The following is a 57671-nucleotide window of genomic DNA, read 5'->3' on the forward strand; positions in this document are numbered from 1 at the left end:
GGGAGAGGGTTTGGGAGAGGGGGGAGGGGCTGTCCGCCCCTCGCCTCCTCTCCCAAGACTACTGCGGCATTCGCCTGATCCGCGCTCCCAGGGCTGAGAGTTTTTCCACCAGGCGAGCGTAGCCCCGGTCCAGGTGGTAGACCCGGAGGATTTCGGTAGTGCCCGCCGCGGCCAGGCCGGCGATGACCAGAGAGGCGCTGGCGCGCAAGTCTGTGGCCATGACCGGCGCGCCCTGGAGATGTTTACAGCCCCGGACCACCGCCAGGTTGCCGTTCACGGTGATGTCGGCGCCCAGGCGCTTGAGTTCGCTGACGTGCATGAAGCGATTTTCGAAGATGGTCTCGGTGATGACGCTGGCTCCCTTGGCCAGGGACATGAGGGCCATGAACTGGGCCTGCATATCCGTGGCAAAGCCGGGATAGGGATGGGTGCGGATATCGACGGAGGTGAGGGTGCCGCCGGGGTGGACGGTGATGCGTCCGGCCTCCGCGGTGAGGCGCACGCCGGCTTCGGTGAATTTTCCCATGATGGCGGTGAGATGCGGGATGGGGGCGTTCACCAGGGTGACCTCGCCACGGGTCAAGGCCGCGGCCGCCATGTAGGTGCCGGCCTCGATGCGGTCGGTCATGATGCTATATGACGCGGGCTTTAGTTCCTTGACCCCGTGGATGGTGAGGACGTCGGTGTCGATGCCCTCGATTTCGGCTCCCATGGCGAGAAGAAACCGGGCCAGATCCCCGACCTCGGGCTCCAACGCGGCGTTTTTCAGTACGGTGGTGCCCTTGGCCAGAGTGGCGGCCATCATCAGGTTTTCCGTGCCGGTGACCGTGGGGGTCTCGAAATAGATTTCCGCGCCCTGCAAGCGCTTGGCATTGGCCTCGACGTAACCTTGGGCCAGGTTGATCTTCACCCCCATGGCCTCCAGGCCCTTGAGGTGGAGATTGATGGGCCGGGCGCCGATGGCGCAGCCGCCGGGGAGTGACACCCGGGCCTGGCGGGCCCGGGCCAAAAGCGGCCCCAGGACCAGAACCGCGGCCCGCATGGTCTTGACCAACTCATAGGGGGCCTCGAAGCTGGTCAGGTCGCCGCTGTTTACCAAGAGCGGCGGACCTGGGCGGCCGCACTCGCACGCTTCCGGTTCCCCATCCTTAAAACTGACTCCCATGTTGGCCAGGAGCCGCTTGATGGTGCGGATGTCCGCCAGGGGCGGCACGTTATAGAGCCGGTGCTCCCCCGGGGCCAGCAGCGTCGCGGCAATAATGGGCAGTGCGGCGTTTTTGGCGCCGCTGATCTCAACTTCCCCGGAAAGGGGGATTCCGCCTTCGATGACGATTTTATCTATTTCGAATTTCTCCTGAGATGTTATTTAAAGGATTACGTTTTATTTTTTGGAGGATTTTTCAGAAAGACTTTCTTCTGCCTTAACTTTTATATCTACTGGGTCATCGCCAATTGCCAAATCCAATGCAGCCGGTATGAGGCGCGAATTAAGTATGCCATTTTCTGGACTGTTTGGCTCAAACATATTAGAAGGTAAATTTTCATTGTTTAAAGCTCGTTTTATAAACGGAGAAAGGTTATCCACTATCTGCTTATTAATATTAGAATCATTAGTCTCTTTGGTTAATTTTATTATTTTTCGGGCTTTTTCGATCTCAAGAATATCATTTTTCAGTTCAATGGTTCTAGTGACTTCCTTAAACCGGTTTATCATAGGCCTCCAAAGCTGAATTGTTTTTAATAACCCAAGAATTAAAAAGGCTAAGGCGATATCTATATTTATTACAACTTGTCCAGGTGAGCTGAATTTAATTGACGACAGCACTGGTTTTGTAATCTTGAGATCTAAATCGCTTACTTTTGCAAGAGTATCTAAGAGGTCAGAAGATGCACCGATCATTTCATCTATTTTAGCCATTATTCTTAATAATTCTTGCCAAGAAATGATAGCCCCTGACGTTTTTCTTACAAATAATTGACCTTTGAGTCTATCGATGAGCATAATCTCTTCAGAAGTCTGATACTTAACAATAAATTCTAGCGCTCGGAACCCAAACCGCGTTCCGTTTTCTTCGCGACGTTTCCAAACCAAGAACCCAGGAATATCATTATAATTGTCAATACGAACCCAAATTAAGCTTTTAAGTTTAAAAGGGAACGAATTTTCGGTATCTAAACCGAAACCGACTACTGACTTATTAATAACTTTAGCCTTAATCCATTCGGTTCCGTCTGAAGAAACCCAAGCGTCAAAATGAACGATTTCTCTGGGGTAACGTCTTCTATCTGTTGCCATCTGGAGTCTACCCAGAGTAATATCTACATCAAATTGATTGATAGGAACATAAGACATAATTCCACGTTTAATAAGCTTTTTATAATGGCTATATGTTCTTTGGCTTATTGGGCTTCGGTCTTTGCTCTTTAAAAAATGATTTACACTATCGAGCGATGTTTTACCGCGATTTTCTAAAAAATACTCATAACCCTTTAGTGCGTCAACGAATTTTGCTGCCATTGGCGGCCCCTCTTAGTTATTCTTTAATCATCCTTTTTTGTGCTATACGGATATATTTCTCATGAACTTCGTAACCTACATATTGTCTATTACTTTGGATTGAAGCAATTGCAGTCTGGCCACTTCCCATAAAGGGGTCCAACACAACTTCGCCTTTATAGGTATAAAGTTGAATTAGTCGATATGGAAGGTCTATCGGGAATGGGGCTGGATGGCCGATGCTTTTAGCCGAGGCCGCCGAGAAGGTCCAGATGCTTTTGGTAAATTCCAGAAATTCGTCTCGGGAGATGGTGACTCGTCTTTTTGTGGGATTTTTACGGGCGAAGGTGCCTTTAGAAAAAACTAAAATATATTCATGTACATCCCTTAGCGTCGGATTAGATGGAGAGCGCCAACTGCCCCATGCAGTTGAATTGTTGGCGCTGGCGGCTTTGTTCCAGATGATTTCCCCCCGCATGAGAAAGCCGATATCCACCATGCCCTGAATAATATAAGCGTGTAAGGGGATATAAGGCTTACGGCCCAAATTGGCGATGTTGATGCATGCTCTTCCGCCTGGGACCAAGACCCGGTAAACTTCACGCCAAACCCTATTCAGAAATTCGAGATACTCTTCTAATGTAAGGTTCTCGTCATAATCTTTCCCCACGTTATATGGCGGTGAGGTGACCATAAGGTGAACGCTGTGGTCCTTCAGTTCGCTCATGTCCTCGGAAGACTTGGGGAGGATTTTGTTCTGGAACTCCTTCGGCACCGAATTTTCGAAATAATCCACGGTTGCGGCCTGTGGCACCTGGGAGTAGAGTTTGCCGGCATAGAAGGCTGAGGAATCGTGGGATATTCTCCCCGAGGTGCCAAAGGCGCTGGTGCGGGTCTTCTTTTTCGGGGGATTATTCTTCATCTATGAGATAATTTCAGGCAAGAATTATTGAGCTACAGCCAATGGGCTTGGCCAAGCGTCTCCTCAAACCCGAGGCGGCGCGTCGCTTAAGCCCCCATGTCCCTGATTTTACCATGGTTTATCCCGGGCCTGTATGGTAGGATATAACATTGCGGTGCTTTAGGCAAGGAATGGAACTTATGGATTGGTGGTTGTTAGCTGGGGTGCCGGTCACGTCGTTCATCGTGGCGCTGTCCGGGGCTTTGATGCCCGGGCCGCTGTTGACCCTGACCGTGGGGGAGGCGGCCCGGCGCGGATTTTGGGCCGGTCCCCTGATCATTTTAGGCCATGCCTTGTTAGAATTGGCCCTGGTCCTGTTGCTCCTGGCCGGGGTGGGTGTCTGGCTGCATCGCCCGCTGATCCTGGGTCTGGTGGGTCTGGTGGGCGCGGTTATGCTGGCCTGGATGGGCCTGGGGCTCTTCAAGGCCTCTCGCCACAGCCGCCTGGAGTTCGACCCGCATGAGGCCTCCGGGCTCAATCCGGTCGTGGCCGGGGTGCTCATGAGCGCCGCCAATCCTTACTGGCTCATCTGGTGGCTCACCATCGGGCTGGGCTATGTCATGTTTTCCATGAAATACGGTCTGCTGGGGGTGGCGCTGTTCTTCATCGGCCACATCCTGGCCGACTTCGCCTGGTACACCCTGGTATCCGGCGCGGTGGCCCAAGGCCGCCGCTTTATCTCGGACCGGGTCTACCGCGGTTTTCTGGCCGGGTGCGCGGTTTTTCTCATCGGGTTCGGAGGCTACTTCGGTATTCAGGGAGTGAATTTTCTGCTAAATTCTTGAAATCAAGGGACGGACCTATACTCGTTGCCAAGAGGTATTCTTTCTCCCCCCTCACCCTAACCCTCTCCCCCCGCTGGGGGGAGAGGGGATAAGAGGAAGGACCTTTTGGCAAATGTTATTGGTGTCCGCCTGGTTTGAGGGCGCACACGCAGGTGTGCCCCTACAGGGAGCTATCATACATGATTCAAAAGGGACTGACCGTAGGGTTATTGGAAGTGAACTGTTATATCCTGGGCGATGAGGTGACCAAGGAAGCCGTGGTCATCGATCCGGGGGGCGACGAGGACGAGATTCTCGAGGTTTTGAACCATAATAAATTCCAACTGAAACTGATCATTGACACCCATGGTCATTTTGACCATGTGGACGCCAACCAGCCTTTGAAAGCCGCCACAGGGGCCAAGATCGCCATCCACGAAGCCGATGCCCAGATGCTGGATAAACCCTCAGCGGAGGCCATGTTCTTTACCGGCAACCGTCTGCGTACGTCCCAGGCGGATATCCTACTGAAAGAAAACGACATTCTCACCTTCGGCCAATACCGGCTGAAGGTCCTGCATACGCCGGGACATACCCCGGGGGGCATCAGCCTGGTGCTGGAAGACCACACGTACGTTTATGTGGGCGACCTGCTCTTTGCCGGCTCCATCGGCCGCACGGACTTCCCCGGCGGCAGCTACGACGCCCTGATTAATGCGGTCAAAACCAAGATCTTCCCTTTGGGAGATAACTATAGCGTCTACCCCGGCCATGGTCCCGTAACCACCGTGGCCCAGGAACGGAAGTATAATCCGTTTTTTTAAAGGATGGGGGAAAAGGGAAAAAGGCAAAGAGGTAAGTCGCTCATGAGCCGCTGGCTCATCCGTAAATGATGAAAAGTTAGTTTGGTAGCCGCAGCTTCAGCCTGCGCTGCACAGGTTGAAAACCTGTGCCACCAAACTTTTCATATCAGAAATCGGAGCAAGCAATTCTTTTAACCCTTTCGCCTTTTCTTCCATTCTTGAGAAAGCTCCTATGGTTTTCACAGGCAAACGCATCTTATTAGGGGTGACCGGCGGTATCGCCGCGTACAAGGCCGCGGAGGTGGCCCGGCGGCTCATCGGTTGCGGGTCTGAGGTCAAGGTGGTGATGACCAAGGCCGCGCAGGAGTTTGTGGGTCCGTTGACCTTTCAGGCCTTGACCGGTCAGAAGGTGGCCACGGCCATGTTCGGGCCGGGGAGCGACCCCTTGGAGCACGTGGCCCTGGGGCAGGAGGTGGATGCCATTGTGGTGGCGCCGGCCACCGCCAATCTCATCGGCAAGCTGGCCGCGGGGATCGGAGACGATCTGCTCACCACCATCATGCTGGCGGCCACCAAGCCGGTGCTGCTTTGCCCGGCCATGAACGTTGAGATGTGGGCCAACCGGGTGGTGCAGGAAAACCTGGCCAGGTTGAAAGGGCGGGGCTTGATGGTGATGGACCCCTGTGCCGGCCCCCTGGCCTGCGGCGCGGTGGGGTTGGGCCGCTTGCCGGAGCCGGACCTTATCGTAGAGGCCTGCGCCCGCCTGCTTAGTGCGCCGGATTTGGTGGGGCGGAGGGTCTTGGTCACCGCGGGGCCCACTCATGAAGACTTCGACCCGGTGCGGTTTTTGACCAACCGCTCCAGTGGCAAGCAGGGGTACGCGTTGGCGAAGGTGGCCTGGCGCCGGGGTGCGGACGTCATCCTGGTGAGCGGTCCTACCAGCCTTCCCACGCCCTATGGGGTGGTTCGGGTGCCGGTGCGCTCGGCCCTGGATATGCTCAGCGCGGTGAACGAGCATTTTCCAGAGACAGACGTCTTGTTAATGGCCGCGGCAGTGGGAGATTATCGTCCTACTCAGGCCGAAATCCGGAAGATCAAGCGGGGCGTCCAGGAGGAGATGCAGTTTCATCTTACCCAGAACCCTGATATTCTGAAGCACGTAGCTTTGTCCAAAACCCGGCAGATCGTGGTGGGGTTCGCGGCGGAGACCCATGATCTGGAGGCCGAGGCCCGCCGCAAGATGCGGGAAAAACACCTGGACCTCATAGTGGCCAACGATGTGAACCGCCCGGATTCCGGGTTCCAGGTAGATACCAACGAAGTCACGATAATAGCCGCAACGGGTGAGCCATTGGTACTGCCGCTCATGAGCAAAGAAGAAGTGGCGGTAAGAATCCTGGACCGGGTGATCGAGCTTTTGAAGACTCGGGGCCGGGGATTATAAAAAATGTCTGAAGACCCGGTCCTGGAACTTAAGGAACTGATAGACAGCCTGTCCGGCTGGCTGCGCTATCAACGGCGGCAGGGCTGGCGCGGGTTGCCGGCAGCGGTTGAACCTCGACCTGAAGTTTTGGCTCAACCGGAGGAGCAGATCCAGACCCTGGCGGAAATCCGAGCGGAAATGGGCGACTGCCGGCGGTGCAAGCTTTACGGCGGGCGCACCAACCTGGTTTTCGGCGACGGCGCCGCCCAGGCCCGCTTGATGTTCGTGGGCGAGGCCCCGGGGGCCGATGAAGATCAGCAAGGGTTGCCCTTTGTGGGCGCGGCGGGCAAGCTGCTCAACAATCTTCTCAGTAAGCTGGGGTTGAGCCGGGAAGAAGTTTATATCGCCAATGTTCTGAAGAGCCGGCCGCCGGGCAACCGGGACCCGGAAGCCGATGAAATTACTGCGTGCCTGCCATTTCTCAAAAAGCAGATCAAGGCCATTCGGCCCCAGGTGATTGTCACGCTGGGGCGGATCGCGGCCCAGGCCTTGTTGGGCACCAAGGAGCCCCTGACCAAAATGCGGGGGCGCTGGCAGCGGTTCGATGACATCCGGGTGATGCCTACGTTTCATCCCTCTTATCTGCTGCGTTTTCCCCAGGAGCGGCACAAAACCTGGGAAGATATGCAACAGGTCATGGAGTATTTGGCGGCCCATGCAGAAGATTAATACCGTTTTTGGATTTCTGCTTTTGGCTCTGTTGTTGCTGGCGGTGACCGCCGCGGCCGCGACTACGCCCCGGGGGGTATATGTGCTGAAGGCGGTGGGGTCCGTCAATCCGGGTTTAGCGGAATTCATCGTGGAAGGCATCCGCACCGCAGAACACGAAAACGCCGAAGCCTTGGTGATCGAGTTGGACACCCCTGGCGGGTTGGATTCTTCCATGCGGCAGATCGTTCAGGCCATCAGCAATGCCAAAGTTCCGGTCATTGTCTATGTTTATCCGCGAGGAGCCCGGGCCGCCTCCGCCGGGGTCTTTGTGACGATGGCGGCGGATGTGGCCGCCATGGCGCCGGGCACCAATATCGGCGCGGCTCATCCGGTTTCCGTCGGCATGGGCAAGCTGGACAAGACCATGGAGCAGAAAGTGCTCAACGACATGGTGGCGTTGGGACGCTCTCTGGCAGCACAACGGGGCCGTAACGCCGATTGGCTAGAAAAGGCCGTGCGCCAGAGCGTTTCCATCCCTGCCAACGAAGCCGTGAAGCTCAAGGTCGTGGACCTCATGGCCAACAACCTGGAGGACCTGTTGACCAAGATCAATGGCCAGCAGGTGGAAGTGGGAGGGAAGCAACTGGTCCTGCACACCGTTGGGGCGCCGGTCCGGGAAATTACCGAGGGCCTGCGCTTCCGTCTCTTGAAGCACATCGCCGACCCCAATATCGCCTTTATCCTGATGATGATCGGGCTGGCGGGGCTCTACTTCGAGATGACCAACCCAGGGATGGTGCTCCCCGGGGTGGTTGGCTCCATCTGCCTGCTCCTGGCCTTTTACGCCTTCCAGACCCTGCCCATCAACTATATCGGCGTCCTCTTGATCTTGCTGGCCTTTGTGTTCTTCATTCTGGAAATTAAAATCACCAGCTACGGTTTGTTATCTGTCGCCGGGGTCCTGTCGCTCTTTCTCGGCGGCATCATGCTGTTTCGGGGAGGGGAGGGGGAAGACATGGCCATATCCTGGGGAGTTTTGATCCCCACGGTAGTCACCATATCGTTGTTTTTTATTGCGGTGGCGGGGATTGTCTTCCGCAGCCACCTGCAGCGCTCTATGTCCGGGACCGCCGGTATGGTAGGGGAGCGGGGCGTGGCCTACACGGCGCTGAATCCCGAGGGCCGGGTCTACGTCCACGGTGAATACTGGAACGCTCAGAGCACCGAGCCGGTTGCTAAGGGTGAACCGGTTGAAGTCTTGCAAGTAGTGGATCTCAAGCTCCTGGTCCGCCGGGCTCCACAAATTTCATAATTTCGTAATTTCTTAATTTCATAAAGGAGACGAATATGCCACCAACTTATATCATTGTGGTAGCGGTGCTGGTCCTTTTTTTCCTGATGAGCGCCATCAAGGTCCTCAACGAATACGAGCGCGGCGTGGTTTTCCGGCTGGGCCGGGCTTTGCACCGGGCAAAGGGACCGGGCCTCATCATCCTTATTCCCATGGTGGACCAACTGGTTAAGGTCAACCTGCAGCTGGTGACCTTTGATGTTCCCTCCCAGGACGTCATTACCCGGGATAATGTTTCGGTTAAAGTGGACGCTGTGGTTTACTTCCGGGTGATCGATCCGATGAAGGCCATAATCGAAGTGCAGAATTACCTCACCGCCACCCAGCGGCTGTCGCAAACCACCTTACGGAGCGTCTGCGGCCAGATGGAACTGGACGATCTGCTGGCGGAACGGGAGAAGGTCAACGCCCAGTTGGCAGAAATCCTGGATAATCAAACGGAACCTTGGGGCATCAAGGTGACGCTGGTGGAGGTACGTTCCATCGACCTGCCCATTGAGATGCAGCGGGCCATCGCCAAGCAGGCGGAGGCCGAACGGGAACGGCGGGCCAAGGTCATCAACGCCGAAGGTGAGTTCCAGGCCGCCGCGAAGATGGCTGATGCCGCCAAGGTGCTGGCTACCGAGCCCATGTCTCTGCAACTCCGCTACCTCCAAACCCTGCGGGAGATTGCCGCGGAGAAGAACTCCACGACGCTCTTCCCCATTCCCATCGACCTCATCACCCCTTTCATCAAGATGGCGCAGCGGATGGATAAGTTGGATGAGGCCGAAAAAGGGTAAAAAGGGCAGAACAATGGCCTTTGGGGTTGAGAAATCGGTGAAATACCGATAAATTAAACGGTGCGCCTCATCACCCGGTTAACGGGTAAGGATGCCTCAAGGGGTGCTGATAGGCCAAGCTCGAAAAAAAGAGAAGAGGGTAGGGGTGGGGTAACCCCGCTTCCGCCAGGCAATACCACAGGAGAGAAACTATGGCTAAGAAGGAACGTAAAGAGAAAAAGGAAAAACCCTTAGATAAGATGACCGCCACCGAGCTGCGCAAGTACGCTCTGGATATGGGTGAGATCAGCGGCGTGCACGGCATGAACAAAGAAGAACTGCTGGTCGCCATCAAAGAGGTGAAGGGCATCAAAGATGAGGGTAAGGTTACCGAGAAGGTCAGTATGCGGGATCTGAAGGTGAAAGCCGGGGAGATGCGCACCAAGAAGCTGGAAGCCAAGGCTAGTGGCGAACCTCGCAAGAAGGTCGATGTCCTGCGAAAGCGCGCCAATCGCATGAAGAAGCGGACGAGAAAAGCGGCCTAAGGCAGATTGAGGAGATAGTCTCCTAACAGGGAAACGATGCGGTTTAAGGCAAGCATAAGCCTGGCTTAAACCGCATTGTTTTGATTAAATCTGCACTGCTTAACATGAATTATACCAAGTTGCGTCCATAGAAGTAAAAATAGCTTCGGTTTTGTAGGATCGTACCTGCATGTGCGGCCACCATGAGGGCGGACACATAGGTCCGCCCCTACAAAAACAAAATTACCTGTATGAGCGCAACTTGGTATGAGGCCTGGGAGATGAATTGTAATGGCCTTTCGCTGGGGGAAACGTCCCGGAGAAACCTCTATCAGTTACTGCCGGCGCTGGGCTAGATAGGCCTCCAGCCTGCTCAAGCCCTCCTGCAGGTTATCCAGGGAATTGGCATAGGAGAAGCGCAGAAAGCCTTCGCCTCCGGGACCGAAATCAATGCCCGGGGCGACCCCGACTTTGACTTTTTCCAGGATATCAAAGGCCAGGGCATAGGAGTCGGTGGAGAGGTGGCGGGCATTGACGAACACATAAAAAGCCCCGGTGGGCGGAACGGGAATCTTAAACCCCAACTTGGCCAGCCCCGCCAGCAGGAACCGCCGCCGGGTGTCATAGGCGGCCCGCATGGCCGCGATCTCGTCTCCGGCCTGGGTCAGGGCCGCAATCCCGGCCCGTTGGACAAAGGGGTTGGCCGAAATAAAGAAATTCTGCATCAATTTTTGCAGGGGCCGGATGAAATCCGGCGGCGCCACCAGGTATCCCAGGCGCCAGCCGGTCATAGCGTAGACCTTGGAAAAGCCGTTGATCACAAAGGCCCGGTCGGTGAACTCCAGGATGGAGTGCTCTTTGCCTTCGTACACCAGGCCGTGGTAAATCTCGTCGGAGACGACCATGGGTCCCAACTCCGCCAGGCGGGCCAAGTTTGTCGCGCTTGCCAGGGTGCCGGTGGGGTTGCCGGGGGAGTTGACCAGCACCGCCTTGGTGCGGGGCGTGAGATAGGGGCCCAACTCCGCCGGGTTCAACTGGAAGCCGTCTTCTTCCTTGACCGGCACATAGCGGGGCACTGCGTCCACCAGTTTTAAGATGTTGGGGTAGCAGGCGTAATGCAGGTTAGGGAGCAGCATTTCATCCCCCGGGTCTAATAAGGCCCCGAAGATGAGGATCATGGCCGGGGAAGTCCCCGACGTGACGATGAATTGCTCGGGGGTGACCCGAACCCGGTACTTCTCCCAGTAGTGCAGGCACAGGGCCTCCCGTAATTCGATGAGCCCCTGGGAGTGCGTGTACTGGGTTTCGCCCGCGGCCATGGCCCGATAAGCCGCGTCCTTGACCACCGCGGGGGTATCGTAATCCGGTTCGCCGATCTCCAGGTGGATGACCTTTTCCCCCTGGCGCTCCAACTCCTTAGCCCGCTCCAGGATATCCATCACCAAAAACGGAGTGATCTCCCGGGCCCGGCGGGATACGGCGCTGCCTGTCTTTTCATTCATTAATTTTCAGCATACCAGGAGGGTGCCGGGAAGACAAGGAGAAGTACATCTGGGGCAGGCCCGGCTCATGTCGGGCTCCGCCCCAGGAAGGAACATGATAAGGAGGCTCACTTTGCTTTCGGCGTGCCCTTGGGGAGATATATCAGCTTAACGTCGAGGTCATAGGTCCAGGGTAGGCCGGAAATTCTCCAGCCTTCTTTCATGCGTTTGCCCTTGTTGGGGCTGTTCGGATCTTTGATCTTATCGCCTTCAAACCCGTCGTGGATGTTATAAACTTTGGTAAATCCGGCCTTGGCCAACAAATCCACCGATGGGGCGCTGCGCTGTCCGGAGCGGCACATTACCAAGATGGTGTCATCTTTGGCAAATCTCTTTTGAACTTCTTTTACGAAGTTGGGATTGGGTTTCATGGCGTACTCTTTTTTCTTTTCATCCCAGGTATAGGCCATAAATTTACTGGGAATATTCACGGCCATGGGCGCATGCCCTATAAAGGCATACTCTTCCGGGGTCCGACAATCGATGATCTTCACACCCTGCTGGTCCTTTTGCCACATGTCGTAGGCTTCCTTGGAGGTGAGATACATTCCCAGGGCGGTTTGCTTATCCTTGGGAATCTCCGGCGGGGCTTTCTGGGCTTCGGCGGCCGGTGCGACGGGCTTTTCGGCAAGAGGAGCCGCCGCAGGCTTATCGCCCTGAGCCCCTGCGAGGAGTGACCAGGATAAAAGCAGCAGAAATGCCAACATGCTCAAGCGACCTTTTTTCAACATAAGTTGTCCTCTCCTTTGGCTTAATAAATTGTGACATTTTATGCCCTAAAGTTCATTATTGTCAATCGTCTTCTCCCTAGATCTCCCCTTTGATTTTTTCGCCCCCTGTTTCTTCGCACTATACAGGCATAAACTATTCTCTTGACAAGTATTCTTTTGTATAGTACATTGCGACCATGAAGCCGCTAACCGACCGACAACAGTCCGTTTTGACCTTTGTGGAAGAGTTCTGCTCCCGCCAGGGGTATCCCCCCACGGTGCGGGAGGTGGCGGCCGCCTTCGGCATCCAGCCCCGGGCCGCCGTGGACCACCTGGCGGCCCTGAAGCGCAAGGGCCACCTCCACCGGGAGCCGGGGGTGTCCCGGGGGCTGACTCTGGCGATGCGTAGCGTGGGGCCGGTGGTGGAAGTGCCGGTTCTGGGCCGCATTGCTGCGGGTCAGCCACTTTTGGCCAGCGAGAACGTTGAGGAGACCCTGCCCCTGCCCAGTTCCTGGGTGCGAGGCGAGGAAGTCTTTCTCCTGAAGGTCACCGGAGAGAGCATGGCGCCGGTAATCCTGCCCGACGATTTGGTGATGGTTCGAGTCCAGGCCCGGGTGGCCCGGGGCGAGATCGCGGTAGTGCTGGTGGACGACGAGGCCACCTTAAAAAGGGTGTACGAGGAGGCCGGAGGTTTGGTCCTCAAGGGCGACAACCCGGATTTCACGCCGCTGCGCTATTCTGCGGATGAGGCCGTGGACGTTCAGGTCCTGGGCAAGGTGGTGGGCGTGTACCGCAACCTGGAGAGCAAAAGACACGGATGAACGCCTTGAGCCGCTACCTGGCACCCCTGAAGCCGGGCCGGGGGATCCTGCTTTGGGGAGAGCACCTGAGACACCTGGCTGCAGCCGCGGCCGTCTGGGGTGTGGCCCGGAATCCGGTATGGGTAGTGGACGCGGCTAACCGCTTCGATCCCTACCGGTTGGTCCGGGAGGCGGCCCGCCACCATCTTCCGTCCCAAAAAGTGCTTGCGCAGGTGCGGGTGGCCCGGGCCTTCACTTCCCACCAACTGGTGCGCCTGCTCGAAGAGACTTTCCCGGCGAGGCTTGCAGTCGGCAGCCTGGTGCTGGTCATAGGACCGGTGAGCCTGTTCTACGATGAACAGGTGCCTTTGAGCGAACGCCGCCGCCTCTTCCAAGATTTGGTGCAGCATTTAAACCGGATCAAGACCCAGTCAGCGCTTTTACTGCTGCAGCCGCGGCTGCCCCGGGCGGCCAATAACCAACACTTCGGCCGGCTGCTGGCCCCGGTGGTTGACTACTTTGTGGAGGTAGGAAACCAGGCAGACGTAAGCGGAGCAACCCGCCGGACTATGCCGGCTGTGGCGGTGCTGCCGCCGGACACGCCGGGAAACGCGCGCCACGCTCCCTACCAGCCTCCAAGAGGAGACCATTAAAATGGACGTATTTCTACCCGCGTACCAGGAGCTGCATCCCGGTCCGAAATTTACGGCCCGTCTTAAGCAATGGAGCCAGACCCTCGCCATCCCGGAGGACGCCACGACCTATCTCCTGGAAATCGTGAAATTCTTGGGAATCGTGGCTTTGATCATGGTAAGCGCCTTGATCATGCTGATGGCGGGGTAGTAAGGAGTAAGCAGTTAGCAGTCAACAGTGAGCAGTGGGAACAGGCAAAAGCCCGATGTTTCGCTAACAGCTGATCTATAGCGTTTGCCATAAATTTATGCCACTGGCTAATTTTTAAATCCCCCTCAATCCCCCTTTTTCAAAGGGGTACTTTATAAGTAATTCCTTATAGTTCCCCAATTTACCAAAGGGGGTGAGGGGGGATTTGGGGTGTTAAAGTATCTCCTATTACGGAAAAAACTTTTGGCAAACGCTATAACTGCTTCAAAGGAAGTAGATTGCCGCACAGGCTGGAAAGCCTGTGCCACCACTGACTACTGACCACTGACCGCTGGCAACTGGTAACTGTATTTATGGGACGCACGGTTTTACCTTATAGCCACGTGTGGGAAGAGGAGCGCAGCCGCTGGCTCAAATTCCGCCGGGCGCTGCGCAAAGAGGACCAGGTCCACCTGGACCGGCTCTTTGAGCTGGCCCGCCTGCACCTCCAGGCCGGCGTGTACGCCTCCAACCCCTGGCCCCTGGAATCCATCCTTCTGTCTATGCTCCTGGAACACCAGAAGGCCTTGAGCTCCTTAGAGAGACGTCTCCACAGTCTGGAAGAGCCAGAAAGCGGCGTCAGGACGTAGGGGCGACCCGGCGGGTCGCCCCTACAGCTTCCCTTTCCCCAAACCTAACCTTTTCCCCATACCATGAAAACCCTTGGCTGGCTTTTTGATCTCTATCCGTTGCGCGACCGCATGGTATTGTGGTTCATCACCTGCTCTGGGGAGCGGCTGCGGCTGGAGGATGACTTCCCCTATTGCCTCTATCTTGGGGGACCCCAGGCGCGGCTTCGGTCCCTGGCCCGGGGTTTGGGGCAGCGAGGATGGCTGCGCCGGGCCTATCCGTCCCAAGGCCAGGATTTGTGGACCGGCCGTGAGATCCCGGTAGTGGCGCTGGAGGTCAAGGCTTATGACTTTCTGCCCCGATTGAGAAAGTATCTGGGGGCATTAACTGGCGAGGTGGCCTGCTATAACTGCGACATAGACATTGCCGCCTACTATCTCTATGTCCGCCGCTATTGGCCCTGCGCCTGGTATGAGGTGGAGGCCAAAGATGGGCGCGTGCTCCACCTTGAGGCCCAAGAGGACCCTTTTGCAGTGGAGTTTGACGTGCCACCCCTGGCCACCCTTACCCTGGGCCTCACCCGGGACCCGCTCATTCCATTGGGCGCGGGAAACGGCCTGGCGGTGGGGTGGGAAGGCCGCAGCCTGGAACTGGAAGCGCCGGATAGACCCGGCCTGGTGCGGGAGTTGGCCCAGTGGCTGAAGCGGGCGAACCCGGACCTGGTGTTAAGCGACTGGGGCGACGAAGAGATCATCCCCACCCTCACCCGTTGGAGCCGGGAGTATGACGAACCACTGCCCCTGGACCGGGAAGTGCGCCCGGCCCCCCGGCGCTTTAGCGGCGGCCGCAGCTATTTTTCCTATGGCCGCATCGTCTACCAGGGTTCCTCGGCCCCTTTCTACGGCCGCTGGCACCTGGACCGGCGCAACTCCTTCTACTACCGGGAGTCGGGCCTGAAGGGACTGATCCAGATCGCCCGCATCGGCCAGATGCCCTTGCAACAGGCGGCGCGCTCCAGCCCCGGGACGCTCATCACCTCCATGCAACTGGCTCGGGCCGTGGCGGACGGCATCCTCATCCCGTGGCGCAAGGCCGAACCCGAACACTTCAAAACCGCAGGGGAACTGCTCACTATCGACAAGGGCGGCCTGACCTTCATGCCGCCGCCGGGCCTGCACACCCACGTGGCGGAAGTGGACTTCGCCTCCATGTACCCTACTATTATGACCATTCATAATATCTCTCCGGAGACGGTCAACTGCAGCTGTTGCTTGGGAGCAACAAGGGTCAGGAGTCAGGGGTTAGGGGTCAGTAAAAATGTAACACCGCCGCCCCCTTCGGTTCCGATGCCGGCGAGGGCGCCGGCGCTACATTTAAATGTCAGGGCTGACTCGGTAGGGGCACAGCGTGCGGTGCTCCTGGAGCGGGAGTCCCCCGGCAAAGACCTCGGCGCCACCACCCCTCCGACCCACCCTTCACCCCGTAGGGGCGGGTTTGAAACCCGCCCCTACAACCCCTGGGCCTCCCCCTGCCCTCCCGTTCCTGAGGCTGATTATCGTCTCTGTCACCGGCGGGAAGGGCTGGTGCCCAAAACCTTAAGACCGATTTTGGCCTTGCGGGAGCAACTCAAGGCCCGAGCCAAAGAGGTGCAGGTCGAAGATGCGGCGCAGTATAAGGAGCGGCAAACCGCCCTGAAATGGATGCTGGTCACCTGCTTCGGCTATTTAGGGTACAAGAACGCCAGGTTCGGGCGGATCGAGGCCCACGAGGCGGTGACCGCGTATGGACGGGACAAGCTGCTCGCGGCCAAGGAGATTTTTGAGGACGCCGGCTTCACGGTGCTTCACGGTCTTACAGATTGTCTCTGGGTGCAGAAACCGGGACCGACTGATACAGGTGGCACAGGCGTCTCGCCTGTGCTGCGCCGGCCAGACGTTCAGGAATCACCCAGGTCTCATTTTCGCGAAAAGAAAATCCCCCCTGCCCCCCTTTTTCTAAGGGGGGTTCAAAGTCCCCCTTTGAAAAAGGGGGATTTAGGGGGATTTGAAGTTTTCCCGACAAAACATACGAACACCCCCAATGACCCGTTAAAGGCGAACCGGTATGAGCTTGAACTGGAAGACTTGTGCGCCAAGGTATCCGGGGCCACCGGGGTCAAGCTCGCCCTGGAGGGGGTGTACCGCTGGATCTATTTCATGTTTTCCAAGCAAGACCCGAACCGGCCGGTCGCCACACGGTACTTCGGGGTCTTTGAGGATGGGTCGCTCAAGGTGCGGGGTCTGGCTTGCCGGCGGCGGGATACCCCGCCCTTCGTACGCCGGGCCCAGGAGGCCATGTTACAAAAACTGACCGAGGCGGTGACCCCCGAGGAGTTGGCGCGCCTTAAGCCGGAGTTGGAGGAGATGGCCGAGGGTTTTCGGCAGAGCCTCCGGGAAGGTGGGCTTAACCCTCAGGACCTGGTCATTACCCGGGTGCTGTCCCAAAAGGTGGAAGAATACAAGGTGGATACCCCCACTGCCCTGGCAGCCCGGCAACTGGAAGCCGCCGGCATCCCCATCCAGCCGGGGGAAAAGGTGCGCTATGTGCACCGGGAAGGGAAAAAAGGCCCCAAGGAGTGCCGTGTCCAGGCCGCGCCATTCATAGAGACCCTGGATGGGTATGATACCCAGCTTTACCTGGAGTTGCTGGACCGCGCTGTGGAAGAAATTCTTCTGCCATTCCAGCATTAATGACAGACCGTGATGGAAGGCATTAGAGGAACACTCGATAATCAAGGTGCAAAGCCTTCCCCAATTTCTTGGCCATTTCCTTGCCGATGGGACGCTTGCCGCGTTCAATTTCGGAAATGTGCCTCTGGGGAAGGCCCACCCGCCCGGCCAGTTCCCTCTGGGTAATTCCTTCTTTGCCCCTGGCTCCCGCCAAGACCACTCCAGGCAAAGTTTTGTTGTCATACTCAGGAAACGCCTGACGCCACGGCAGCGAATCACCCAGTTTGACAAAACCCAAAGATTGCAACGCCCGGATCGCCTCATCCTGCCGACGGCCCCACAAACTTCAGCTCCACGGCATCCGAATCAATATGGGGCTCTTTCGTGAGTGCCCGCATAAGTAACCTCCACTACTTTTGAAGACTTATCCAACACTTCCCAAATGACCACATATGTTGGATGCCCCTTCTTGAGGTGGCAGTGATGGCGGTTTTTTCCCAAGGAACCGTAATTGGACCAGTTGCCCCGCACCGGCCCGGCCACTTCAATTTCCCGCATCAAGGTGATTATACCAAGTTGCGTCCATAGAAGTAAAAATAGCTTCGGTTTTGTAGGATCGTACCTGCATGTGCGGCCACCATGAGGGCGGACACATAGGTCCGCCCCTACAAAAACAAAATTACCTGTATGAGCGCAACTTGGTATTAGGCCCCTCCGAACCGGCAACGGCAAGAGTTCTATTTGTTTCACCACTTGTCTGGAAACCGTTATGGTCCACTGCATGACCTTATGATACCAATTATACCAAGTTGCGCTCATAGAAGTAAAAATAGCTTCGGTTTTGTAGAGGCACACTTGCCTGTGCGACCACTCTGAGGGCGGACACATAGGTCCGCCCCTACAAAAACTATAATTACCTGTATGACCGCAACTTGGTATTAGTAGTATCAAATGTAATATGCGTTGAAAAATTTTCAGGTATACGAAAAAAGAGGCGGGTTTTAAACCCGCCCCTACACGTTTGTTGCGAAAAAATAAGATGGTGCGCAAGGCGCACCCTACATTGACTAGATTTCCAGCCAGGAGTCGGAGAACAAGACTTGACCCATGATGACCCGGGCGGTCTTGGCGTAGTTCTGCAAGGTTTTGGACATGGATGGGATGTCCACGGATTTGCCTTCCATGATATCGGTAACAATTTTCACGGCTTCGGGCATTTTGCCGTTGACCACGTCGGCCAGCTCCTGGTCGAAGGAGTCTACGATGGCGGAGACCATGCCTTTTTGCTGGAGCATGATGACATAAGTGCGATTAATGATGGGGCGGAGCTCATCGGGCACACCGTTTGACGAGTTGGACAGACCGCAGGTAGACTTAGATCCCGGCGCCATATCCTGAAGCATCGACATATACTCCAGGGTGGCGATGAGCTGGTTTTGCTGGATGTTCAGCGGCGCGATGATGGGATCGAACCAGATGCGTTCGTTCTCGATGTCGTATTCCGCCGCCTTGGCCAGGATTTCAGCGGTAAGCATGCCGCGTTCGTGTTCGTCCCGGGGCATGCCTTCGGGGCCCCACATCAGGCCGATCATGTCGGCATCGTACTTCTTCACCAGGGGCATCATGCCGTCCATGCGCTCGGGCCGGGCCATGATGGAATTGATCAGGGCGCGGCCTTTATGGACCTTGAGACCAGCTTCCATGGCGGCGATGTTGGAGGTATCCAGGGCCAGGGGCACATTGGGCACCACTTCCTGGATGGCCTTGACTATCCATGTCATCAGCTCTTCGCCGCCTTTGCGGGCCGGGCCGATATTAACATCGATAAAATCCACCCCGGCCTCGGCCTCTTTCAGGGCCACCTCCTGGAGGGGCTTGGGGTTACGCTCCTTCATGGCTTGACCATAAACTTTGGTCACCACGTTCAGGTTTTCGCCGATTCGGTAAAATTTACTCATCAGGTGACCCCCTTCTTGACGGTGTTGTCAGTGGGGGAAGAAAGCCCCATGGCTCTCTTCCCATATTTATGAGGAACTCCCTCTACATGGTTTTCAGCAAGGCCGGGATATGAGAGGCTTCCCGAGGCCCGATGAGAACCTTCCAATCGGGCAGTTCCTCTTCCAGGTCACCGCTGATGCCCGCGGCATATCCGGGAATGAGCAGGGTCCGGGTCTTGACTTTGTCGGCAATCCCGCACTTTTTCACGAACATCGCCACCGAGTCGCCGGAGAATTTCCCGGCGGCCCAGGCGGTCATCACCGACAGTCCCTCGGTGTCTTGAATGAGCAGCCAGGTAGAAACCTTGCTGCTCTCGATTTCGCCGGACACGATGAAGTAGGTGAGGGCGAAGTTGGTGGTGATGGCTACGGGAGAATCCGGCCCCGGAGTGCCGATCTCGTAGATGCCCGGGGTGATGATCATGGGCTTCTGCGGGTCGGTGTAGATGTTGAGGCGCTCCAGCAGCAGCGGGAAGATCCCGTCGGCGGACAGGTCGTTGACCACCACGATGCCGCCGTATTTGGCGATGAAGACTGAAGCGTAGAGCTTTTCCATCATGGGGTCGTCAGTCATCTGGGCCGGGACCGTGATGGTGGGGAAGCCGAAGGGCCGGAACTTAGGCACCAGGGCGGCCCGCCGCAGAACTATCTGATCCTGGAAGGCCTGCTTCAGGTCGCGGCTGCCAGTGTCGATGATCAGGTCTTTAAGGCCCATACCGGTGAGCTTGGTGACGAGCTCGGCCAGAGAATCATAGCCCTCGCCCTTAGCCACCAGGGGCAGCCCCATCTCTTTGGCCAGGGCACCCATGGCGTCGACGTTGGCGGCGGTGGCTACACCCAGGGTGGGTTTGCGGTCTTTCACCGCTTCGGCGCCAGCCTTGGTCACGTCCGCCTTTTCGCTGCACAGCAGGATAGCGGCGTCGGTCTTATCCGCCACTTTTTTGGCCAGAGCGGCAAATTTGCCGGCATCGCCACCGGCATCATGAACAACTATCATTTCCGGGCGCAGCAGCAAACCTACCCGGTCATACTGCAATTTCATGAACTGGGCCAGCTTGGCATCCACTTCCGCATCGGAGGCGGCGGTGGTAACCAATCCGGCGATCACGGTGGGGTTGAAGAAGGTCTTTTCGTGACGGAACATCACGGTCTCACCGCCGATGGCCTTCACCCCTTCCTTCATCGGAAATTTAATGGGGCGGATGGGCGGGGCCGAAGCTTCGGCAAGTTTATCTTTTACCTCATCGGACACATAAGGACAGGCAGCCAACTCCGCCTTACCACTGGCCAGGGCCATGGCAAAGGCCAGACACGTGGGGTAGCCGCATTCCTTACAGTTGGTTTTGGCGAGCATTTTAAAGATTTCAATTCCAGTTAATGCCATCGTCTCTCTCCTTATCCATGACTGGTACCCGGCGGAGGCTAACCCGGATTGGCGTGGCCAACCCGCCGAGATTTTATACCAAGAAAGGGTCTGGAGGGGCGCACCTCCAGACCCCCGTTAGGGTTAGCCGATAATGGGATCCATCTCCAGGGCCGGGTGTTTCTTTTCCGTCAGGTAGGCCAGGATTTCGTCTTCAGTGACACCTACGGTCTCATCGGCAATACGATCGATAAGATCGGGAATCCCTTCTTCCTCACCCCGTGCCAGGAGCCGTTCCCGGAGTTCATCTTTCAGGATTTTGGGCATCCACACTACCCGTTTCAGGCCACCGTCGCCTATGATGAACTTCCGTTGGGTGACGTTGAACTTGCTGTGGCCCACGAAACCCGGGGTAACCTGCCCGCCGCCGATGACGCCGGCCAGGGTGGTGAACTTCATCCCGCAGGGGGTTTCACCGGTGTAGTCCCGGTTAACGGTCATAATGCCATTGCACATGGGCAGCACCGCGGAAATAGCCTCGCAGCAGCCGCAGGTGGTCATGGGATCATAGACCAGGCTGTACATGTTGTAGGAAGCAACCGACTGCCGGGAAGCCTTGAAGACGAAATCGTTGACACCCTGCCAGTTCCCCAGCTTCTCATCCAGGGTTTCGCCCTTCAGGATGGGCTGGTTGGGGCCGGTGGGGTTGATTTCGAAGGAGGCTTTGCAGTCCATCCAGTTATAAGCGCCGCAGAGGCCGGTCCGCTCAGGGCTGACCACGCAGACGTGGTTCGGCGCGAAGGACTGGCACAGGGTGCAGGAGTAGTAAGTCTCGGTGGTTTCATCACGCATGTTCTCGACCCGGCGGTCACGTTCGTGATAGATTTTCCGGGCCTGCTTGGTGATTTCGTCCACTTTGTCTTTATCGGTGTAAATCTTGATCTGACATTTGTCGAAGATGGCGCCGAAGTCCTGATGGAACTTGGCGTGGAGGATAGTGCCGATGTGTTTCAGGCTGAAGCCCTTTTCCACCGCGGATTTGCCGATGCGGTACCAGGCGATGTCCCGCTGCCCGATATGCATGACGCCCTGGGCGTAGTTCACCAGATGGTGAATCTGCCGTTCCAGGATGGGCTCGAAGTCGGGCTGGAAGGCCCGGCCGGCAACTTCAACCACGATCGCCATGGGCAGGCGCATGGGGATCTTGTCTTGCGGCAGGTCCGGAAGATCAAGACCGAAGACTTCCACTTTGCCGTCTTCCACTTCTTCCATGCGTTTGCTGGTGACCAACTCCACCGCCTGGGTCTTGCCGCCACCACACTCGGCGTAGAGGTCGTCTTTGCGGACGCGCTCACCTTCGAAGGCGGCGCCGAAGTTCACCGGGATGTCGATCGCGGTGATCGCGACCTTGAGGCCCCGGACTTCGATGGACTTCTGGCCCAACTCCGCCATGGGTACGTTGCTGACCACATGCTCATAAGTACAGATACCGGTGGGCAGCACCTGGGGGATGTCCTGGTTGGTGATGGTGGGGAAGCCCCAGTTGATACAACCGGCGGCGTTGGCGTACCATTCATCGGAGATTTCGGATACGGCGTTAACGAACGCGAAGATGCGGTCCTTGTTGTACAGGAGCATTTTCAGGGCCGCACCAGGCTTCATGCCACCGAAGGCCATGGCGGCCCGGTTGGCGAAGCCCAGAGCGAAGACCGCACCGGAGATGTCCGGGCTGAAGGGCACGATCCGGGTGGGCCAGCCGATCTGTACCCCGCCTTCCAGGAGCTGTTCAGGTACCGAGGTTTTGCCGTCAATGGACTTGGCGGCGCAGAAGATGTAGAGGTTCTTTTTCTGATATTCCGTGACCAGGTCCACGGCTTCCTGCACCGAGGGGGCGGCGCCGACGATGGCGGCGAACCCGGGGGCGGAGCCGTCTACGAACTCGACGCCACGTTTCCGGAAGATGGTGTCTTCCGCGGCGCCCAGCCAGATATTCTTGTCGCCTTTGCTATAGACTTCTTCCCCGCCCACATAGAAATTCGGATCATCCACGTAGCGGATGGCCTCGAAAATTTCTTCGGCGAACAGGGTGGCCAGACCAGCGTCCAGGCCGGGTCCCAAGTAGGGCAGGTAGTTGTGCTCGGCCGGGACCGGCGGCAGCAGGGATTTGCAGCGTTTCATGACGGGAACCGCGTCCTTCAGCTTCTCGATCTTGGTGCCCATCAGGGAGTAGATAATGGGAAGATAATAGGCGGTATTGGGGAAACCGATTTCCTGGTTTTCACCATATTTCTGGATGGCTTCGTCCAATTTGGCCGCGCACTTGTTTACGATCTTGTGAGCCCCGCGGATGGCTGCGGATATGATGATTTTCGACACTGTGACTTCCTCCTTCCTTTTTCGTAAAGGAAATTAGCTGCAAGGAACCGCCCTCCCTAGCGGCAGGGCGGCGCCGTTGATTCTTAATGCTCTTCCCCTGCTGCGGCGGCTTCAGCCATTTCCCGGCGCATATCCATGTCGAAGAGCACCCGCTCCCGAGCCTTGTCGATGCCCAGGGCTTTGCGCTTGCTGTCGATGTGGGCGATCATCTTCTTGGCCGCCAACTCCGGGTCGGGCTCGAAGTCCCACTTGCCGCCTAGCTCTTCTTCGATACCCTTGAACAGGTATTCGCTGAGGAGCTCGGACCCGGTGCTGGGGAAGGTGACCCCAAACAGGGTGTAGACGCCCGAGGCCACGAAGTACTGGCCGATGGCGATGGCTTTTTCACTCATCCACTCCGGCGCCGCGCCCGCCGCGGGCATATCGCAGATGTCGGTGCCCAGGCCGCCGGCCTTGATGCAGGCGGTGGCCGCCATCAGGATCCGGGAGTTATCCACGCAGGAGCCCATGTGCAGCACCGGCGGGATGCCCACGGTTTCGCAGACCTCGGCCAGGCCGGGACCGCAGTGCTCTTTGGCCGATTCCGGGCTCAACAACCCGAATTTCCCCGCGGTCATGGCGGAGCAGCCGGTGGTCAGGACGATGACGTCGTTCTTCAGCAGTTCCTTGATCATGGTGAGATGGGAGTTGTCGTGCATGGTGCGGCAGTTGTTGCAGCCCACCACGCCGGCCACGCCCCGCACCCGGCCGCCGATGATGTTGTCGTTCAGGGTGTAATACGAGCCGCGGATGGAGCCGCCCAGCAGGTACTGGATGGTCTCATAGCTGAAGCCCACTACGGTGGGATGGCTCTGGGACGGGATCAGCACCGGGGCACGGCGATTGGCGAAGTTGTCGATGGCTTCCCGCACTATATTCCGGGCCACGTCCAGGGCATGATGTTCGTCAAAGGGGATGTGCATGGTCTCCCCTTCGATCCGGGCCCGGGGATCGGTGGTAATCAGCTTGGTGTGGTAGCACTTGGCCACGTTGGCCAGGGACTGCATCTCGCACTGCACGTCCACCACCATGGCGTCCACCGCGCCGGTGATGATGGCCAACTCCTGCTGCAGGTAGTTGCCCGCCACCGGGATGCCGTGGCGCATGAGGATCTCGTTGGCGGAGCAGCACATGCCGGCCAACTGAACGCCCTTGGCGCCCTTGTTCTGGGCGTAGGTGATCGCTTCCGGCTCCTGGGCCGCCACGTAGATCATCTCGGGCAACAGCGGCTCATGGCCGTGGATGATGATGTTGACGTGGTCTTCTTTGAGGACGCCCAGATTGATCTCGCCGGCTACCGGTACCGGGCAGCCGAACAGGATGTCCTGGAGGTCGGTGGAGATCATGGAGCCGCCCCAGCCATCGGAAAGGGCAGTGCGGCTGCACTGCTTGATGATGTTGTGGTATTCCTGGTCCACGCCCATGTGGGTGCGGTGCATCAGTTCCACGACCTCGATGTCGTAGCCCCGGGGCACTATCCCCAGCTTGCGCCAGATCTCCTGGCGTTTCTTGGGAGCCCGGTTCACATAGGTGATTTCGCCGGTCTGCTGGCCAAACTCCGACAAGACCTTGTCCGCCAGTTCCTGGGCGATGACATCTTTTCCGCGGGGTTTGGCGTCGTCGCCTTCACCGTCGCTGATGGCCACGTTCCAATCCCGGGCCACCTTGCGCAGCTTGGCCACGTCTTTGATCTCATAACCCTGGGCCCTGCCGTGGGCCACTTCCTTGAACAACAGGGCGGTGCCACGGGAATGGTCATTGTGGGACGCAGTCCCGGCGCAAACCATGCGGGCGAAGTTCCGGGCCACGATGGTCTCGGCGGTGGCGCCGCACAGGCCCACAGCCTGCTTCTTCTGCTCCTCGCCTTCTTTCGCCTTCTTGGGCGGGGGCACGCGACAGGGACCCTGGGCGCAGATGCGGCAGCAGGCGCCCTCGGCCCCGATGGGGCAGGGCTTCATGGTCTGGGCCCGGTCAAAGATGGTTTCGATACCTTCCGCCTGGGCCTTCTTGAGCATCTCCTGGGTCGCAGGGTCTATAGAACATTTCATCACATCTAACTCAGCCATTGCTTTCCTCCAGTTTCTTACTTTTAGGGATGACCTTCATGGCCCCCCTTTGAAACAGAGCCCGATACCCAGAAGTGGAACAAGAATACCGTTTGGCTTAACGGGGCTGAACTCTGAGAAACAAGGTACATCTACTCCAGGTCCGGCGTCGTTTTAGCCGGCCAGTTCCTGGATGACTTTTTTTACCATCTTCACCGATTCCGGATGGCGCATGATAAGCAGATCGCTACCGGCCAGAAGCAGGTCCACGGCGGTGATGGCTTCCATCAGGATGCCCCGTTTGGTCTGGTCGCCCAGTTGCGGCGCCTCTGCGTTGGTCTGCTTGCACTCCTTCACCTTCCAGACTTCCTGACCGACGTAGTTGAGGATGGGGAGCTGCAGCTTTTCGTCTTCCTGGGTCAGGGCGGCCATGCGGTCCCGCTCCATGACGGAATAGGAATACTCCAGACCGTAGCCCAGGCCGCCAGTGGTGGGATCAACCAAAATATGACTGTCTTTGACGCCCAACTGGCCCAGAAGGATATTTAACTGTTTGGCCAGGTTGACATCGATGGGCGAGTTGGCCGAAACAGAGTGGCCATAGCCCAGGGCCGCGGCGCCGATCTTCTTGTAGTTCTTGTCCTGCACGGGACCCAAGGTGATGCTCTTGTCAGCACAGGCTTCAGCCACGGCAGGCAGGACTTCCGCGTCTTTTTCCACGTTGCTGGTGCCGTAGACGATCAGCGGCACATTAATGGCGGCCAACACCTTCTTGGCCGTTTCCGCAGCCGCCTCGGGGGAAGCGTTGTTCCCGTTGGGATCGGTGCTGTTGAGGATCAAAGCGATAGCTTCGGCGCCAAATTCATTAACGCACTTCTTCGCCCAAGCCACGGGGTCCCCGGCGACATCCTTAATGGTTTCATACACCGGGCCAGCCCAGTCTTCGCCCGGGTCCCGGTCCCAAATCTCCATGGCAATCCGGGGTTTGTTCGGCATGACCCCTTCAAACGTATAGAAGGGGTAGGAGGTTTCTCCTCCCAGGGTGATGGCGGTATCGCCTTTACCAATGGTTACCGTTTTGATCGAGCCAGAATACTTCTGTTTGGGAATTTCAAACGCCAAGGTAGTTCCCTCCTTAAATTTTCCGGAATTGCCGGCATCTTATCTTGTTATTAAAATGCGGAGGTATAAACATTGTGAAAATAATAATTAATTAGGCAACCTGTCAAGCAAAAAATCACGCGACAGGCATTACCTGTTATTGCACTTAAGACAACAACCGGTCAAAGATGGCGTAACCACCTTTTAATGCTGGGGAATCCGCTGGCAGGGTAAAAGTGGGAAGGCCCTGGCTGTCGAACTCGGCGAGTTGGGAATCCTCGGGGATTAAACCGGCCAATTCCAGACCCTGAGTGGCAATTTCCTCCGTGGTTCTGGAAGACAGGCCATTGCTCACCCGGTTAACAATGAGAACGGCCCGACCCGTCACCACGTTCAGGGACTGGGCCAGGTCCTTGAGGCGCCGAGCCGCCTGGATGCCCCGCCACGAAGGGTCGCTCACCAGCACCAGGAGATCCACCTTATGCGTGGTGAGGCGGCTCATATGCTCCATGCCCGCTTCATTGTCCATCAGGATGTAGGGGTAATTTTTCGCCAGGACATCCATGAAGTGAGCCACCAGATTATTGGCGGCGCAGTAACAGCCCGCGCCTTCCGGCTGGCCCATGGCGATGAGGTCGAAGCCCTCAGCCTCCACCAGGCATTGATTGATGCGCATCTCAATGAGCTGGTCTTTGGTCATGTCCCGCATGCCGCCGCCCTTTTTCATCTCTTCCCGCGCCGCGCCCACGGTGGTCTCCACCTCAAGTCCCAGGACTTCATTAAGATTGCTGTTAGCGTCGGCGTCCACCGCCAACACCGGTTGCTTGCCGTGTTCGATCAGGTAGCGCAGCAGCATGCCGGCCACGGTAGTCTTGCCGGTGCCGCCTTTGCCGGCCATGGCGATGAGAAAACTCACGATGGGCTCTCCTTACTGTGAAAGTATTCACATGTGATTATAGAAGAAAATAGCGAAAAAGTGAAGTTCTCTCTATACAGGCGCGCGTTTATAGCCTAGCCTGGTTTCGGCAAAGGCATAAAATGCTTGCAGGGTTTTGGGGATAAAAATTATAATCTTTAAGGTAGTGTGGGCAAAGTGACGGACGCGGCCACATTGCCGGCTCCCAACTGGGGGATCGTCCAATGGCAGGACAGCGGCCTTTGGAGTCGCCGATGGAGGTTCGAATCCTCCTCCCCCAGCCAACCCATGAGGATAGAAATCCGTAAACCCCAGGCAGACTCCCTGGGGTTTTTTTTCGGGGTGCCGGAGATGATAATGAGGATATATAGCGTTTGCCATAAATTTATGCCGCTGGCTGATTTTTAAATCCCCCTAAATCCCCCTTTTTCAAAGGGTGACTTTATAAGTAATTCCTTATAGTTACCCTTTTTACCAAAGGGAGGTTAGGGGGGATTTGGGGTGTTAAAGTATCTCCTAATTACGGAAAAACTTTTGAGCCTCTTGCAATAATAATCTTCTTACAGTGGAAACCTTATAGGGGTATTTAAAAATCGCCGGTAGCACAGGCTTTTCAGCCTGTGCTCATATAGGCTAAAACCTGCGACTGCATAATGTCTGGCAATTTTGCAAGAGACTCTTTTGGCAAACGCTATAAGTAAAACCAGCCTTAAAAAGTCATAATAGCCGTGAAAATCGGGGTATAGCTATAGAAGGAATTTTTCCCGACCAGGTCGATGGCCACCCCCAGTTCGCAGGACCAACGGGAGTTGAAGATATATTCGATCCCGGGCAGAACTCCCACATCATGGGTGATAACCTCCCGGGAATAGCGGAACAACGGACCCACATTCCAGCTCGTATAGCACTCGAGCAGGGCCACCCAGTGCGCTGTTAAGGGCCACTCTGCCGCCAGATTGACGGTAATCAGATCCCGGCCAGGCACCGACGGAAGGAGAGGGGAGGCCTGCTGATTAGCGGGCGCTCCAGCATCTGTGGTGGGGAAACTGTACCACAGGTTGGCATAAAGATAGATGGGCCCCACCCATTTGGCCAGGTTGACGCCGGGAGTGAAGACAAACATGCCGCCCCCCAGGGCATCGGTGCCCAGCCTGGCGGGATTGAGATTAAAATGGTGTCCGGTGGGAAAATTTACGCTCAATAACGGGGTAACCGTGGGGCGCCAATCGGTCTCTTCCCAGAGCTGATATTTGACCGTGCCGTAAAGATCTCCAAAGCCTGCGAAGCTGGCTGACTGGCTTCCCCCCGACCCGGGCGCCGAAACCTGCCCGGCCCAATTCTGGAACATGACGGACGTGAGGTAGACTTCGATGTTGGGGGCCAGACCGTAGGTAAACTTCACCGGCATTTCCAGAGAGTAAAAATTGCCGCCGGCGCTTACCCGGCGCCAGTTAGTCGAGAAATTTCCCGCCACCACACCCAGGCTCAAGTATGGCTGGATATTTAATTGACCGGGAGGAGCCGGGACCGCAGAGTCAGCGATGATCGGGCCGGCAGTAGAGGGATGCTCAGGGGCTGTCTCGGCCGCCGCGGCTATCCAGACCCCGGGCATGGCAGCCGTCCATATTCCCAGCACGATGGTCAGGAAGATCCAAGTCAAAATAATGGCTTCAGGTGGTCGAGATGCGCTATTATAGCAAAAAATCGGCCTCCGAACGAAAAAAGTCAGTTAACCTCCCAGGCTTTTTTTCGCCAGTCTGAGGCGTTAAGGTTTAACTAACTTGGGCACCATGCCGATAAGACATTTACAGCTTCTAAACAGAAAAAAAATAATTTCTCTCAAAGTCCCAAAAAATCCGGAGACGCCGCACCTGCCCCTTTTCAAGGATAGAAGATTCTTATGAGCCCTTTTTTCCAGGCACAGATGGATTATATTTGCTTTTTCTACGGCCTGGCCTTTGTCGGTCTGGGGGTGGTGTGCTACATCCTCTCCAAGGAGGTCAGTCAACGACTTCCCTGGAAATGGCTGGCCCTCTTCGGCCTAATTCACGGATTATACGAGTGGTTGGGCCTTGTGGCCCTGGCCTGGCAGGCTGGGGTATGGTTTGCGGCATGCCGCTGGGCCATCCTGGCCGCATCTTTTCTCTTCCTGGTGGAATTCGGCCGTCTCAGCCTCAGTCGCCAGCGAGACCGGATGCCGGGGCGCTGGGTCTTGGGTATCCTGGTCTTGAGTGCGGCCATGGGTGCGGTCCACGGCTTAAGCGGCTTAAATGTCACCACCCGGTATGCCCTGGGTCTGGTGGGCAGCCTGTGGGCCGGATGGGCTTTATATACGGAAAGTAGGCAGGGCGGTCGTCGGCAGCGATTCTGGCTCCTGGCTGGTGGTGTGGGTCTGATGCTTTATGGCCTGGCTACCGGAGTGATTGTTCCCCAGGCCCCGTTTTTCCCAGCCATCCTGGTAAACTATGAAACCTTCGCCAACTTCGCGGGTCTGCCCATCCAATTGGTGCGGGGCTTGTTGGCGCTGTGGATCTCCGCCATGATCGCGGGCTACTTTCAGATATCGTGGCCGGTGGAATACGAACAAAGCCACCGGGTCCGGGCTCGATATCTGTATGGCGCGGCTGCGGCTCTGGTGGTCATCCTGGCCGCTGGTTGGGTTTTGACTCAATACCTGGGCGATGTGGCCCGCAAGCAGGTCCTCAAGGACGCCGCCAGTGATACTAATCTCATCATCCAGCGCTTGTTGTTCGAACTGGAAGGAGCGGATGCTGCGGTAAAAGCCATGTCAGGCTCTCCCTGGATCGGCCCGGCCTTGTGGTCGAGGTCACCCCAGACCCTAGCCCAGGCTAACTCGGTGCTGGACCGATACCAATCACGATTCGGGGCCTCCCCGGCATATATCCAGGACCAGACTGGCACCACCATCGCCTCTTCCAACCGAGACGCCCCGGACAGTTTTGTCGGCCATAATTATGCCTTTCGGCCCTATTTTCAACAGGCCATGGCGGGCAAACCGGGCCGCTATTTCGCCCTGGGGGTTACCACGAAAAAGCGGGGATTTTATGCCGCGTACCCGGTGCTTGATCCAACCGGAAAGATTGTGGGAACCGCGGCCATAAAAACGACCTTGGATACTTTTCAGCACGACCTGCGATCCAGCGGTCCCGCCTTCCTCATTTCTCCCGACGGGGTGATCTTCCTGAGCAACCGTCCCAGTCTGGACTATCGTAGTTTGTGGCCGGCTGATCGGCCTGATAAAGATGCACTAAAGGCCCAGTATGGGACGGTCGATTTTGAGCCCATTTTCCCCCGGCCCCCTGAGGATGGAACCACCGTCAAAATTAACGGGGAGAGTTATTTATTTTATCGGCAAGGCATTGCCTCCGTTGCGACGCCAGGCTGGGCTTTGGTATTGTTGGCTTCGGTCAAAATGATCGTGTTTTACCGCCTGCTGGGTATCGCTACGGCATTTACCTTTGTGGTCTTGGTCTTGATCTATGCCGGCACTAACCTGTCCATTCGGGAAGGCGCCAACCGTATCCTGGCATCCGAGTCCCGCTTTCGGGCCATGTTTGACGCAGCCCCTGAGGCGGTTTTTGTCCTTAATGCGGAAACCGGCACAATTATCGACGCCAATCCCTTCATGGCCCGCTGGCTGGGCTACGACCTAAAAGAACTCGTCGGCCTGGAGATCAACCAAATCCGGGCTCCGGGGTCTCTAGAGCCTCGGGAGGAATGTGTGTGGGGGGGGACAGAAGGGCCGAATCCGGCGCCAGGTTCCCGCTATCGCAAAAAAGATGGGACTTTGGTGGATGTGGAGTGCACCGCGGCCAAGATCCTCCATGGGGATCATATCCGGGAGATCGTCTTTGTCCGGGATATCACCGAACGCAAAAAGGTGGCGGCCGACCTGGTTTGGGAAGCCATGGTCAACTCTGCCATAGCCGATTTGTCTAAGTCCCTGATGACCTCATTATCTTTAGAAGACATCGCTTCATTAGTTAACGGGCATGCCAAAAACCTCACCGGGAGTAAGTTGGCTTTTTGTGGTCATATTAATCCCGTGACGGGGGCCTTGGTGGTGCCGGTCATGACCGGAGAGGGCTGGGAGTCTCGCCGGACAGAGGCTAAGCCTTTGGAGTTTCACGAATTTGACGGTATCTTAGGTTGGGCCCTCAAACATGACCAGCCTCTCCTGGACAACCATCCTGATCCGGCACCCAGCGCCACAGGCACCCCGGGGGGGCCCCCCATCCACCGGTTTCTCTCAGTCCCGGCTCTGATTGAAGATCAGCTGGTTGGTCTCATCGCCCTGGCCAATGCCGACCGCGACTACACTCCCCGGGACCAGGAACTCTGTGAACGGATGGCCATGCTCTACGCCCAGGCCATCCATCGGCAGCACATGGATGAAACCTTGCGGGAAAGCGAAGTCGGCCTCCAGACCATCCTGGATCACGTCCAGACCGGGGTTTTGCTCATTGATCCGGCAATCCATGTCATCGTGGACGCCAACCCGGTGGCCGTGGAGATGATCGGCGTTCCCAAGGACCAGATAGTCGGTTCAGTCTGCCATAAGTTTATCTGCCCCAAGGAAGTGGGACAGTGCCCTATCACCGATTTGCATGAAACCATAGATAATTCCGAGAGAATTTTGCTGCGCGCCGATGGGACCAGTCGCTGGATCATCAAGACCGTGGCGCCGGTGTCACTGAAAGGCAAAGAGTATCTCCTGGAAAGCTTTGTAGATATCACCGAGCGGCGGCAGTGGGAGGAGGCCGTCCAAACCAGCAACGACAAGCTACAAGTCCTGGTAGCCCAGGTCGAGGAGCAGAACCGCACCATGACCCTCGCCAATGAAATGGGGGATATGATGCAGGCTTGCCAGGCCTCGGAGGAAGCATACGGGGCTATCGGATATTTCATGCCCAGGTTTTTCCCCGATGACTCAGGGGCCCTCTACCTGCTCAATAACTCCCGAAACCTCTTTGAATCGGTGGCCACTTGGGGCCAGACGACACCGCTGATATCGGTCTTTGCCCCGGATGACTGTTGGTCGGTGCGCCGCGGCCGGCTTCATAAGGTGGATAATCCCCGGGAAGCCTTCTTGTGCCGCCATGTGTCCTCGTCCTGCTTAGGCGGCTACCTGTGTGTGCCTCTCGTGGCTCAAGGGGAGACCCTGGGGGTCTTACATCTGGAATCGGGCCCCCGACCCGAAGAGCAGGCGGCCGACGTGGCGGTGCCGAAAGAACAGTTGGCCTTGACGGTGGCCGAAGACATGGCCCTGGCCTTGGCCAACTTGAGACTCCGGGAGACGTTGCGGAGCCAGGCCATCCGTGACCCCCTCACCGGCCTATTCAACCGCCGCTATATGGAAGAAACCCTGGACCGGGAATTGAAGCGCTCCACGCGCACCGGGAGCCCCATAACGGTGATCATGATGGATCTGGACCATTTTAAGGACTACAACGACACCTTCGGTCATAATGCCGGGGATGAGCTCCTGAGCGCTCTGGGAAATTTGGTCAAAAGCGAAATTCGAGGGGAGGACATCGCCTGTCGCTATGGGGGCGAAGAATTCTTGCTTATCATTCCGGGGACCTCCATGGAGGTTGGGCTGGAACGGGCCGAACTTCTACGCATGGCGGTCAAAGAGATGCATGAGCATCATGGGGGTTTGAAACCTATCACTCTTTCCCTGGGCGTGGCCGTCTATCCGGTCCACGGCTCAACCGGATTGGACCTTATCCTGGCTGCCGATGCCGCCCTCTACCAGGCCAAACGAGCCGGCCGGGATCGGGTAATCGCGGCCGCAGACCCTTTGGAAACCCCAAAGGCTATTCCCATCGCCCTGCCGACCCACACTGAAGGTTACCCGAACGACTGAGTTGGAAGCAACTGCCACCTTCATCAAAAATCTCCCACCTGGTTTGACGGTTGACATTTATTGCTTGATTTTCAGCCGATGACTTTGATAGATTGAGATTATTTTCTCAAGCACCCTAAACTCTTGGGATGAGATTAGAGGCCGGTGGCGGACTAACCACCACGTGCCTCTGTTGATATTATCTAAAGCCGAACCTCATAATGGAGGGCGAAAAAACTATGCCTCCGTCGACTCTGACGATTAATGGCACAACCCTTACGTTCGATCCCGGGCAAACTGTTCTCGCCGTTGCCCGTGAGGCCGGCATCTCGGTGCCTACCTTATGTGATTACAAAGACACGCTTCCCACCGGAGCCTGCCGCGTCTGTGTGGTCGAGGTGGAAGGTGCCCGGACCCTGCTTCCGGCGTGCGCTACCCAGGCGGCCCCGGGGATGGTGGTCCAGACCGAGTCGCCCCGGGTGGTGGCGGCCCGCAAGACGGTTATCGAGCTGCTCTTGGCCTCGGGCAATCACCAGTGCCTGGTGTGCGAGGCCAACGGCGAGTGCGAGCTTCAGGCCCTGGCCTATCGCTATCAGGTCACTACTCCTGATTTTGCCAACCCTCCGGACACCCCGTATTATTATGAAGATAATAATTATATGATCGTGCGGGATTTTTCGAAGTGCGTCATGTGTGGCCGATGCGTCCGGGCTTGCAATGAGCGCCAGGTCAACCAGGCCATCGCCACCGGCTACCGGGGCGCGCATAACAAGATTGTGGCCTGCGGCGATTATCCATATATTAATTCCGATTGTGTCTTCTGTGGCGAGTGCGTCCAGGCCTGCCCGGTGGGGGCGCTTTTGGATAAGCAGGCCCGGTTCCAAGGGCGTCCCTGGGAACGCACCCAGGTGCGCACCACCTGCCCCTATTGCGGGGTCGGCTGCCAGTTGGACGTCCACGTCAAAGATAATCGCATCGTCAAAGTCACCGGCGCCGATGCCGTCCCCAATAATGGCAAGCTCTGCGTCAAGGGGCGCTTCGGTTGGAGTTTTGTGGATCATCCCGACCGCCTGCAGACGCCTCTCATCAAAGAAAATGGCGCCTTCCGGGAGGCCTCCTGGGATGAGGCCCTGGATTTGGTCGCCTCCCGCCTGGGAGAGATCAGGGATACCGCGGGCCCGGAGACCATCGGCGGCTGGACCTCCGCCCGGGTGACCAACGAAGAAAACTACCTGATGCAAAAACTTATGCGCGCGGTGATCGGCTCTAATCACGTGGATCACTGCGCCCGTCTCTGACACAGCTCCACGGTGGCCGGGCTGGCCGCCTCTTTTGGCTCCGGTGCGATGACCAATTCCATCGCCGAACTGGAGAATTCCGATTGTATCCTGGTTACGGGCTCCAACACCACGGAGACCCATCCGGTTATCTCGACCTTTATTAAGCGGGCGGCGCGCCTGAATAATAAAAATATTATTGTTATCGAACCGCGACGTATCGACTTGGTGAAGCATGCGGCCATGTGGCTGCGGCAGCGTCCCGGCACCGACATCGCGGTCATTAACGGCCTGATGCATGTCATCATCAACGAAAACCTGCACGATCAGGCCTATGTCGCCGAACGTACGGAAGGCTTCGACGCCCTCAAAGAAACGGTGGCCAAGTATACCCCCGAATATGTGGAACAGATCAGCGGCGTGCCTGCCGCGGACCTGCGGCGCGCTGCCCGGCTGTACGGTTCAGCCAACGCGGCCGCCATTGTCTATGCCATGGGCATCACCCAGCACACCGTCGGCACCGATAACGTCAAGTCTCTGGCCAACCTTTCCATGCTCTGCGGCAACGTCGGGATTGAAGGCGGCGGCGTCAACCCCCTGCGGGGCCAGAACAACGTCCAGGGAGCCTGCGATATGGGCGGTCTGCCCAACGTCTTTTCTGGGTATCAGCCGGTCACCGATGCCAAGGCCCGGGCCAAGATGGAAACTGCCTGGGGGGTCAAGAACTTGCCGGATTGGGTCGGCCTGACCATGACCGCGATGGTGCCGGCCATCCCCGAAGGCAAAATCAAGGCCCTGTATATCGTCGGGGAGAATCCGGTCGTTTCCGATCCGGATTCCGACCATCTGGTCAAGGCGTTCCAAAAGTTGGATTTTCTGGTGGTGCAGGACATCTTCCTCACCGAAACCGGCCGGCTTGCCGACGTCGTGTTGCCCGCCACCACCTTCGCGGAAAAAGATGGCACCTTTTCCAATACTGAACGGCGGGTGGCCCGGGTGCGCCAGGTGATTCCGCCGATAGGCGACTCCCGGCCCGACTGGCAGATTATCGCCGAGATTTCCCGGCGGCTGGGTTACCCCATGGACTATGTTAATCCTGAAGCAATCTTCGAGGAGATTCGCCAGGTTACGCCCTCCTATGCCGGTATCACCTATGCTCGCCTGGAAACCGCGGGCGGCTTGCAGTGGCCCTGCCCCACCCCGGAGCACCCCGGCACCGTTTATCTACACCGGGGCCAGTTTTCCCGGGGCAAGGGAGCCTTCTTCGCCATTGAACACCGCGACCCTGCGGAAATGCCCGATGCCGAATACCCTCTGATCTTGACCACCGGACGGCTCCTTTACCAGTACCACACCGGTACCATGAGCCGCCGGGCTCCGGGTTTGGAAGAAAAGGCTCCGGAATGCCGCATAGAGGTTGCGGCTCCGGACGCCATCAAATATGGCATCGGCGACGGCGAAGCGGTGCGGATCAAGACCCGTCGGGGCGAAATCGTCGCCCGGGCCCAGGTGTCGTCCAAAGCCGTAGTTGGAACCGTCTTTATTCCCTTCCACTTCATCGAGGCGTCGGCGAATAAGTTGACCATCGCCGCCCTGGACCCGGTGGCCAAGATCCCGGAATACAAAGTCTGCGCCGTGCATATCGAAAAAGCGTGATCTAAGGGGGAAGCAACCCAAAATGTTAACAAGTCTTCACACCTTTTTTGACCGCGATTGTTGGCCTGCGGTTAGGTCGAGAAGACTTGAAGCAGGGTACCAGTCTTAGGCTTCAGCGACGTGAGTTACCCCGATAACCCCTGACCAATATGGAGGTCAAAGCACCATGGTCCAATGCCATTGCGCGTCTCAAAATAACCCGGAAATCAGTCAGGAAATGTGGATTAAAATCGATAGCATCATCGATCAATACAAAGATAAACCCGGTAATTTGATGCCGGTTCTGCAAGAAGTTCAGGAAGCCGTGGGTTACCTGTCGCCATCGGTGCAAAATCGCATCGCCACCGGCCTCAACGTCCCTGGCAGCGACATCTTCGGGACTATGAGTTTCTACTCCATGTTCACCTGGGAGCCCAAGGGGAAATACGTCGTCAGGATGTGCGTGTCCCCACCGTGCCACATCAACGGCTCCGAGAATATGCTCCAGGCTTTGCAGGAAGAACTGGGCGTCCAGGCGGGCCAAACCACCGCGGACGGCCTCTTTACCCTGGAGTTGTCGGCTTGCCTGGGGGTCTGCGAAGTGGCCCCGGCCATGCAGATCAATGAGATCGTCCATGGCCCACTGACCCGGGACAAGATCAAACAGGTTTTGGCCGACTACCGGGCCGGCAAGGCCGCGGACTGGCGCCAACTGCCTTATTCCACCAATGATTATCGCAGCTACAAGCCCGGTCCCTTTGAGCCGGTGCTCATGGATAACGTCGGCCTCATCGACCCCATGGAAATCCAGCCTTATCTGGATCGGGGCGGCTATGCGGCCCTGAAGCAAGCCGTGACCACCATGACCCCGGAGGCGGTCGTCGAAGAGGTCAAGACCTCTGGCATCCGGGGCCGGGGCGGCGCCGGCTTCCCTGCCGGTCTGAAATGGTCGTTCACCCGTCCCCTCGCCGTTACTCCCAAGTATGTTGTCTGCAACGCCGACGAAGGGGAGCCGGGCACCATCAAAGACCGCTATCTGATGGAGGGCGACCCCCACAAGGTCCTGGAAGGCATGGCCATTGCCGGTTACGCCATCGGAGCCAGCCAGGGCTATATCTACTGCCGGGGCGAATACTACCTGTCCAAGTATCGCCTGAATCAGGCCATCAAGCAGGCCACGGCGAAAGGGTTCCTGGGAGAAAAGCTCTTCGGCACCGATTTTTCTTTTAATGTGGAGGTGCGTTCCGGCTTCGGCTGCTACATCTGCGGCGAAGAAACCGCGCTCATCGAATCCGTGGAAGGCAAACGGGGTTACCCCCGGTTAAAGCCCCCCTTCCCCGGCGTGGCGGGTCTGTGGGGCAAACCCACCGTGGTGAACAACGTCGAGACCCTGGCCAGCGTGCCGGCCATCCTCAAACGGGGCGGGGCCTGGTATAAAGGCCTGGGCACCGCGGACACCGCGGGCACCAAGATTTACCAGATCATCGGCCGGGTGCAAACCCCCCAGATCGTGGAAGCCCCGGTGGGGATGACTTTGCGGGAGTTGATCGACACTTACGGCGGGGGGCTCTTACCCGGCCGCAGCTTCAAGATGTGCCAGACCGGCGGGGCGTCCGCGGGCCTGGTGACGCCTGAGTGTTTGGATGTGGTCATGGACTACGGCTCCCTGTCCAAGGCCGGTGGCGCCTTAGGCTCCGGCACCATGCTGGTGATGGATGATTCCACCTGCGTCGTAGATTTCCTGCGGTCGGTGGCCGTGTTTTTCGCGCATGAATCCTGCGGCCAGTGCACCCCATGCCGAGAAGGCACTCCTCGCCTGCTTCAGACCCTCACCCGCATCAGCCAGGGCCAGGGGCGGATGGAAGATCTGGCCTTCCTGGAGCGGCTGAGCTGTACCCTGCTGGATGCTTCATTCTGTCCCCTGGGCCAATCCGCCGGGGTGCCGTTGATGAGCGCGCTCAAAAACTTCCGCCCGGAAATTGAGGCCCACATCCAGGAGAAGAAATGCCAGGCCGGGGTCTGCCGCTGTAGTTAAAAAGGAACTGAACTGATCGTCGGCCCCCGAACCGATAACTTAAGAAAAATCCTGTCTGCCTCCAACCCTTCTGGGTTGGAGGCTTTTTTTTCGCCTTGACAGATCATCGAGGCGTACCTACCTTATCGATAATTATTCTTTATAAATAATGATTAGCTATACTCATTGCCAAAAGTTTTTTCTTATTAACCCCTCACCCTACCCTCTCCCACCAGGGGAGAGGAGAATTAGAGGAAAAAACTTTTGGCAAGTGCTATATATTATTGAAAAATTTGCCGATAGCGGATTACCGAGATATGGCCGATCCACAAACCCGTTTAGATGAGATGCTGGTCCGGCTCAAGGCCAGGAAATTCCGGATTACTCCCCAAAGATTGGCCATACTCAAAATCCTGGCCGCAAGCGATGATCACCCAAGCGTAGAGCGCATTTATGAGCAGGTGAAGGAGAATTTTGCCACCACCAGCCTGGCCACGATTTACAAAACCGTTATGCTGCTCAAGCAGTTGCACGAGGTCTTGGAGCTTGGTTTTCCGGATGGCAGCAATCGTTATGACGGCAACAGACCCTATCCCCATCCGCACGTCGTCTGTCTCAAATGCAAACGGATTATGGATCCGGATCTAGGGAGCACCGCAAAACTCGCGGCCGAGGCAGCTTTGCAGACGGGTTACAAGATTGTGGACCATCGCCTGGATTTTTTCGGCATCTGTCCGGAATGTCAGGAAAAAGAGCAGAATAAAAAGTAAATTATGCCCTGTCGGGTGACCCCGGCAAGAACGGCGAACCAACGACAACGAGCTACATCAGGCAAGGAGGAAGCCCATGACTAAGGAAAAAGATAAGTTAACCACTGCCTTCGGCATCCCTGTGGCCGATGACCAAAACAGCATGACCGCGGGCGAGCGGGGACCGGTGTTGATGCAGGACGCACATCTGTTAGAGAAGCTGGCACATTTCGACCGGGAGCGCATTCCCGAGCGAGTGGTGCATGCCAAGGGCGCGGGCGCGGGTGGCTACTTTGAGGTGACCGCGGACGTGACCCGCTACACCAAGGCCAAATTTCTCTCCCAAGTTGGGAAGCGCACCGAGGTCTTCGCCAGGTTTTCTACCGTTGGCGGCGAAAAAGGTTCAGCCGACGCCGCCCGTGACCCCCGGGGCTTTGCGGTCAAATTTTACACCGAGGAGGGCAATTACGATTTTGTCGGCAATAATACCCCGGTATTTTTCATCCGGGACCCTCTCAAGTTTGCCGACTTCATCCACACCCAGAAGCGGCATCCGGCCACCAACTACAAGGACGCCGACATGTTTTGGGACTTTCTGTCCCTGACTCCGGAGTCCATTCACCAGGTCACCATTCTTTTCTCCGACCGGGGCACGCCGGCCACCTTCCGCAACATGAACGGCTACAGCAGCCACACCTATAAATGGTATAACGCCGACGGCGGCTACGTCTGGGTGCAGTATCATTTCAAGACCGACCAGGGCATCAAGAACCTCACATGGCAGGAGGCCTTGCACTTGAGCGGCGCCGATCCCGATCACGCCACCCGGGACCTGTTTGAGTCCATCGCTCGGGGCGATCATCCGTCCTGGACCCTGGAGATGCAAATCCTGACGCCGGAGCAAGCCAAGGATTTTCGCTGGGATATCTTTGATATCACCAAGGTCTGGCCCCATAGCGAAGTGCCGCCCATCAAGATCGGCAAGCTGGTTCTGAACCGTAACCCGGTAAATTACTTTGCTGAAGTTGAGCAGGCGGCCTTTTGTCCTGGCAACGTGGTCCCGGGCATCGCCATTTCCCCGGATAAGATGCTCCAGGCCCGGGTATTTTCCTATCACGACACCCACATTCACCGGTTGGGACCCAACTACCACCTGATCCCGGTGAATGCGCCGAAATGCGCCCCGGAAACCAGCTACCAGCGGGACGGCTTTATGCGGGTGGACGCGGGCGGCGGCAGCGGGCCCAATTACTGGCCCAACAGTTTCGATGGGCCGGCTCCGGACCCCACGACGGGCGAGCCTCCCTTTGAGGTGTCGGGTATGGCGGGACGACATCCTTTCACCTTTCCCAACGACGATTTCGTCCAGGCCGGGAATCTATACCGCAAGGTCATGACCGACATGGACCGGGACCACCTGGTGGGTAACATCGTGGAGCACCTGGGCAATGCGGCCAAACGCATCCAGCTGCGGCAGACCGCCGTGTTTTTCAAGGCTGATGCCGATTATGGGAAGCGGGTAGCCGCGGGGTTGGGCCTGGATGTGGCCATGGTTGAGCGCCTGGCGGGCATGTCCCACAAGGACCGGGCCGCGGCCACCGCAACGGGCACCTTGCCTTGAGGCGCAGCAATACTTATAAGGATATATACGGGTGATAACGGGACCCGGTGACCGGGAATGACCCACACTACTTTTGAGAGAAACGGAGGGTATATGGCGAAAAAGAAGTTTATCGTGCATGCGGAGTGTCCGGCGTGCGCCTGCGGGGATATCTCCTTTTTGGGGCCGGAGAAGCTGAGGGAGAAGTTCATCGGGGACGAAAAAGAGATCGATATCCTCTGCCCCATGTGCGGCACCAAGACCAAGGGCAAAGGGAAGATGGAAGAGGAGAAGTAGCCGAGCCTGGGGTTACGGACCAGCAGCCGGATGCAAGGCCCGGGGGTCGGTGAGACGACCCTTGGGCCTTTGTTTTGGCCGGGCGAACTTTCCGTCCAAAACGGGTAAATTACCGGGACGCGGGTTCCCAGCGGCCGGCCGCGGGGGCGGATTTGACCCCGGGGGGTGAGGCGGCCTCGTGGGCCGAAAGTCTCCGGAGCGGGGGCGGGGTTTCCGCCTCATGGGCAGGGATGTAGTATTTCCGGGCTTCGGGCAGGAAAGCCTCGAGTTCGCGGAGGCGGCTGGCGTCGGTGGGGTGGGTGGACATGAACTGAGGCATATTGACTTTCTTGTCCTTGGTCATCATGCGTTTCCAGAATTCCAAAGCCTGGGCCGGGTCGTACCCCGCCTTGGCCATGAGGATGAGTCCGATATGATCGGCCTCGTATTCATGTTTCCGGCTGTAGGGCAGGAGGATGCCGTACTGGGTCCCCAGGCCGTAGCCTGTCATGATGGCCTGGCCGGCGACGGGGCTCATGCCGCCCAGGGCCGCTCCCAGCCCGATGCCCCCGACCTGGGCCAACATCCCCTGGCTCATGCGCTCCCCGGCATGGCGGGCCAGGGCGTGGCCCACTTCGTGGGAGATCACCGTGGCCAGACCGGTTTCGTCCTTGGTATACTTCAGGATGCCGGTAAATATGCCTACTTTGCCGCCGGGCAAACAGAAGGCATTGGCCTCCTTATTGTCAAAGACCACAAACTCCCAGCGATAATCGGGTCGCTTGGCCGCGGCTGCGACGCGCTGACCTACCCTCTGCACTTCGGCGTTAATGGCCGGGTCCTGGGAAATTTTATACTCGCGCTTGATCTGCCCGAAGGCCTGGTACCCCATGCTGGTCTCGCTGCCTTCGGAGGTCAGCATAAGCTGGCGCCGGTCGGTGTAGGGCGCGCGCGCGCACGCTGCCACCAGGACGGTGAGCCCAATAATGAAAAAGAGGAGCACATTTCGGGATATCGGGAGCATGGCTGCTCCTTAACCAGGGAAAACTACCGGCCCGAAGGGAACCGGCAGCGGATAACCTCAGGGTTATGTTATACAAATTTTAATATATTGGCGCATAATTGCCAATATTTATGACAGTGCTGTCGGGAAATAGGTGGATACGCAGGTCCCCCCGATAATTGCATCAACTCGGCATGAATTAAAAATGGCATGAAGGAGAAAAAGTGGCGCGACCGGTTTATATCGCAGTGATCGGCGGGAGCGAAATCAGTGCCGAACTGGCCGAACTGGCCCGGCAGGTTGGCCGCGAGGTAGCCCGCCAAGGGGCGGTGCTGCTGTGCGGCGGGCTGGGTGGGGTCATGGCCGCCGCGGCCCAAGGGGCCAAGGCAGCCGGAGGGGTCAGCCTGGGGATTCTCCCCGATGGGGACCATAGGGGCGCCAACCCATACCTTACTTACAGCATCGCCACTAACCTGGGGCACGCCCGGAACATGCTGATCGCCCACAGCGCCGACGCGGTCATTGCCGTGGACGGCAGCTACGGCACCGTGTCTGAAGCGGCCATCGCCTTGAAACTGGGCAAGCCGGTGATCGCCCTAGAGGTGACCTGGGATTTACCTGGCCTGCAACGGGCCAACAGCGCCGAGGCAGCCGTGGCCCTGGCCTGGGAGAGGCTTCAAAAGCGGTAGGCGAAATAATTTTTCGATAGACTTGATAAGGTAGCTAACCCAGGAAATGAGCCGGCCAGCACGTCCGAAATTGCCTCAGAAACTTTTTTCCGCCTCCTGGTGGCTAATCCGCCAAAAATAATTATGTTGAATTTAACCTGATCGTCGTAAAGATTAACGCCAGGTGGCAATGTGGCCGAATTGACCGGCAAAACCTTGATCATCACCGGGGCCTCTCTGGGGATCGGGCGAGCCCTGGCCCTGGAACTGGCCGGCCTTCGGGTCAACCTGGTCTTAAACGCCCGGCACACGCCGGCTCTGCAGGAGGCGGCGGCCGCGTGCGCGGCCCATGGCATCAAGGTGAGCCCTTGCGCGGGCAATGCCGCAAAGTCCGGAACTGCCACTGAGTTAGTGAATCAGGCGACTGCCCTGGGCAGCTTTTACGGCTTCATCCATGCCGCCGGGGTCCTTAACCCCGGTCCCTTGCTGTGGGAGTTGTCTGAGCGTGAATTCCAGGAGATTTTGGACTCCCACGTCACCGCGGCCTACCAGCTTATCCGGGCTGCGATCCCCACATTGCTGCAGCACGGGGAAGGGCTGGCGGTCTTTTTCGGCTCCGGCGCGGCTGAGGCTAATATCCCCGGCATCGGCGCCTACTGTGTGGCCAAGGCTGCTGAAGAGCATCTGGCCCAAGAATTGGCTGCGGAAGCGCCTGCCATTTTAAGCTTCGTCTTCCGACCGGATGCCACGGAAACTCGGATGCAGCGACAGGCCCGAAAATCAACCGGCGGGGGTGCAGAGAACCTGCATCGCATTTTTGGCGGTTATAAAGACCGGGGACAACTGGCCACCCCGAAGGAGGCGGCACGGGCTCTGGTGCGGATTCTGACCAATCGTCTCCGGCGATTCCAGAAAAATATTATGGACTGAGGCGCCAGCGGAACAGAGAAAGTGCCGGTCCAGGGGCTTGAAAAAGTCCAGGTGGATTGACCCCGCCTCACCAAATCGTATATAACTTTAGCCTATGCCTAAATCACTACTTATCGTCGAATCACCCACCAAGGCCAAGACCTTGCAAAAATACCTGGGCCCCGATATCCAGGTGGTCTCCAGCAAAGGGCACATCAAGGACCTGCCCAAAAATGAGCTGGGCGTGGACCTGGAGCACGACTTTCAACCCAAATACGTCACCATCCTGGGAAAGGCCAAGGTCATTCAGGACTTGAAGAAGGTGGCCGAAAATATCCAGGAGATTTTCCTGGGGCCTGACCCGGACCGGGAAGGGGAGGCCATCGCCTGGCACATCGCCGAGGTTTTGGGGGAGAAAAACCACCGATTCCACCGGGTGCTGCTCCTGGAGTTAACTCCCAAGGCCATCAAGGCGGCCCTAGCGAAACCGGTGAAGCTGAACCGGCCCCGTTATGACTCTCAGCAGGCCCGCCGTATCCTCGACCGCCTCGTGGGCTATCAGATCAGCCCGATATTGTGGCAAAAGGTGAAAACGGGCTTAAGCGCCGGGCGGGTGCAATCCGTGGCTTTGCGGCTGGTATGCGACCGCGAGCGGGCTGTTATGGCCTTTGTGCCCGAGGAGTACTGGAGCCTGGACGTCTGCCTGGAGGCCGGTTCGCCCCCGCCGTTTGTGGCCCATCTCTTGAAACACAAGAGCAAGAACATTAAGCCCGGCAGCGTGGTGGCGGTAGAGAAAATCCTGGACGCCCTGGATACCGCCGAGTTTCGGGTTGCCAAGATCGAGACCAAGCCGCAGCGGCGCAACCCCGCCCCGCCCTTCATTACCAGCAGCCTGCAGATGGAGGCCAACCGCAAACTGAGGTTTGCCCCCAAAAAGACCATGAGTCTCGCCCAGAAGCTCTATGAAGGCAAAGATTTGGGCGACGAAGGGCCTGTGGGCCTGATCACCTATATGCGGTCCGACTCCACCCGGGTGTCGGCCGAGGCCTTGGATGCGGTGCGGACCTTCGTCGGCGGCACCTATGGCGATGCGTATCTGCCCCAGGTCCCGAACAAGTTCAAAAGTCCCAAAGGAGCCCAGGAGGCCCATGAGGCCATCCGGCCCAGTGATGTGGCCCGGCGCCCCCAGGACGTGAAGGCGTTTCTGAGTAAGGATGAGCTGGCCCTCTATGACCTGATCTGGCGGCGGTTCGTGGCCTCCCAGATGACGCCCGCGGTTGTTGACCTGACTACCGTGGATATCAGCGCCGGAGATTACCTGTTCCGGGCCACCGCGTCGGTGCCGAAGTTCCCGGGGTTCACCAAGGTTTACCAGGAATCTGCGGAGATGGACGAGGAAGGCAAACCGGCCAAGCTACCGCCGCTGGCCCAGGGCGATCTGCTTAAGTTGCGCGATTTCGACCCCCAGCAGCACTTCACCAAGCCACCGGCCCGCTACACCGAGGCCTCCCTCATCAAAGAACTGGAGGTTCAGGGGATCGGCCGGCCCAGCACCTACGCCACCATCCTCACCAACCTCCAGGACCGTCTCTATGTGGTGAAGGAGAAGACCGCGCTCAAGCCCACGGAAATGGGGCTGGTGGTGAGCGATCTGCTGGTGGAGAATTTCCCCGACGTCATGGATCCCAAGTTTACTGCCGGCATGGAGGATAAGCTGGACCGGGTGGCGGATGGGAAGGTCCCCTGGCAGCAGGTCATGCAGGAATTTTACGGTACCTTTGCCCAGGCACTCGATGCGGCCAAGAAAGGCATGCGCCGGGTCAAGAGCGTGCCCACCGAGCTTAAATGTCCCGATTGCGGGGCCGAACTCGTGGTGCGCTGGGGTAAAAACGGCGAGTTCATCGGGTGTTCCGCCTATCCCGAGTGTGGCTTTACCGGGGATTTCACCCGGGATGCCCGGGGCCAGATAGCCCTTCAAGGCATGGAACCGGCCACTCCCGGTGCCACTGCGGAACAGCCGGGCCAGGCCACGGCGGCTCGGGGTAAGCCTGTGCCTACCGGGCAAATCTGCCCCAAATGCGGCAAGGAGTTGCTGCTGCGCCGGGGCAGGCTGGGCGAATTTTTGGGTTGCGCCGGCTATCCCAAGTGCAAGTTCACTCAGAATTTTACCCGAGGCCCCGAAGGCGAGATCATCCCCCAATCCCCGGAAGACGAGGCCGCGATCCCTTGCCCCAGGGAAGGCTGCGGCGGCCACCTGCTGAAGCGCCGCTCCCGCCGGGGCATCTTTTATGGCTGCAGCAACTACCCCAAATGCTCCTTCACCATGAACCAGCCGCCCCTGGAACAGCCCTGCCCTCAATGCCAGTTCCCCTGGCTCATGAAAAAAGGCAAAAAAATCCTCTGCCCCCGGGACGAATGCAGCCACGAGGAGGCTGCCGCGGCTGTTAATGAGTGAGGAGAGGATTGTAAAGGTTTTCGAGGGAGAGGGGAGGACGGGGGAACCCTTACAAAAAACTCCCCCCGGCCCTCCCCTCAACTCCTCCTGTCCTAATTCCACCATCACCATCATCGGCGGGGGGTTGGCAGGGAGCGAGGCGGCCTGGCAGGCGGCCCGGCGAGGGGTGCGGGTGCGTCTTCATGAGATGAAGCCCGTGAAATTCTCGCCGGCGCACCAATCGCCGTTTTTAGGGGAGCTGGTGTGCAGCAACTCGCTCAGGGCTGAAGGGCAGGGGTCCGCCGTGGGGCTCCTCAAAGAGGAGATGCGGCGGCTTAACTCCCTGATCATGAATGCGGCCCTGGCTACCCGGGTGCCCGCGGGCAAGGCCCTGGCAGTGGATCGGGGCGCGTTTGCGGCTTACATCACCCAGGCCCTGGAAGCTGAGCCTCTGATAGAAATCGTCCGGGAAGAGGTTGAGGATTTGCCCCTGGACCGGACCATTATAATCGCCACGGGGCCGCTCACTTCCGATCCTCTGGCCGCAGCCTTAGGAACGCTTACCGGACAGAAGCATCTGCATTTCTACGATGCCATCGCGCCCATTGTGGCCGCGGATTCCCTCGACATGGACATGATCTTCCGAGCCTCCCGCTACGGGGCCGGAGATGATTACCTCAACTGTCCCTTCAGCGAACCCGAGTACGCCGCGTTTTACCAGGCCTTGACGAGCGGTGAACAGGTACCCCTCAAACCCTTTGAAGAGCCCCGGTACTTCGAGGGCTGCCTGCCCGTGGAAATCATGGCGGCCCGGGGCTATCAAACCTTGTTGTTTGGCCCCTTAAAACCCGTGGGGCTGGTTGATCCCCGCACCGGCCGCCAGCCCTTTGCGGTGGTGCAGCTCAGGGCCGAAAACCGGGAAGGCACGCTCTACAACCTGGTAGGGTTTCAGACCAAGTTGAAGTATGGGGAGCAAGAACGAGTCTTCCGCCTCATCCCGGGGCTAGCGCACGCCGAGTTCGTGCGCCTGGGGTCCATCCACCGCAACACCTTCATCCACTCGCCGGGCCTGCTCTCGGCATACCTCAATTTCCTGGCGCACCCGCACCTGTTCCTGGCCGGTCAAATCTCCGGGGTGGAGGGCTACGTGGAATCCGCGTCCATGGGGCTCTTGGCCGGGATCAATGCCACCCGCCAGGCTTTGGGGCAACCGCTCCTCACACCGCCCCGGGAAACCGCGCTGGGCGCCCTCATCTACCACCTCACCAACACCGCCACCAAAGATTTCCAACCCATGAACGTCAACTTCGGCCTATTCCCGCCACTTGAGGGGCGTATTTCTAAGAAACTCCGGGGAGCGGCGTATGCGGAGCGGGCGTTGGAGGCGCTGGAGGAGTGGATAAGGAGTGAAGGAGAGGAAACGTAAAGGGTCAGAGGTGCTGAAATTCCGAGGTCGATTAAACCTAGTCGATTGTGGTGCTGAACTCTCGCTTTATCAGCGAGCTTCTTGCGCCGAATCGGCTGAAGGCGTTGTTTGGCGTCTTTCAGATCATTACCGGAGCCATTGCAATTGACCAGCCTTGTAGGCAAGAGTCGCAACTCCTGCGAGGATACTAGATACTGCAACAATCAGTGCCCAAAGCTGCTTGGTTTTAAGATGGGATAAAAGCACACCCACCTTCAGCTCTGCAGGGTCAAGATCAACCTTTTGCAAAGAAGTACTATTTTTCTGGATATACGACAACCACTCCCTGAAGACCTGCTGAAACTGGTCCGTCTTCAGAAAGGATGGTGAAAGATCTGTTTCGAGTGCCATCCACTCAAAACGGTCACTGAGCATACCCTGTCGTTTAACCCCACGTTGAACGAAGGTCAAGATAGGTACACGCTGTGCATACGCCATCGCCGCCTCCATTTGGTTCCAGATGGTGGGGTGTGACTCGTTCTTGATTTCCTTCTGCTCGGGCGAATCTGGTTTGTCGAGTGCCTCTATGATTCGTATGCGCTCGAACGCGATGACGATTGCTCCATCGCACTTTCCAATCAGGTCTCTTGAAGCTTCAACCGGCTGCCTGCCAGAGAAGCTGCTACGCCCAACTGTTTGAGGGGTACAATTATGGGACTTCAATTGGGCCTCTATGGCAGAGATGAAGTCTTCTTGTCCCTGAGTGTGCGGAGTACCACAACTCAAAAAAACCTCGTAAGGCTTTTCATCGCTCATCGCTTTTCACCCGATCACTCTTTAGTCTTATAGGGCGGCCCGTGGCCGCCGTCAAGGGAGGCGGCGCACACGGTGCGCCCTATAGCTACTTTTGCTTGGGAACCAGAAATAAATATCTTTCAACCGAAAACCGAAAACGGCCTAATACAGCCGGCTCACCAGTTTGCCCTGGCGGTAAAGGGAGATGTAGCTGTCCTGGGAGACGCAGATGCCCAGGACGCCCGGGGCGTAGGCGGAGAATTCCCGGGTCACCTGGTGGCGCATGCCACTGCCCAGGTCGTCCTGGTCCGGGATCAGACAGATGTTGGCGGGTTTCAGCCGGGCCCGGAACTGGCAGGCTTCCAGCCGGTCGTTGAAGATGACCGCGCCATCGGATTTGGCCAGGCCCACCAGGTGTTGAAGCCACGGTTCGGCCAGGGGTGCCGGGGTTGCCAGGCGCACCTGGTTTTCGATGGGGGTGTGGGGGTCGGCGAATTGCGTCTGGGTCAGGCCCAGGAGGAAGATGGCGCCGTGGCCGCTCCTGCGCGCCAACTCCAACAGCGTCTTGAGGCGGGGCATGACCCCGGCCAGGAGGCAGCCGGGACAGACCTCCCGCACCTGGCGCTCCAGTTCCTGCCAGAAAATGTCCTGGAACAGCGGGATATGGAGATGCCCCTGGCGGTATTCCAGGAAAGAGAGGCGGATGCGGGAATTCTTCCGGCCTTTCAAGGTCACCCAGAAGCTGATCCGGCCCCGGTGGGAAATGCTGGCCAAGGGCATAATGGCGCGCCAGGCCGCCACGGTAGCAAGCTGGCGTTGGGTGCCCTGGATGTGCTTGAGCAGGCCCACGATCCTGCCGTCGTGCACGGCCAGGAAGGTGGAGCGGCCATCGGCATTGAGGAGAAACTGCCGGAGCCCCTGCAAACCATGGTCCAGGGAGGTAAAGTTGGCTTCATGGAACCAGAGGAGGGAGGGCCAGCGTTGCCGGTAATAATCCAGGGGGCGGTAGTTGTTGAGAATGGCGAACCCCGTGAACAGGCGCTCACCTTCCACCGAATAATAGAGGAGGCGCTTGAAGAGGCGCCAGGCCCGGATAATGGCTTCCTCCCGGCCTTTGTCTAGCATGCCGCAACGGCGCAGGTCGGCGGCGGTGTAGAGCATGGAGCCGATGTAGGGGTTGTCCTGGGCGTCCAGCTTGATGGTGGCGCAGGGGGCCTGGGTCAGGCTCTGGAGGTAATCGGCCACCACCTGTTCTTCCAGGGAATAGGGGGTAAAAGAGTGCATGCCTGCCTCTTCCCCCCCCGACAGCGACAGGTGCATGATCACCAGCCGGCCGAAAAGCATGCTGAGGAAGCGGCAATGGAACGGGGAAAGCAGGAACGCGGTTTGGGTGGTGCGCAGCCGGAAAAAGAATTGAAAATCGGCCAATTCTACCCGGATGATATGGTAGATGATCTGATCGTTTTCGGTCAGGTTGGGGTAAATGACGCCCCGGACTTCCATGAGGTGGCGCTGGAGGTAAGTGGTGAAGCAGGGAAAGAGTTCCCGGCCCCCGGAGGCCTCCAAGGCTTCCAGGTCAGGGTTGTCCATCCAGTCTATGGTGCAGGTGGTGATGTCGTACACCAGGCGCAAGACCTCGGGAGTGGAGATGAGGAAGTGGAGTCGGGAAGCGAGGAACTCCTTGGTCTGGACTTGAGCTTTGGCCATGGGGCGCTGATTTTCCTTTATAGATATAGGGGCTAAAGGACCCGTGATTTCCTAACTATCCTAATATTATCATTTTTTTGCTGAAGTCCAGAGGCGTCTATGATTGGGAGCGAAGCTGGTGGCAGAAGGCGGGCAGATCGTGGCTGATCAACCGGGCTTGCGAAGCGATTTCGGGCCAATCCAGGGTAGTAAATTGGCGGTCATAGAGGAGCCAGCGGCCGCCCACCATGACGTGGGATACGTCCGCGGCCCGGGCGGCATAGACCAGATGGGAATAGGGGTCGTAGAGAGGGGTGAGGTGGGGCGGGTCCACGGGCACCACGATGAGGTCCGCGGCTTTGCCGATGGTCAGGGTGCCAGTTATGGCGCCCATTCCCACCACTTTGGCGCCCTCTCGGGTAGCCAGGGCCACCATTTGGGCCGCGGGCAAAAGGGTGGGATCATGACCCCAGACCTTGTGGAGCCGGGCCGCCAGGCTCATTTCGCCCCACAGGTCCAGGTTGTTGTTGGACGCGGCCCCGTCCGTGCCCAGACCTACGGGTACCCCGAGCTGAAGCATTTGGGGGATGGGGGCCACACCCGCGGCCAGTTTGAGATTGCTGTCGGGGCAATGGCTGACCTTAACCCCCCGATGAGCCAAAAGTTCCAGGTCGGGAGGCTTAAGCCACACGGCATGGACCGCGACCGTCGCGTCATCCAGCAGGCCCATGCGGTCCAGATAGGTCGCAGGGGTGAGACCCGTGCGCCGGGTCAGGTCCGCCACTTCCTCACGGGTTTCCGCCAGGTGGATGAAGAAGGGCACCTTATAGGCGCGGGTGAGGTCCTTGGCCTTTTGGAGGGTCTTTTCCCCGCACGTATAGGGCGAATGGCAGAAGACGCTGGAATAGAGCCGGTTTGGGTAAGCCGCCCCCGTATCTAGGAATTCGGCGGCCACCTCCAGGTTGCGGGCGGGGTCCGGGACCCCGGGCGCGGGAAAGTCCACCACCCCCTGAGCCACATTAGCCCTGAGACCGGCGTAGGCCAAGGCCCGGCGCACTTCGGCCTCGAAAAAGTAACTGTCGGCCACCGTGGTGATCCCGCCCCGGATCATTTCGGCCGCGGCCAGGAGCGCTCCCCAATAGACTTTGTCCTCATTGAGCCAGGCCCCTTCGGCAGGGAAGATGAACTCCGTAAGCCACTGCTTTAAGGGCAGATCGTCGGCCAGGCCCCGGAACCAGACCATGGGCGCGTGGCAATGGGTGTTGACCAGCCCGGGGAGGACCAGGGCGCCCTTAACGTCGAGGCTCTGCCGGGCGGCGGCAAGGTCCTGGGGGGCCGGCGTCTTACCCACCGCGGCGATTTTCTCGCCCCGGATGGCGACGTAGCCGGGGGAGATGGGGGCCGCCCCGGGTTCCATGGTGAGGACCAGGGCATTATGGAGCAGACAGTCCCACGTCATTGCATCAAAGTTAGTACTGTTGAGATCGGGGCCGGCTGGTCAACTCGGCAGATTTTGGTTGGGAGGAGATGCGCCTTGGTCCTGGTATTTTTCTTTGATGGCGGTAATCACCTCGTAAATGGCGAAAAAGGCCTCCACCACTTCCGGATCAAAGTGTTTGCCGGCCTGGCCTTTGAGGTAATCAATGGTCATCTCCTCGGTCCAGGGGCTTTTGTAAACCCGTTGGGAGACCAAAGCGTCGTAGACGTCGGCCAGGGCGACAATGCGGCCGGCAATGGGTATTTCCTCGCCCTTTTTCCCGGATCCCAAAGGAGGATTCTCCTGGTAAATATCGTCGATTGTACCCGGATATCCCGTGCCGTCCCATTTCTCATGATGGTTCAGGGCAATTTCCGCGGAGAGGGTATCCAGGTCGGATTCCTTATTGAAAAACAAGCGGGCCCCAAGAATCGTATGATACTTCATGATGCGGAATTCTTCCGGGTTAAGCGCCGCGGGTTTTTTCAGGATAAGATCGGAAATGGCCACTTTCCCCAAGTCGTGCAACATGGCGGCAATTCTGGTCAAATCTTTGGTATGCTTGATTTCGTCTTCGGCCTGGCCCTGCATGAGGGCCCACTGATGATAGACCTCGGCGGCATAGGCCCCCACCCGGTTGGCATGGAGCCCGGTTTCCTTGGGGTCCCGCAGTTCGCACATCTTGATCATTCTTAAGATCATCTCCCGGGTCATCATGGCCCGCTCGATGGCGGTGGCGGCGTTATCGGCAAAATAACTGAGCAGCAACTGGTCGCTTGGGGTGAAGCGCGTGGGACCCAGGTCAGCGCCCAGGGGATTGATAATCTGCATCACTCCCACGGTCTTGTTTTGGCTGGTCTTGAGGGGCAGCGCCAGGATTGATCGCGTCCGGTAATGGGCCTGTTCATCAAAGGCATGATTGAAACGGAATGGCATACTTTCCGGGATTTGATAGACGTCGTCAATGACCAGGGGCTTGCCGGTGAGGGCCACGTATCCGGCCAGGGAATGGTTATCAATCGGCAGCGTTTGACTGGTATAAATATATTTGTTACTGCTGGAGTCCCCAAACAGGGTGTCGTTGTGAATGTAATTGAAATTGAGGACGTTGTTTTCGATGAGATAGATGGAACCCGCGTCCGCCCGGGTCAACTCCCGGGCCTGGAGGAGCACCGCGTCCAACAAGGCGTGGATGTCTTTGATGTGACTAAGCTTCTCGACAATCTGCAAGATTCTGCTGCAGGTATCTCCCTCGGCTTGATTTTTCCCGATGTCAGGCTCACCTCTGGGTGGCGCCGGCTCCAAATACATCATTTACTCCCAGGGCCCAGGTTATCTTTAAGATTACAGAAATTATTCCGGTAGAATGGCCAGGATACATGGTTTATCGGCTAATATCCACCGGCGCGCCAGTTTTTTCTTCCACCGCCCGGACAAAGCGGTTCCAATCGATGATCCTGGCGAGATTGCGGTCCTGGATTTTCTTCATGGCATACTGGAGCATATCCGGAATCTTTAAGTAAATATCCTCGTGCACTTCCACATAGGTGCGGCCCTTGAGGAAACCGATTTTCACCGGCTCATAAATCATCTCCACCGACGTGCCCACCGGGGTCATATCGAAGAGCTTTTCAATATCCTCGGGATAATGACGGATACAGCCGTGGCTGACCAGGCGGCCCACGCCCATGGGGGCATGGGTGCCGTGGAGGCCGTAATGGGACAGGCCCATCCAGCGGTTGCCCACGGGACAATCATCCCCCGGCGGCATATAGGACATGCCGTATTTGGCCTGGAGCCCCTTGGGAATGCGCCAGCCGGGGTCGACCGCCTTGTTCTGGACCCGGAAGCGCTTGCCGATGGGCGTCTTATACTCAAAGACCCCGATGCCGATGGGAAAGGTCCAGACCTCGTGCTTATCGGGGAAAAAACGGTAGCCCCGGAGTTCGGCGACATTGATCAGGTAACCGGGAAGATTAGAGACTTGGGGTATGATCCACTGGGTGGGGATGACGATATCGGTTTCCCAGGGCAGATAAAAATGATCCAGGCCGTGGTGGAATTTGGCCAGTTCCCAGAAGCCCAGGTCATAGTCCCGGGCGATCTTATACAGGTTCTCGTAGCGGACGATGTGATGCGTTTGAGGTTGGCCCACCACGGTGACGGCGTTAGGGTCCACTCCGGCGCCCTGGGGGAGACGATAGGTGAACGGCCCCGCGCCCCAGGCCGGGGACCCCGCCAGGCACAGCCACCCCACCAGAATACCGGCGAGAAATCTTAGCAATATCGACATAGTATCCATTCTATCGGAAAACGGCGCTGCCAACACAAGTAAATTAATCACTTTGGGAGGCGCTTCAATACATTGTAAGAAATAATCGGGGTTTTTCGAGGGCTTACGTTCGAAGAAATGCCTTGCGCCTGCAAATGTTTAGCGCCATAGTATGAGTATGATTTTAGATGCTCACACCCATGTTTTTCCTGATGAAGTCTGCCGCCGCCGGGAGGATTTCTTTGCCGACGAGCCGGCCTTTCGCCTGCTCTATGATTCGCCGAAGTCCAAGCTGGTGGGGCCTGAAGAGATGGTGGGGGCCATGGCTGAGGCGGGCGTTGACGCCGCGGTGGTCATGGGCTTTCCCTGGCGGGCCGAACGCCTCTGGCGCCGCCAACACGAAGTGATCCTCGAGGCCATGCGCCGCTTTCCCCGGGCGCTGGTCGGCTTTTGCGCGGTGCACGTAATGGAGCCCGGCGCCCCCCGGGAGGTGGAGCGCTGTCTGGCCGCGGGTTTCCGGGGCGTGGGCGAGCTGGCCTGGTATGAAGCCGACCTGGGCGAGGACCTGACCACGGTCCTGGCCCCCATCGCCGAACTCTGCCAGCATTACCGGGCGCCGCTGCTCCTGCACACCAACGACCCGGTAGGCCCCCGCTATCCGGGCAAAGCCGCGCTGTCGCTCCCGGCCCTTTACGCGGCCATCAAGGCCTTTCCGGAAGTCGACTGGATTTTGGCCCACTGGGGCGGCGGCCTGCCCTTTTATGGCCTGATGAAAAAAGAAGGCCCCGAGGTCCTGAAGCGGGTCTATTTCGACACCGCAGCCTCCCCCTACCTCTACCGGCCGGAGATTTACCGCTTGGCCGCCGAGATGGTGGGCCCGGAAAAAATCCTCTTCGGCAGCGACTATCCTCTGCTGCCGGTCAGCCGTTACCTGAAAGAGCTTGAGGCCGCCAACCTGCCGGAGGAGTGGCGGGAGATGATTTTGGGGAAGAATCTGGCGAAGTTGCTGGATTGGTGATTTTAGCGGTCAGCTGACAGCTTAACAGCTTTTAATTTAGATAGAGCAATATATTTTCTAATTTAATTTGTTTTCTTGACAAAATTACCCTGAAACTACACGGGAGGTGGAAAATGGCTAAGAAAGTTTCTATAATAAACTTCAAAGGTGGCGTTGGTAAAACTACTCTTAGTCTTCATCTTTCGACCTATCTTGCCAGGGAAAATCGAGTTCTTGTAATAGACGTTGATCATCAGTCAAGTCTATCAATTGTGATGCTTGGCGGCAAATTGTGGGAGCGATGTTCAAATGATAGGGAAACAATTAATAGAATTTTTGAGTCTTTTTGTAATCGTAATGTTCAAATGCCAGGACATGAAATAATTTCTTCAAACCCATTTCATGCTAGATCACGTAGATATGACTATTACCCTAATTTAGATTTAGTTCCTGCTCAGTTTGAATTAGATGATACGGAGATAGAACTAGCTTCTACTACGATAGGTGGACCTACGCTTTCGGAATGGGAAAAACGAACACTTCTGGCTTCTTGGCTTGATGCAGTCGACGCTGATGAAAACTATGACTATATTATATATGACTGTCCGCCAGCAACGAAGCTGGTTAGCCAGAACGCGTTAGCAGCAAGCGACTGCTTCATAATACCAGTGATTCCTGATGAAATGTCAACACGTGGAGTTACTCATTTTTTGAACCTTGTAAGAAACAAAATTGACGCTAAACTCAAATTTCTACACGACGCCGCAAGTATTTCTGTTCAAGATACACCAAAATCATATGTTGCAGACACAAAAGCAGCATGCATTGTCCCATTCATGGCAAAAACTGCTGGCGCAGCGCATTCGGGTCTCACAAACCTTCATACAAGGAAAATCAGAGAGCTCCGAAGGCAATGGGGGGATTTAGTGCTCAAGCCTATTGTTAAAAACTTGTCCGGGGTACCTGAAAGCATAGACTTGGGATGGCCTGTCTGGCATTCAGGAGCCCCTAATGCCTCTCAAGACGTAATAAATATGATGAAATCCGTTTGTAGAGAAATCACCGAAAATAGGATTTGAGAAATGAAAAATTCAACTGCAGAGACAAGCTCCTGCGATCACTCAGCTTTTAAGAAGTTATTAAAAATTCTTAAACTAAACTTTGAGTATCTGGAAAGGGCCAACGCTGACCAGAACTTGCTCGCTGTCTATGGTACGTTGTTGGAATATTTAGGCAACATCAAATATCAAGACCTTATCAACTTTCTATCTCGGAAACAAGATAGAACCCTGTTCGGTCAGCAACTACGAACTGAACTGTCCGAACAGGAGATATCAAGATTAAGCCTGGATGATATCAATAGCATTATCCACGACAGAGAAAACACTAGAAAGGACCTGGAGCGTATAGCTATTCTACGTTTTGGGATGACTAAGGGAGAAACATCCAAAATTAAGAACAAAGAAATCCTGATTGAAAGGCTACAGGCTCTGATTGACAATGAGAGAACACATGAGTCTATCAGTAGACAAGCAGGCAAAAATCAAACAACGTGATTATTCTAGTTCCCAAGCTGAGCTTGGGAACCAAAATGATGGCAAAGCTTTGCTGTGCTCATTAATCCCATAGGTTAGTCAGTAGGCACAATGAATTTTATCGAGCCCAAGCTCAGCTTGGGCCATGATATCGTTCCCAAGTGCAACTTGGGAACGAGGTTTAAAACGAGTTACGACGCAGAGGCGACCCATTCTATAACCCCTAAGGGATTCATATGCCTCACATTAAATTTTTGCCGGATGACCAGGAAGTTGAGGTGCACGAAGGTGAGACGATTCTCCTGGCCGGGCTGCGGGGCAACATCCCCCATGCCCACCTGTGCGGGGGCAGCGCCCGGTGCTCCACCTGCCGGGTGATTGTTCTGGAGGGGCTGGAGAATTGTGCGCCGCGTAATGCCGAAGAGCAGGCCATTGCAGATATGTTGAAGTTTGACCCGAGGGTTCGTCTGGCCTGTCAGACCGTGGTCACGGGGGATGTCAAACTTCGCCGGGTGGTAACCGATGTTTTGGAAGATGTGGATTTAACCAGTCTCTATGTTAAGGGGGTTGAGCCGTGTTCAGTCGGGGTCGAGAAGTATGTCTTGATCCTTTTTGCTGATATTCAAGGCTTCACGCCATTTGCTGAGAGCCTGCTGTCTTATGATGTCATTCATGCCCTGAACCTCTACTTCCAGAAAGTGGGTGAAGTGATCGGACGCCATGGCGGGGTTATTAACAACTACATGGGGGATGGTTTTATGGCGCTCTTTGAAGCCGATGACCCGGCTGAGGGCGCTCTGCGGGCGGTCACCGCGGGACTGGATATGTTAGAGGCCGTCTTTAAGCTCAAGCCTTATTTCGAGGAAATCTATCATAAGAGTTTTCAGATCCGGATAGGGTTGCACTTTGGACAGGTGGTGGCAGGGAAACTTGGCTCTCCGGGGAATAGAAAGATGACGGTCATCGGGGATACGGTGAACCTGGCCAGCCGGATCGAAGCCGCCAACAAGCAAGCCGGCACCCAATTTCTCATCTCTGACGCTATGTATGCCCTGGTGAAAAAGGAGATTCAGGTTGGCCGGCGGGTCCGCCTTACCCTCCCCGGTAAAACCGGCAGATACAACCTCTATGAAGTCGTTGGCTTGATGAATGCGAACTCCTGAACTCAAAAGGGCAATATCTGCTCAAGCTGGCTTTTAACTCGTTCCCAAGTGCAACTTGGGAACGAGTTAAAAATACGCCTTGGGAACGAGGTAAAAGTCCTAACATCCTAATCACTTCGCACTTCCCGGATACCATGCCGTTTGACTTTAACCTGACCGAAGCTCAACAACAGCGCCTGCTGCAGGTGGCCGCCGGGGCTTGTTACCTTTTAATCGCCTGCTATGGCGGCTTTATCCTTTATTTGGTGAGCGGATTTTGGACCACACCCGGCTGGTTTTATCGCACCGGCATTCCCGCGGGAGCCGATTTTTTGCAGATCTGGGCGGCATCGTCGTTGGCCCTGGGCGGCCACCCCACCTGGATTTATAACCCGGCTGTCCTCAAGACCGCGGAGACCGCCATTGTGGGGGGCACATTTACCGGCTATCTCCCCTGGCATTACCCGCCGTCGTTTTTATTCCTGGCCCTGCCCACCGCACTCCTGCCCTATCCGGCCGCCCTGTTGATCTGGCTGCTCGTGCCCTTAGGCGGGCTCGTGCTCCTGGTCTCCCGCCTGGCGCCGCATCCCCTGGCCTGGAAGTTGGCCCTGGCGTTTCCGGCCATCCCGTTGAACCTGTTTTACGGCCAGGGGGCTTTTCTGATCACCTGGCTCCTGGGAGCCGGGCTACTGTGGCTTAAGACCTGGCCCGTGGGCAGTGGCATTCTCTTTGCCCTCATCCTCAATTACAAACCGCACCTGGGATTATTAGTCATGGTGGCCCTGCTCTGCGGCCGCTGCTGGCGGGCGTTAGGGGCGCTCGTTATCACCACGGCCGCCCTGATGCTGGCCAGCGCCTTAGCCTTCGGCCTCGATACCTGGCTGGCCTTCTTCAAAAATCTCAGTTTTGCGAGCCTGAAACTCAGGGATGAAGCCATTTTGTGGGATAGGATGCCCACGGTGTTTGCGGCCATCCGGCTCCTGGGCGGCAGCGCCCGGCTGGCCTTGGCCGCACAACTTCTGGTCACCGGCGGGACGGTGGCCCTGGTCGCCTGGGTCTGGCGCCGCGCTTTACCCTTGGCGGTG

At 57.2% G+C, this 57671-nt stretch carries 46 protein-coding genes and 1 tRNA gene (1 of these 47 running past the window's edge); 28 read left to right on the forward strand and 19 right to left on the reverse strand.

Annotated elements, in window-relative coordinates:
• Positions 1-58 precede the first annotated feature (58 nt).
• The 3 genes from murA to WC600_07220 are packed head-to-tail and all read right to left on the reverse strand — an operon-like array spanning position 59 to position 3419.
• Positions 59-1366, reverse strand: a complete 1308-nt coding sequence (gene murA, locus WC600_07210; protein MFA4902519.1) for a UDP-N-acetylglucosamine 1-carboxyvinyltransferase — start codon at positions 1364-1366, stop codon at positions 59-61.
• 15 nt (positions 1367-1381) lie between these two features.
• Complete coding sequence (locus tag WC600_07215) at positions 1382-2518, reverse strand: PilZ domain-containing protein (protein ID MFA4902520.1); 1137 nt, start codon at positions 2516-2518, stop codon at positions 1382-1384.
• Between the two features lie 16 nt (positions 2519-2534).
• Positions 2535-3419, reverse strand: a complete 885-nt coding sequence (locus WC600_07220; GenBank protein ID MFA4902521.1) for a site-specific DNA-methyltransferase — start codon at positions 3417-3419, stop codon at positions 2535-2537.
• Between the two features lie 179 nt (positions 3420-3598).
• Here WC600_07220 and WC600_07225 point away from each other — a divergent pair, with 179 nt between their 5' ends.
• The 7 genes from WC600_07225 to WC600_07255 all read left to right on the forward strand — a co-directional run bounded on the left by WC600_07225 (position 3599) and on the right by WC600_07255 (position 9816).
• Positions 3599-4243 carry a LysE family transporter gene (locus WC600_07225; GenBank protein MFA4902522.1) on the forward strand — a complete coding sequence of 215 codons (645 nt, stop codon included), beginning with the start codon at positions 3599-3601 and terminating at the stop codon, positions 4241-4243.
• A 179-nt stretch (positions 4244-4422) separates the two neighbouring features.
• The gene (locus tag WC600_07230) at positions 4423-5046 is read left to right on the forward strand and encodes an MBL fold metallo-hydrolase (GenBank protein MFA4902523.1); all 624 of its coding nucleotides are present in this window, start codon (positions 4423-4425) and stop codon (positions 5044-5046) included.
• Positions 5047-5257: 211 nt separating this feature from the next.
• A complete protein-coding gene (gene coaBC, locus WC600_07235) occupies positions 5258-6469 on the forward strand; it encodes a bifunctional phosphopantothenoylcysteine decarboxylase/phosphopantothenate--cysteine ligase CoaBC (protein MFA4902524.1) in 1212 nt (403 codons plus the stop codon).
• 3 nt (positions 6470-6472) lie between these two features.
• The gene (locus WC600_07240) at positions 6473-7177 is read left to right on the forward strand and encodes a uracil-DNA glycosylase (GenBank protein ID MFA4902525.1); all 705 of its coding nucleotides are present in this window, start codon (positions 6473-6475) and stop codon (positions 7175-7177) included.
• Positions 7164-8471 carry a nodulation protein NfeD gene (locus WC600_07245; GenBank protein ID MFA4902526.1) on the forward strand — a complete coding sequence of 436 codons (1308 nt, stop codon included), beginning with the start codon at positions 7164-7166 and terminating at the stop codon, positions 8469-8471. Before WC600_07240 ends, WC600_07245 begins: the two co-directional genes overlap by 14 nt.
• Before the next feature lie 35 nt (positions 8472-8506).
• Positions 8507-9292, forward strand: coding sequence for a slipin family protein (locus tag WC600_07250; protein ID MFA4902527.1), 786 nt, complete (start codon positions 8507-8509; stop codon positions 9290-9292).
• Between the two features lie 191 nt (positions 9293-9483).
• On the forward strand, positions 9484-9816 hold the full coding sequence (locus WC600_07255; protein MFA4902528.1) for a Rho termination factor N-terminal domain-containing protein: 333 nt from the start codon (positions 9484-9486) through the stop codon (positions 9814-9816).
• A 314-nt stretch (positions 9817-10130) separates the two neighbouring features.
• On the opposite strand, the gene WC600_07260 is transcribed toward WC600_07255, so the two are convergent.
• Both WC600_07260 and WC600_07265 read right to left on the reverse strand, forming a co-directional pair.
• Positions 10131-11297 (reverse strand): pyridoxal phosphate-dependent aminotransferase, encoded by a 1167-nt coding sequence (locus WC600_07260; GenBank protein MFA4902529.1) that lies wholly within the window; start codon positions 11295-11297, stop codon positions 10131-10133.
• Between the two features lie 107 nt (positions 11298-11404).
• Entirely contained in the window at positions 11405-12067 is a 663-nt protein-coding gene (locus tag WC600_07265) for a rhodanese-like domain-containing protein (protein ID MFA4902530.1), read from the reverse strand.
• A 176-nt stretch (positions 12068-12243) separates the two neighbouring features.
• Between WC600_07265 and lexA the strand changes: the two genes are divergently transcribed.
• The 5 genes from lexA (at position 12244) to WC600_07290 (ending at position 17027) form a co-directional block, all read left to right on the forward strand.
• A complete protein-coding gene (gene lexA, locus WC600_07270; GenBank protein ID MFA4902531.1) occupies positions 12244-12867 on the forward strand; it encodes a transcriptional repressor LexA in 624 nt (207 codons plus the stop codon).
• The gene (locus WC600_07275) at positions 12864-13499 is read left to right on the forward strand and encodes a hypothetical protein (GenBank protein MFA4902532.1); all 636 of its coding nucleotides are present in this window, start codon (positions 12864-12866) and stop codon (positions 13497-13499) included. The genes lexA and WC600_07275 overlap by 4 nt, the downstream gene beginning before the upstream one ends.
• A gap of 1 nt (position 13500) precedes the next feature.
• Entirely contained in the window at positions 13501-13689 is a 189-nt protein-coding gene (locus WC600_07280; GenBank protein ID MFA4902533.1) for a hypothetical protein, read from the forward strand.
• Positions 13690-14042: 353 nt separating this feature from the next.
• Positions 14043-14318 (forward strand): hypothetical protein, encoded by a 276-nt coding sequence (locus WC600_07285; protein ID MFA4902534.1) that lies wholly within the window; start codon positions 14043-14045, stop codon positions 14316-14318.
• A 63-nt stretch (positions 14319-14381) separates the two neighbouring features.
• The gene (locus WC600_07290) at positions 14382-17027 is read left to right on the forward strand and encodes a DNA polymerase domain-containing protein (protein MFA4902535.1); all 2646 of its coding nucleotides are present in this window, start codon (positions 14382-14384) and stop codon (positions 17025-17027) included.
• Between the two features lie 22 nt (positions 17028-17049).
• Here WC600_07290 and WC600_07295 read toward each other — a convergent pair whose 3' ends face one another.
• The 7 genes from WC600_07295 to WC600_07325 form a co-directional block, all read right to left on the reverse strand.
• Positions 17050-17349 carry a helix-turn-helix transcriptional regulator gene (locus tag WC600_07295; GenBank protein MFA4902536.1) on the reverse strand — a complete coding sequence of 100 codons (300 nt, stop codon included), beginning with the start codon at positions 17347-17349 and terminating at the stop codon, positions 17050-17052.
• A gap of 724 nt (positions 17350-18073) precedes the next feature.
• Positions 18074-18964 carry a dihydropteroate synthase gene (locus WC600_07300; GenBank protein MFA4902537.1) on the reverse strand — a complete coding sequence of 297 codons (891 nt, stop codon included), beginning with the start codon at positions 18962-18964 and terminating at the stop codon, positions 18074-18076.
• Between the two features lie 82 nt (positions 18965-19046).
• Positions 19047-20387: an acetyl-CoA decarbonylase/synthase complex subunit gamma gene (gene acsC / locus WC600_07305; GenBank protein ID MFA4902538.1), complete on the reverse strand. Its 1341-nt coding sequence runs from the start codon at positions 20385-20387 to the stop codon at positions 19047-19049.
• A 123-nt stretch (positions 20388-20510) separates the two neighbouring features.
• Positions 20511-22742 (reverse strand): acetyl-CoA decarbonylase/synthase complex subunit alpha/beta, encoded by a 2232-nt coding sequence (gene acsB / locus WC600_07310; GenBank protein ID MFA4902539.1) that lies wholly within the window; start codon positions 22740-22742, stop codon positions 20511-20513.
• An 83-nt stretch (positions 22743-22825) separates the two neighbouring features.
• Entirely contained in the window at positions 22826-24847 is a 2022-nt protein-coding gene (gene cooS, locus WC600_07315) for an anaerobic carbon-monoxide dehydrogenase catalytic subunit (protein ID MFA4902540.1), read from the reverse strand.
• 153 nt (positions 24848-25000) lie between these two features.
• Positions 25001-25948, reverse strand: a complete 948-nt coding sequence (locus WC600_07320; protein MFA4902541.1) for an acetyl-CoA decarbonylase/synthase complex subunit delta — start codon at positions 25946-25948, stop codon at positions 25001-25003.
• Between the two features lie 145 nt (positions 25949-26093).
• The gene (locus WC600_07325) at positions 26094-26843 is read right to left on the reverse strand and encodes an AAA family ATPase (protein MFA4902542.1); all 750 of its coding nucleotides are present in this window, start codon (positions 26841-26843) and stop codon (positions 26094-26096) included.
• A 210-nt stretch (positions 26844-27053) separates the two neighbouring features.
• Here WC600_07325 and WC600_07330 point away from each other — a divergent pair.
• Positions 27054-27127: transfer RNA gene (locus tag WC600_07330), tRNA-Gln, on the forward strand.
• Between the two features lie 425 nt (positions 27128-27552).
• Here WC600_07330 and WC600_07335 read toward each other — a convergent pair.
• Complete coding sequence (locus WC600_07335) at positions 27553-28503, reverse strand: transporter (protein ID MFA4902543.1); 951 nt, start codon at positions 28501-28503, stop codon at positions 27553-27555.
• 240 nt (positions 28504-28743) lie between these two features.
• Here WC600_07335 and WC600_07340 point away from each other — a divergent pair, with 240 nt between their 5' ends.
• The 6 genes from WC600_07340 to WC600_07365 all read left to right on the forward strand — a co-directional run bounded on the left by WC600_07340 (position 28744) and on the right by WC600_07365 (position 40284).
• The gene (locus WC600_07340; protein MFA4902544.1) at positions 28744-32733 is read left to right on the forward strand and encodes a diguanylate cyclase; all 3990 of its coding nucleotides are present in this window, start codon (positions 28744-28746) and stop codon (positions 32731-32733) included.
• A gap of 218 nt (positions 32734-32951) precedes the next feature.
• Positions 32952-35645, forward strand: a complete 2694-nt coding sequence (gene fdhF / locus WC600_07345) for a formate dehydrogenase subunit alpha (GenBank protein MFA4902545.1) — start codon at positions 32952-32954, stop codon at positions 35643-35645.
• Positions 35646-35811: 166 nt separating this feature from the next.
• A complete protein-coding gene (nuoF, locus tag WC600_07350) occupies positions 35812-37659 on the forward strand; it encodes an NADH-quinone oxidoreductase subunit NuoF (GenBank protein ID MFA4902546.1) in 1848 nt (615 codons plus the stop codon).
• Positions 37660-37955: 296 nt separating this feature from the next.
• Complete coding sequence (locus tag WC600_07355; GenBank protein MFA4902547.1) at positions 37956-38408, forward strand: Fur family transcriptional regulator; 453 nt, start codon at positions 37956-37958, stop codon at positions 38406-38408.
• 76 nt (positions 38409-38484) lie between these two features.
• Positions 38485-40008, forward strand: coding sequence for a catalase (locus tag WC600_07360; protein ID MFA4902548.1), 1524 nt, complete (start codon positions 38485-38487; stop codon positions 40006-40008).
• Positions 40009-40101: 93 nt separating this feature from the next.
• Positions 40102-40284, forward strand: a complete 183-nt coding sequence (locus WC600_07365) for a hypothetical protein (GenBank protein ID MFA4902549.1) — start codon at positions 40102-40104, stop codon at positions 40282-40284.
• A gap of 109 nt (positions 40285-40393) precedes the next feature.
• On the opposite strand, the gene WC600_07370 is transcribed toward WC600_07365, so the two are convergent.
• The gene (locus tag WC600_07370; protein ID MFA4902550.1) at positions 40394-41287 is read right to left on the reverse strand and encodes a M48 family metallopeptidase; all 894 of its coding nucleotides are present in this window, start codon (positions 41285-41287) and stop codon (positions 40394-40396) included.
• A 203-nt stretch (positions 41288-41490) separates the two neighbouring features.
• Here WC600_07370 and WC600_07375 point away from each other — a divergent pair, with 203 nt between their 5' ends.
• The 4 genes from WC600_07375 to trmFO all read left to right on the forward strand — a co-directional run bounded on the left by WC600_07375 (position 41491) and on the right by trmFO (position 46703).
• Positions 41491-41955: a TIGR00725 family protein gene (locus WC600_07375; GenBank protein ID MFA4902551.1), complete on the forward strand. Its 465-nt coding sequence runs from the start codon at positions 41491-41493 to the stop codon at positions 41953-41955.
• A 171-nt stretch (positions 41956-42126) separates the two neighbouring features.
• Complete coding sequence (locus WC600_07380) at positions 42127-42864, forward strand: SDR family NAD(P)-dependent oxidoreductase (protein MFA4902552.1); 738 nt, start codon at positions 42127-42129, stop codon at positions 42862-42864.
• A 94-nt stretch (positions 42865-42958) separates the two neighbouring features.
• Positions 42959-45298, forward strand: a complete 2340-nt coding sequence (gene topA / locus WC600_07385) for a type I DNA topoisomerase (GenBank protein ID MFA4902553.1) — start codon at positions 42959-42961, stop codon at positions 45296-45298.
• A complete protein-coding gene (gene trmFO / locus WC600_07390; GenBank protein ID MFA4902554.1) occupies positions 45291-46703 on the forward strand; it encodes a methylenetetrahydrofolate--tRNA-(uracil(54)-C(5))-methyltransferase (FADH(2)-oxidizing) TrmFO in 1413 nt (470 codons plus the stop codon). The genes topA and trmFO overlap by 8 nt, the downstream gene beginning before the upstream one ends.
• Positions 46704-46829: 126 nt before the next feature.
• On the opposite strand, the gene WC600_07395 is transcribed toward trmFO, so the two are convergent.
• From WC600_07395 to WC600_07415, 5 genes are all read right to left on the reverse strand, one after another.
• On the reverse strand, positions 46830-47498 hold the full coding sequence (locus WC600_07395; GenBank protein ID MFA4902555.1) for a hypothetical protein: 669 nt from the start codon (positions 47496-47498) through the stop codon (positions 46830-46832).
• 141 nt (positions 47499-47639) lie between these two features.
• Entirely contained in the window at positions 47640-49184 is a 1545-nt protein-coding gene (locus WC600_07400; protein MFA4902556.1) for a hypothetical protein, read from the reverse strand.
• Positions 49185-49281: 97 nt separating this feature from the next.
• On the reverse strand, positions 49282-50622 hold the full coding sequence (locus tag WC600_07405; GenBank protein MFA4902557.1) for an amidohydrolase: 1341 nt from the start codon (positions 50620-50622) through the stop codon (positions 49282-49284).
• A gap of 39 nt (positions 50623-50661) precedes the next feature.
• A complete protein-coding gene (locus tag WC600_07410) occupies positions 50662-51954 on the reverse strand; it encodes an HD domain-containing phosphohydrolase (GenBank protein ID MFA4902558.1) in 1293 nt (430 codons plus the stop codon).
• Between the two features lie 70 nt (positions 51955-52024).
• Complete coding sequence (locus WC600_07415; GenBank protein ID MFA4902559.1) at positions 52025-52933, reverse strand: L,D-transpeptidase family protein; 909 nt, start codon at positions 52931-52933, stop codon at positions 52025-52027.
• 151 nt (positions 52934-53084) lie between these two features.
• Between WC600_07415 and WC600_07420 the strand changes: the two genes are divergently transcribed.
• From WC600_07420 to WC600_07440, 5 genes are all read left to right on the forward strand, one after another.
• Positions 53085-53930, forward strand: a complete 846-nt coding sequence (locus WC600_07420) for an amidohydrolase family protein (protein ID MFA4902560.1) — start codon at positions 53085-53087, stop codon at positions 53928-53930.
• Positions 53931-54043: 113 nt separating this feature from the next.
• The gene (locus WC600_07425) at positions 54044-54988 is read left to right on the forward strand and encodes an AAA family ATPase (protein ID MFA4902561.1); all 945 of its coding nucleotides are present in this window, start codon (positions 54044-54046) and stop codon (positions 54986-54988) included.
• 3 nt (positions 54989-54991) lie between these two features.
• Positions 54992-55465: a hypothetical protein gene (locus tag WC600_07430; GenBank protein ID MFA4902562.1), complete on the forward strand. Its 474-nt coding sequence runs from the start codon at positions 54992-54994 to the stop codon at positions 55463-55465.
• A 215-nt stretch (positions 55466-55680) separates the two neighbouring features.
• A complete protein-coding gene (locus tag WC600_07435) occupies positions 55681-56607 on the forward strand; it encodes an adenylate/guanylate cyclase domain-containing protein (GenBank protein ID MFA4902563.1) in 927 nt (308 codons plus the stop codon).
• Between the two features lie 134 nt (positions 56608-56741).
• Positions 56742-57671 carry the 5' portion of a glycosyltransferase family 87 protein gene (locus WC600_07440; protein MFA4902564.1) on the forward strand. Its footprint extends 309 nt past the window's final position, so the window shows 930 of its 1239 coding nt (coding positions 1-930); the start codon lies at positions 56742-56744; the stop codon falls past the right edge of the window.

The sequence above is a fragment of the Desulfobaccales bacterium genome (assembly GCA_041648175.1).
In the GTDB taxonomy this organism is placed as follows: Bacteria; Desulfobacterota; Desulfobaccia; order Desulfobaccales; family 0-14-0-80-60-11; genus 0-14-0-80-60-11.

Coding starts and splice junctions, on each gene's coding strand:
- WC600_07215 (MFA4902520.1), bottom strand. CDS start 2,518: ATGGCAGCAAAATTCGTTGACGCACTAAAGGGTTATGAGTATTTTTTA.
- WC600_07220 (MFA4902521.1), bottom strand. CDS start 3,419: ATGAAGAATAATCCCCCGAAAAAGAAGACCCGCACCAGCGCCTTTGGC.
- WC600_07225 (MFA4902522.1), top strand. CDS start 3,599: ATGGATTGGTGGTTGTTAGCTGGGGTGCCGGTCACGTCGTTCATCGTG.
- WC600_07230 (MFA4902523.1), top strand. CDS start 4,423: ATGATTCAAAAGGGACTGACCGTAGGGTTATTGGAAGTGAACTGTTAT.
- coaBC (MFA4902524.1), top strand. CDS start 5,258: ATGGTTTTCACAGGCAAACGCATCTTATTAGGGGTGACCGGCGGTATC.
- WC600_07240 (MFA4902525.1), top strand. CDS start 6,473: ATGTCTGAAGACCCGGTCCTGGAACTTAAGGAACTGATAGACAGCCTG.
- WC600_07245 (MFA4902526.1), top strand. CDS start 7,164: ATGCAGAAGATTAATACCGTTTTTGGATTTCTGCTTTTGGCTCTGTTG.
- WC600_07250 (MFA4902527.1), top strand. CDS start 8,507: ATGCCACCAACTTATATCATTGTGGTAGCGGTGCTGGTCCTTTTTTTC.
- WC600_07255 (MFA4902528.1), top strand. CDS start 9,484: ATGGCTAAGAAGGAACGTAAAGAGAAAAAGGAAAAACCCTTAGATAAG.
- WC600_07260 (MFA4902529.1), bottom strand. CDS start 11,297: ATGAATGAAAAGACAGGCAGCGCCGTATCCCGCCGGGCCCGGGAGATC.
- WC600_07265 (MFA4902530.1), bottom strand. CDS start 12,067: ATGTTGAAAAAAGGTCGCTTGAGCATGTTGGCATTTCTGCTGCTTTTA.
- lexA (MFA4902531.1), top strand. CDS start 12,244: ATGAAGCCGCTAACCGACCGACAACAGTCCGTTTTGACCTTTGTGGAA.
- WC600_07275 (MFA4902532.1), top strand. CDS start 12,864: ATGAACGCCTTGAGCCGCTACCTGGCACCCCTGAAGCCGGGCCGGGGG.
- WC600_07280 (MFA4902533.1), top strand. CDS start 13,501: ATGGACGTATTTCTACCCGCGTACCAGGAGCTGCATCCCGGTCCGAAA.
- WC600_07285 (MFA4902534.1), top strand. CDS start 14,043: ATGGGACGCACGGTTTTACCTTATAGCCACGTGTGGGAAGAGGAGCGC.
- WC600_07290 (MFA4902535.1), top strand. CDS start 14,382: ATGAAAACCCTTGGCTGGCTTTTTGATCTCTATCCGTTGCGCGACCGC.
- WC600_07300 (MFA4902537.1), bottom strand. CDS start 18,964: ATGAGTAAATTTTACCGAATCGGCGAAAACCTGAACGTGGTGACCAAA.
- acsC (MFA4902538.1), bottom strand. CDS start 20,387: ATGGCATTAACTGGAATTGAAATCTTTAAAATGCTCGCCAAAACCAAC.
- cooS (MFA4902540.1), bottom strand. CDS start 24,847: ATGGCTGAGTTAGATGTGATGAAATGTTCTATAGACCCTGCGACCCAG.
- WC600_07340 (MFA4902544.1), top strand. CDS start 28,744: ATGAGCCCTTTTTTCCAGGCACAGATGGATTATATTTGCTTTTTCTAC.
- nuoF (MFA4902546.1), top strand. CDS start 35,812: ATGGTCCAATGCCATTGCGCGTCTCAAAATAACCCGGAAATCAGTCAG.
- WC600_07355 (MFA4902547.1), top strand. CDS start 37,956: ATGGCCGATCCACAAACCCGTTTAGATGAGATGCTGGTCCGGCTCAAG.
- WC600_07360 (MFA4902548.1), top strand. CDS start 38,485: ATGACTAAGGAAAAAGATAAGTTAACCACTGCCTTCGGCATCCCTGTG.
- WC600_07365 (MFA4902549.1), top strand. CDS start 40,102: ATGGCGAAAAAGAAGTTTATCGTGCATGCGGAGTGTCCGGCGTGCGCC.
- WC600_07370 (MFA4902550.1), bottom strand. CDS start 41,287: ATGCTCCCGATATCCCGAAATGTGCTCCTCTTTTTCATTATTGGGCTC.
- topA (MFA4902553.1), top strand. CDS start 42,959: ATGCCTAAATCACTACTTATCGTCGAATCACCCACCAAGGCCAAGACC.
- trmFO (MFA4902554.1), top strand. CDS start 45,291: ATGAGTGAGGAGAGGATTGTAAAGGTTTTCGAGGGAGAGGGGAGGACG.
- WC600_07395 (MFA4902555.1), bottom strand. CDS start 47,498: ATGAGCGATGAAAAGCCTTACGAGGTTTTTTTGAGTTGTGGTACTCCG.
- WC600_07400 (MFA4902556.1), bottom strand. CDS start 49,184: ATGGCCAAAGCTCAAGTCCAGACCAAGGAGTTCCTCGCTTCCCGACTC.
- WC600_07405 (MFA4902557.1), bottom strand. CDS start 50,622: ATGACGTGGGACTGTCTGCTCCATAATGCCCTGGTCCTCACCATGGAA.
- WC600_07410 (MFA4902558.1), bottom strand. CDS start 51,954: ATGATGTATTTGGAGCCGGCGCCACCCAGAGGTGAGCCTGACATCGGG.
- WC600_07415 (MFA4902559.1), bottom strand. CDS start 52,933: ATGTCGATATTGCTAAGATTTCTCGCCGGTATTCTGGTGGGGTGGCTG.
- WC600_07420 (MFA4902560.1), top strand. CDS start 53,085: ATGAGTATGATTTTAGATGCTCACACCCATGTTTTTCCTGATGAAGTC.
- WC600_07425 (MFA4902561.1), top strand. CDS start 54,044: ATGGCTAAGAAAGTTTCTATAATAAACTTCAAAGGTGGCGTTGGTAAA.
- WC600_07430 (MFA4902562.1), top strand. CDS start 54,992: ATGAAAAATTCAACTGCAGAGACAAGCTCCTGCGATCACTCAGCTTTT.
- WC600_07435 (MFA4902563.1), top strand. CDS start 55,681: ATGCCTCACATTAAATTTTTGCCGGATGACCAGGAAGTTGAGGTGCAC.